This window comes from Sphingobacteriales bacterium (assembly GCA_016699615.1).
GTDB lineage: Bacteria > Bacteroidota > Bacteroidia > Chitinophagales > JADIYW01 > JADJSS01.
Genome location: CP064984.1, coordinates 1,770,001 through 1,827,671 on the forward strand (window position 1 = coordinate 1,770,001; position 57,671 = coordinate 1,827,671).

A 57,671-nucleotide genomic window follows, 5' to 3' on the forward strand; every position below is an offset into this window, starting at 1 on the left:
AGCTACCGATTGGGCTAGGGGGCTTCACCGCCTACCAAACCCTGACGAACTCCGAATGCTAACATACATGTCCGGGAGTGAGGCGTGGGGTGCTAAGGTCACGCGCCGAAAGGGAAACAACCCAGATTATCAGCTAAGGTCTCTAAATCCATGTTAAGTTGTGTAAACGATGTTTGGTTGCTATGACAGCTAGGATGTTTGCTTGGAAGCAGCAATTCATTTAAAGAGTGCGTAACAGCTCACTAGTCGAGTGACCGAGCGCGGAAAATAATCGGGCATCAAACATGGTACCGAAGCTATAGATTCTAACTTTGTTAGAGTGGTAGGGGAGCATTCTGAACTGCGTTGAAGGCGATTCGTAAGAATCTCTGGAGCGTTCAGAAAAGAAAATGTAGGCATAAGTAACGATAAATAAAGTGAAAAACTTTATCGCCGTAAGTCTAAGGTTTCCTGATCAACGTTAATCGGATCAGGGTTAGTCGGGTCCTAAGGTGAAACCCGAGAGGGGCAACCGATGGAAAGCTGGTTAATATTCCAGCACCTGCTACTACTGCGATGGGGTAACGAAGGAGTGAAAGTAATACGAGGGTGACGGACGTCCCAGTTAAGATGCTTAGGCGTTGAGAGAAGTAGGCAAATCCGCTTCTTGAGCTGAGGCAAATTTAGCCACAAGTCTTCGGACAAATGGTAATTACCTAATCATACTTCCAAGAAAAACCTCTAAGCTTCAGGCATAAGCTGCCCGTACCGCAAACCGACACAGGTAGTCGAGGAGAGTATCCTCAGGCGCTCGAGTGATTCACGGCTAAGGAACTCGGCAAAATGACCCGTAACTTCGGGAGAAGGGTCGCCTCAGCAATGAGGCCGCAGTGAAAAGAATCAGGCGACTGTTTAACAAAAACACAGGGCTCTGCTAAATCGAAAGATGATGTATAGGGCCTGACACCTGCCCGGTGCTGGAAGGTTAAGGAAGGTTGTTAGCGCAAGCGACGCTTCCGACTGAAGCCCCAGTAAACGGCGGCCGTAACTATAACGGTCCTAAGGTAGCGAAATTCCTTGTCGGGTAAGTTCCGACCTGCACGAATGGTGTAACGATCTGATTACTGTCTCAGCCGTGAGCTCGGTGAAATTGTAGTCCCGGTGAAGATGCCGGGTACTCGCCACGGGACGGAAAGACCCCGTGAACCTTCACTACAACTTTGCATTGACTTTGAGTAAACGATGTGTAGGATAGGTGGGAGACTTTGAAGCGGGCACGCTAGTGTTCGTGGAGTCAACGTTGAAATACCACCCTTTGTTTACTTAGAGCCTAATCCGTCAATCGGAGACACTGCATGGTGGGTAGTTTGACTGGGGTGGTCGCCTCCAAAAGAGTAACGGAGGCTTTCAAAGGTATCCTCAGCACGCTTGGTAACCGTGCGTAGAGTGCAATAGCAAAAGGATGCTTGACTGTGAGACCGACAGGTCGATCAGGTAGGAAACTAGGATATAGTGATCCGGTGGTTCTGTATGGAAGGGCCATCGCTCAAAGGATAAAAGGTACTCCGGGGATAACAGGCTGATCTCCCCCAAGAGCTCATATCGACGGGGAGGTTTGGCACCTCGATGTCGGCTCGTCACATCCTGGGGCTGGAGAAGGTCCCAAGGGTTAGGCTGTTCGCCTATTAAAGTGGCACGCGAGCTGGGTTCAGAACGTCGCAAGACAGTTCGGTCCCTATCTGTGGTGAGCGCATGAGAATTGAGAAGATCTGTCTCTAGTACGAGAGGACCGGGATGGACTAACCTCTAGTGTACCAGTTATGCCGCCAAGGTGTACCGCTGGGTAGCTACGTTGGGAAGGGATAAGCGCTGAAAGCATCTAAGCACGAAACCCACTTCAAGATTAGTTCTCATAGGGTCGTCGAAGACTACGACGTTGATAGGCTATAAGTGTAAAGATGGTAACATCAAAGCTGAGTAGTACTAATAACCCGTTCATTTTTTAAATTATTGATTAATTCCCATTATGTTAAAAATATAACCAAAAATTTTTATGGCGATTATAGCAAGGGTGTTCACCTCTTCCCATCCCGAACAGAGAAGTTAAGCCCCTTAGCGCCGATGGTACTGCCAATTGGTGGGAGAGTAGGTCGTCGCCAAATTTTTACAAGCCTCATAATTTATTATGAGGCTTTTTTTATTTTATATCTCATTACTTTAATCAGAATTTATTTTGATTATTGAAACAAAAATCTTTTTATTACATTTCATAATATTAAATTATATATTGTAATATATATTATTTAAATTATTTTAGCTTTTTTTACTAATATTTTCCAATATTAGATTCATGTTTATTTCTTCATTTATTAATTATAAAGTCATATTTTACTTTTAAATTATAACTTTTCATTATCTAATGATAAGATTTTTAATTAGTTACCTAATTTTAGGTACTTTTTAACGATTTATTGTAACTATTCTTAAATTAATTGTATAAGTTTAATTTCTCAAGCAACCATTCTAAATTATATTGCGTATGAAAATTAAATATTTACAAATCAAATTATTTTTTCTGTCTTTAATGTTTGTGCATCAACTTCAAGCACAAAGTCCTGGTGGAGTATCTACTAGTTTAGTGTCATGGTATAAAGCAAATGCAGGTACTACACTTTCAGGTTCAAGAGTTACGACATGGGCTGATCAAACAGGAACTCGAAACTTAACTACTTTTACAAACTCTGCTACTCCGACTTATCCTATTTTAAGAAATACAGCATCATATATGCTGAATAACAATCCTACACTTGAATTTGATAACGATTTAGGAACTTATCAGTTGTTAAGTAATACTACTAGGTATTTCCTAAATACTAGTCCATTTCATATCATAGTTGTATCAAAAGACTTAGAACCTTCAGGAAATAATATAACAAGAGGTATGATTGGTATGGGTAATGTGAGTGGAAACTATCCATCTTTTGAGTTACAAACAGATGCCACAAGTCCTAATGGTTGGAATTTTTATATGGCAAGTTCTATTCCACTTGAATATTCAGGTGGCAATGCTATACTGTATAATGGTAATACAGGTGGAAGCAATCAACAGCCCCAAATATTTTCAATTGGCTCACAAAACCAAGCAGCAGGTACAAGTAATATTAGAAACTTTGTAGATGGATTCAAGCAATACACAACAATGGATGCTCTTCGTCAAACTGAAATAGGAAATTATTTATACGTAGGAAGCAGTTATACTGAGTGGTGGGATGGTATGGTTGCTGAGATAATAATTTATCAAGATACAATAACTGAGTCAAATTTATTAAAGATAAATACTTATTTGGCTTTAAAATATGGGATTACTTTAGATCAGAGACAAGCAAATAATTATACAGCAAGTGATGGTACTGTTATTTATAATGCATCATCTTTCGGAGCATATAATAATGATATTGCTGGTATTGGTAAAGATGATGGCTCTGGTTTGTTACAATTAAAATCTACAAGTGTAAATGAAGATGCTAAAGTTACTATGAAAGCTGATACAGCCAATGTAACAAGTATAGAATTTCTAGTTTGGGCAAACAATAATTTAAGTCCATTTCCAAATGAAAGAACAGATGTGCCTGCAGGTACAGGAATATCAAATCCAAGTAGATTGAGTAGGATTTGGCATACTCAAGAAACAGGTGATGTAGGTGTTGTTACGCTTGATTTTAATATTAAAGACATGTCTTTTGTTACAAGTGCAGGTTTTAAACTATTAATAAGAAATGGTAGTGATGTAATGAGTGGTGCTACTATTTCAGGCATTACACCAACAATAATTGGTGATTCTATTGTTCGATTTACAGGAGTAGATTTTTCAAATGATGATTATTTTACATTAGTAGGTTCTACAGTTGCACCGGGCGATGTAACAACCAATTTAAAATTATGGTATAAAGCAAATGATGGAATATTAACTGGTGATGGTGTGGCTGTTAGTCAATGGAATAATTCATTAAATGGTTCTACTTATCATATTACGCAACCAACTCCAGCTAATAGACCTAACTTTAATAATACATCTGCCAATCAACAAATTAACTACAATCCATCTTTACGTTTTGATGGAACAAATGATTGCTTAGGAAATGAAACAAGGTTTATGCCCTATAATACTGCATATTCATTTTTTGTTGTAGCATTAGATAGTGTTGCGGTCTATGCTGATTCTGATTGGAGAGCAATATTTAGTGCTCATTCTACTGTTGATTATTTCTCATTATACAAGCAAAATAGAGCAGATAATACATATTTTAATAATATTATTCCTTATGGAAATTTAGGTTATTTGTATAATTATGGTTCATTTGGAAAAGGAACAAGTTATAGTCCTTATGAAGGTGCTTATGGTTCTACTACTCCATTTACAAACAATGCTTCTGTTCAGAAAGCTCAAGCACAAATTATTGGAATGCGTTCTGCTAATAATTTAGCATCAGACCGATTAATTACATATGTAGATGGTTATAAAGATGGCCCTAATTTAGAACCGGCATGGTCATATATAAATGAGAATCCTAGTGATGCTAACCGAATAAATCATTTTGCTAAGTTCTTTGTTGGGTCAGATGCATCTTCCTTTGCTGCTACTTACGAATTTTGGAAAGGAAATATATCAGAAGTGATTGCATACGATAGAAATATTTCTGATGCAGAAGCCAATAAAATTCAATCTTATCTAGGTATTAAATATGGCATTACGCTTGGTCAAGGTAATGGCTATGTAGGTAGAAATGGTAATAACTTTAATTATGTAAATAGTAGTGGTACTACTATTTGGGATGGAACAGCAAACACATCTTATGGCTATGATATTTTGGGAATTGGTTATGATGCAAAACAAGGATTAAATCAAAAACAATCAAAAAGTATTAATGGCGGATTTCAACCTGCTATTAGTTTAAATAATGGATTAGCAACCAATAATGCTAATAATACCAATATATTTGCTGCAGACAATAGCTATTTAATTGCAGGGCATAATGGTTTAGGCACTACTTACACAAATAGTTATACGCCAATTACATTTAGTAGCGCACCATGTTTGTATATCATGGATAGAATATGGAAAGTACAAGAAACAGGTACAGTAGGTAATGTTACTGTAACTATACCAATTGTTACACCAGCAGTTGCTACAACTACTTATATGGTAGTAAGTAATAGTGCAAGTTTTGGAGCAGGTACTTCAGAAATATTAATGACAGATGATGGTGCTGGTAATCTTACGGCACAAGTTGATTTTACAAGTGGTCAATATTTTACTTTTGTACAGCCAGTAACTGCACCAGGTGGTGTTACAACAAATCTTAAAGCTTGGTACAAAGCCAACGATGGTACGCTTACAGGAAATGGTTCTAATGTTACTACTTGGACAAATAGCGCTAGTGGAAGCACCTATAATGTTTCAACAGCTACAGCATCTTACTATCCTAAATTCTATAATACAACAGCTAATAAATTGGTAAATTATAATCCATCAGTAGAATTCGATGGAACGGATGATAGATTAAATAATTCTAATAGATTATTTGCCAAAACAGATGCTTTTGAAATGTTAGCAGTAGGAGTACAACAAAAAACTTCAGGACTAGGTGCATCGTCTTATAGTGAAATTTTAGGTATGGGTACCGATGGTAATTGTCCTGCTTTTGGAATGAATGGATATACAACATCAGGTTGGTATCCTTATGTATCTACAGGTTCTCCTGCTGGTTATACCGCATCAAATGCAATATTATACAATGGCTTCGCAGGAGGTACTAATCAACAAGCACAAATATATGGTATGTCTACGCCTAATGGAGGAACAGATAATGTCTATTCAAATGTGGATGGATATAGTGAATTAACTACTTTAGATGCAAATAGCACAGTCTATGACTATATTGGTAATATGGTATGGGTTGGGAATACAGGGAATGCTGAATTTTTTAAAGGCTTAGCTAATGAAATTATTATTTATAACCCGTTGTGCGGTTTAAATACTTAATATAAAAGTGATGTTGTGCATCATGTTTTAGCATGATTTCTGCACATAACCACTTGAACACCAATTACCCACAACGCACAACATCAAATCAAATTTCGACAAAATTTTTAATCTTTCCAAACTTTATCTGAAAGATTTTATTGTAGATTCCTCTTTTAACTTCCAATTATATAGAAATAAGCCTAAAATGAATGATTGTGAAATCATCGCATTATCACTTTGTGCTGAAGCATTGAGTATTGATTCTGAAAACTTATTTTGGAAGAAATTAAAGGTAGAATATTCATTAGATTTTCCACATTTAATTGACCGTTCTAATTATAATAAACGAAGGCGAAGATTACAGAATTATATTCATCTCTTGAATGAAAAAATGGCACAACCTTTTAATGAATTTGAAGATGTTTTTATTGTAGATTCTATACCTATTCCAATTGTACAATTAGCAAGAGAAAAGCATTCTAAAATATGCAAACATGATTTTGAAACAGCTCCAGATAAAGGTTATTCTGCTGTAAGTAAATCGTATTATTATGGATATAAACTTCACTTGTCTACAACCCTTAATGGAACATTTATGTCAATGGATATTACCAAAGCCAGCGTACATGATGTACATTTTTTAAATAATCTAAAGCATAGTGGAATGAATAATGCTATACTACTTGGTGACAAAGGCTATCTATCTACTCAATACCAATTAGACTTGTTTGAGTCCTGTAATATTCAACTTAAAAACTCCTTTGCGTAACAATCAACAAAACTATCAAAAATATCCATTCATTTTTAGAAAATGTAGAAAGAGAATTGAAACATTATTCTCACAACTTTGTGACCAGTTTATGATTAAAAGAAACTATGCTAAATCATTCATTGGATTGATTACAAGAATCAAATCTAAAACCTGTGCATTAACTGCCTTACAACTTTTAAATAAAATGAATAATAAACCAATCAATCATCTTAAATTCGCACTATGTTAAACCGCACAACAGGTTATTTATAATAAAAAATTAACAGCTATTGAGCAATCAAAAGTAAATTCTTATTTAGCTATTAAATATGGTATTACTTTAGATCAAAGATTAGCCAATGATTATATAACCAGCGATGAAACATCTATCTATGCAGCTTCTACTTTTGGAGATTATGACCATGATATCGCAGGAATCGGTATGGATATTTGTTCTGGTCTGTTGCAACCAAAATCAACCAGTGTTAATGAAGATGCGGTGGTTACTATGCAAGCCAATGTCGCCAATATCTCTAATAAAGAATTTTTAGTATGGGCAAATAATGATTTAGCATTAGCACCTGATGAAAAAACAAAATTCCCAACTTCTGGACTACCAAGTTATGAGTGTCCAAGTAGACTCAGCAGAATATGGCATGTACAAAAAACAGGCGATGTAGGTAATGTTACATTGAGTTTTAATGTTAAAAACATTTCAATTGAAAAAGCAAACAATATTAGATTACTGATTCGAAATGGAAATGATGATATGAGTGGTGCTACTGTTTCATCTATCATACCAACTATCATAGGCGATACAGTAGTACAATTTGCTAATGTATCGTTTGCAAATAGAGATTATTTTACCATTATTGGAAATACATTAAAAGTACCAGGAATGGTAAATGCAAATTTAATTGCATGGTATAAAGCAGATGCAGGTGTTACTGGTAGTCCAGTAAGTACTTGGGCAGACCAAACAGTACCTGCTTATAACCTAACACAAGCTACTGCTGGCTCTCGACCTACAACTGGTGCTTTAATGAATTTTAATCCAACACTAACATTTGATGGTGCTAAATACCTTTCATATAAATCAGGAAGGTTCATGAGTACAACTTCTCCAGGTACACTATTTGGAGCAGCGAATAACAATATAGACAATGGTGGTTATGAAAATTTAGCAGATATAGGCATCGATAATCCACACATGGGAATCTATAATAATACCATGATGATGTATATGACTGGAAGCGCACCTATCCAAGTAAATCATTCTAATAATATTACACAAGATATAAATCAGGTATATGGTTGGTCTTGGAATGGCGGAACGAATGCTGGATCTCAATTAAGATTAGATGGTACATCAAACGACTTTGCAAATACTGATTTTACACTTGTTGGAAATGGTGGTGTATCTGATGGTATGTTCTCAGTTGGTTCTTATGAAGGTTTAGAAATATGGAATGGAGATATTGCAGAGGTAATATTATACAATAGAAATTTAACTGAATATGAAAAGAAACGCGTAGAAACCTATCTTGCAATTAAATATGGTACAACATTATCTCATGATTACCTATCTGGCAAAGGCGATACAATATGGAAAATTGGAGGTGGCTACGATAATGATATTGCAGGAATAGGACGAGAAGACTGTCAGTTATTATTACAAAAACAATCTAAATCTACCAATACTACAAGTGTAGTAACAATTTACAACGGCAATCAAATGGCAGGTTTGCCAACAACAAATGCTGCTAACAGCAGTACTTTTGCTGCAAATGAAAGTTTTATGGTTTGGGGAAATAATGGAGGTTCGGTAACTTATGGCGTAAGCTATACACCACATTCATTTACACCATCTGGTAGTTGTTTCTATCACATGAATAGAATTTGGAAGGTACAAGAAAAAGGTAGTGTAGGAACAGTAACAGTAAAAGCTCCTGCTAAAGCACAATACTTACTTGTACACAATAGTGCTAATTTTTCTACAGGAATGCCAACAGAAATACCATTGGTAAATGATGGTAGTGGGAACCTTTTAGCTACTGTAGATTTTACAAATGGACAATATTTTACTTTTGGTACATTGAATTCATCACCTGGTGGAGTTGCTGCAAATTTAGTGGCATGGTATAAGGCAAATGATAGTATTCTTACAGGTAATGGTTCTTTGGTAAGTACTTGGACAAACTCAGTTATTGGCAGTACATATAATGTTTCGCAAGCAACTACCTTATACCAACCAACATTCTATAATACTACAGCCAATAAATTATTAAATTACAATCCATCGTTAGAATTTAGTTTCCACGAGTTAGCTAATTCAGCAAGATTATACGCTAATACAAGTGGTTTTGAATTATTAGGTGTCGCTAAAGATACAAGAACGACAACAAGCACACTCAATGGATTTATGGGTGTAGGTTATGATGGTAATTATCCAGCATTAGATATAAATACAGCATGGAGACCATGGATGTATGTAAGCTCACCAAGTGACCAATGGACTGGTGGAAGCTCTATTTTATATAATGGTAGCAATGGTGGTGCCAATCAACAGCCACAAATATTTGGTATCGGAACTACAAATCTTTTTACTGCATATGATGCTAATGCAAACAATATGATTTCTAATGTAGATGGTTATAAAGAAGGTACTTATCTAGATGCATATCGTCAGTCTGAAATTGGAAATGGTTTATTTGTTGGTTCTTCAGGAGGACAAGAATGGACAGGATTGATTCCAGAAATAATAGTATATAATAGAAAATTAGATTCTTTAGAACTATTAAGGGTCAATTCATACTTAGCAATTAAATATGGTATTACATTAGACCAAAGACAAACTAATGATTACATCGCTAGCGATGGAACATCTATTTATGCTGCTTCAAGCTATGGTACATATAATAATGATATTGCAGCTATTGGTCAAGATATTTGTTCTGGATTATTTCAACCAAAATCTACTAGTGTTAATGAAGATGCAGTTGTTACAATATCAGCCACAACATTTTTTTGGCAATTGGACTCCAAATTAAATTGTCTGTAAAAAATTTAGCTTCATAATCTGCTGGGTTAGGTGTATTTATGTTGGCGTTCATGTTCCAAAAACCAAAACCAACGCCTGCTGGCATGTTTTCAATTTTCACGCCTGTGCCTGTATTAGTTGCTGTTCTGCTAATTTCAGTACAAAAATTAGTTAAAGCACCAACAATATTATTACGCATAGTATTTCCATTGCTACTATATTTAATTCTTGTAACTCTAACTCCAAAAACTAAGTCAGCAAACAATGAGCTGTAAGGAGAAGTAACGGCATCATCATATATAACAAATAACCTAGTTATAATATTATTTTGCAACAAAAAAGAGGAACGTATAGGCGAAAGCGTACCAATAGGTAAAGGTGGCACATCAATTTCCCAATCGGTGCCTTCTGGTATTATGTTATAAGGCGAATTTTCAAAACTTTCAGTGTGTACATTTTCGTATTTAGCATTAAACTGAAATTTCAAATCTTTGTCTTTGTCGTATATAAACGTATCACATCTGCCACATTGTGCTTTCTGATTAAACACAATGTGTTGATAAGGTGGAAATATTATTGCCATTTTTAAAGTTTTAAAAATGTTTTTGTTTGTTTGCGTAAATTTAGTAAAAATTTTGTTTATAAACTAAATAAAGAGTTAGGAGTTATTAGGTACTAATTAGTACTAATTAGTACTAATTCAGAAAATAGTGGGTAACCCACCAAACCCACCCACTAAAAAAAAGGAAAGTAAAAATATATTTATTTACACTTGTCTTTTTATTAAAAAAAACACTACTAAAAAATAAATTAGTAGCGTAGTAGTAGTGCAGTAGAACTTTTAATCAATAAAATAAGGCGTTTCAGTTTTGAAACTTTTTAAATTTTTTTTTTAACTTAGTAGTGGTAGTGCTTTTTATTTGACATTTTTATGAAATTTTATTATATTTGCTATTGATTTATAACTAAAAACAAACAAACAATGAAAAAATTAATTTTAATTTTAATGGTGGTGCTAGTTTTAGCATCATGTAAAAAAAGCGAAAAATGCCTTGTTGGGAAATGGACACATGTTAAAAGCGTTTGCAATGGCAGAACTCAAAGTATAAATGAAAATTATATAATTACAATAACTGAAAATAGTTTTATTAATGGTAAAACAAATGAAATATTTAATGATATTGTAATTACTGATGATATGATTGGGAATCTACAATATTCATGTGATGGAAAAGTTTTAAAGATTAAATATAATTATTGCCTAAGCGAAAATCCTAACTCAAACGATGGTAGTTTCGATAAAAACTACGAGGAGTACAAACGCTAACAACTGCACATACTCTCTTTATATTTTACTTTGATAGTACTTACATCATTAGGCTTATATTTAATCTCTTTTATCCAAGTATCTTTACCATTTATGCGTATAATGCCTCGCTTGTTGGCTCTAAGTGCTTTATAATCGTTAAAACATAATGGATACTCAAACTCTGCTTCAAATGGTTTAAAATTGCCTAATTCGTCTTGTAAATCATCACAAGAAAAATTATCTGAAATTAGTTTGAATATGTTGTTTTTACCACTAACAGCCCATAATCTATATCCTGTATCACTATAAACCATTCTGTAGCGAACAAAAACTATATTACCAACAGCTAAAGAGAATTGAGCGTTTAATTGCATTAAATATTCATTTGAAGATGGATTTGCTCCATTTAATACAAATTCTTGATAACCAATTTGAGTGCCACCTATTCCACTCCATGCCTCAATACTTAAATATAAATCAGCATTTAATACTGGTGTTGAACCACCTGATTGATAAAAAATAGAACTTGCATTAAAACCATAATCTCCATTTTCTTGACATAAAAAATATGTAAATTGGTCTGGTGGATTGGGTTGGTCATATAAACTATTTTGATTGTCATAATTTGGAGATAAAGGTGGGTTTTGATACCTAATTATGTTATTCCTATCTGATGTAAATGATATACCTGTTCCGTACTCATCTTGTGAAAATGTAATACCATCAGTATAATTAATTTCAAACCCATACTTAGTATTTCTTTGCAAGGCGATACAGCTATTAGCAATACCTACCCAACGTTTTAGTACTTCCTCATTCCACATAAACGTATTTTTAATGCCTCCACTACTTTGAAAATCTACCAATGGTATAGGACTTGGCACAGCCAAAGTCGTAACAGCGTACATAAATATTGCATCTTCAAAACCACTATCATCGCCACTTGGTACACCTTTCACATATTCTATTATTGCACCATCTGTTATAAAATCTGTTGTTAAATCTAATACACTATCCTTTAAACCATAGCAACCACAGCCTACAAATGCTTCATTTGTCCAGCCACTTAGTCTATTTCCTTGCCATATCGTTATATCTTCTGTTCTATCTGTGTTGTTACCTGTTTTAATTTGATTGTAAATGTTGTTGTTGTTCAAATTCTCCACCAAATCTAATGGAATGCCATCTATATTTAGCACAACATCAGTACCATAACTATAATTTTCATCTTCAATCCTAAATGTTACATTTAATAACAACGATTACTTTACATTATATGGAAATTCTATTTCACCAGGTGGTGTTAGCAATCATTTAGTAGCGTGGTATAAAGCAGATAATAATACTAGCTCTGTAGCAACTTCTGGTACTACAGTTACAAAATGGAATGACAATTATGGTAATAGAGATTTGGTTAGATATTATAATACAAGTGCACCTACTTATAGAACGGCTGCACCAAAATTATTAAACTATAATAATTCTATTGAGTTTGACAATGATGCAGCTGTAGAACAATTATTATATAATACATCTACTTTTTTCCCAAATTATAGCGGATTCCAAATGATAACCGTAGGGAAAGATTTAGAAACAAATCTTGCAACACTCAGAGCTACTGCAGGTATGGGTAATTTAGCTGCTGGTAATTATCCAGGATTAGATATACAAAGTGATGTTACAAATGGTTGGAATTTCGTAATGGATTTATCTTCTCCAAGTTATTATTATTCAGAAGGTGCAGGAACTCAACCTGGATATCCATTGCTGTATAATGGACATACTGGTGGAGCTAACCAACAACCACAAATATATTCTGTTGGTTCTGCAAATGCATCTCCATCTGCTGCGAATAATATGTATACATATATTGATGGATATAAATGGCTAACAGATATGGATGCTTTTCAACAAGCACCTATAGGAAAGCATTTATATGTTGGCAGTAGTTGGGATGCACCTTGGGATGGACTTGTTGGGGAAGTATTAATCTATGATGGTTTATTGTCTGATGCTGAAGTACTAAGAATAAATACATATTTAGCTATAAAATATGGTATTACATTAAATCAAAGTAATATACCAGCTAATGATTATACAGCAAGTGATGGTACTGTAATATACGCTGCTTCTACTTATGATGCATTTGACCATGATATTGCAGGCATTGGTTTAGATAGTTGCTCTGGCTTATTGCAGCCTAAATCAACTAGTGTAAACGCAGATGCTGTTGTAACCATGGAAGCAACTGCATCATTCGATAAATCTATATCATTCTTAGTGTGGGCAAATAATGATGAAGATACTGATGGTGATGGTAATAAATTAGAAGATGTACTATATACAGGAATGGTTTGTGCAGATTCTATCTTAGATAGAGACTGGAAAGTTCAACTTACCAATTTCAATAATAAATTAAAACCAGTAAATGTCACATTTGATAGAAGTAAGCTTACAACAATAGGAAAAGATTTTGCTTTATTAATTGATACTACTGGAAATACAAATTACAATCATGCATATATTATTCAACCTACTTCGGTTACTTCAACAACAATAACATTTAATGGTGTTACACAATTTACGAATGGTGCTGTATTTACTTTAGCAACAGATGTAAATGCACATATAGCAAAATTATATCCTTATGGAAATGAAGTAAGCACACAAAAATGTAGAAATGGACAATGGATTTATTTAAAAGATCCTACTTCAGAAAATCATTATTTAGGTGCAATAAAAGATTCTAATTTTATTATAGATTTGAATAACATTACACCTAAGATAGATATAAATTCTGCTTATGCTGATTTAGGTGAAGGTAGCGCCATACAAGCAGTACGTTTAATGCGTAGAATGCTTGAAATTAATTGTAATAGTTGCTATGATAAAATAGCAAATCCTACACCGAACTTTACTGTGCGTATGTTGTATAGTCCTGAAGAATTACAAGCAGCAAGAGATGGTTCTGGTGGTTTAGGCGAAACAGAATATCTTAATGTATTAACACCACTTGCTGGAACACCTATTTTAGAACATTGGGTTAAGGTAGATGGTTTAGTAAGTAGTATATTGCCTGTTCCAGCTCATGGCATAGAAGCAGATGGACAAATTTGGGCATTAGGAAGTCTGACTACAGGTTTAGTCAATAGTATTAACTATGTAGATTTCTTACCTATTGATAGCTTCTCAGTATTTGGTTATGCAATTTCTAAAGCTCAGATAGATAATTCTCCATTACCTATTGAATTATTAAGCTTTAATGGAATAAATGTTGGTGATGATAACTTGCTTTATTGGACTACAACCGCCGAAGTAAATAACGAGAAATTTATTATTGAACATAGTACAGATGGTGCTAACTTCACATCAATTGGCGAAGTACTTGGCGCAGGCAATAGTAATGTGAGTTTAGATTACCAATTTTCACATCTTGCAGTTCCATTAGGTAATAATTACTATAGATTAAAACAAGTTGATTTCGATGGAGACTATTCATATAGTAATATGATTGTAATCAAAAATAATGGTAGTGAAAAGCAAGAGATATTAATTTATCCAAATCCAGTAAATAGTGAATTAAATATCGCATTTTCAAATATTCAAAATACATCACCTAATGTGCGAATAATTAATACACTTGGACAAGAAGTTTATACGAAGCAGTTTGATATAAGTCAGAATAGATTGGTAAAAATAGATACGCGAATATTGAGTAATGGTATGTATATATTATTTGTAGAAGATATGCAAAAAGGAACAAAACAATACTATAAGTTTAATAAACAATAATTAGTTGGAAGCATAAAACTTACTAACTTTTAAAAAGGAAAGGCTGATAAAATATTTTATCAGCCTTTTAAAGTAAATAGTAAAACATATATAAGTTTTTTAAATAAAACCAATAACTTTTAATGCTAGCTTTATATCTCCAACAACTTTTAATTTTTTAAATGTGTAGGCAAATACAGGATTTATTTTTTTATTCTTTATTTTATTAAAAGTTGGAATGTCAATATAGATTGCACAATCTGCATTAGGAACATTATTGTTGTGATATACGTAAGCTCCACTACTGCCATCAATAACAATTATGCCTTCAGGCAAGACAAATTTTAGGACTGATTTGATAACATTTTGAGACTTTGATCTTTCTATCAAGTATGCTTCAACTTCTTTTAGTGTTGTCATGTTTGTATTTTTTAGTTAATAATATTATTGATAAACATGCAAACATAAATCTTAATATTAGCTCATCAACGATTCATCATCCTACTTTTCATTCTACTAAATGACACTGGCTTGATACCTAAATATGAAGCCAATTGATTTTGTGGTAACCGTGTAATGATATTAGAATGTTTATCGATAAATAGTTTATACCGTTCTTCTGGTTGTAAGGTTACAAATTCTTCTACTCTATCAATTAATTCTAGAATTAGACTTTCTAATGCAGCAATTATACTTTTGTCAATTTCTGCATCTGATATTGACATTTGTTTTAATAAAGAATATTCAATAACAGCAACTACACTATCTTCAATTGCTTGGTAAGATATAGAAGAAGCTTTATGTTGTAAAATACTACGATGTGAAGCAAAAATGGTATTCTCTTCTCTAAACCAGAACGTGTGTTCTGTTTTATCTTGTTGATAGTAAGCTCTAAATAATCCAGATATTACAATAACTATTTTGCCGTAATAATTGCCAGCTTTTATTAAATGTTGCTTTTTAGGTACTTGAACTATTTCAAAGTCACTCCAGTGTTCCAACACTTTTTCTAAACTAACATTTGGAAAATTCTGCTTAATACCTTTTAAAAACCTTCTTGCAGATTTTGGTCTATCATTTCTTATCTAAATTTTGATATGTTAAAAATTTACCTGTTCTAATTGTTTTGCCATAGCCTTCAACAAATGTATCATTTTCAAAGATAATATTGCCACCAACTAAAACCATAGAAACTAAATTCTTATTTCTATTTACTAATCTTTTAAATCCATTAAATTCTTCTATTTCTGCTTCTTCTATATTATCTGTAACATTATTCATGAATGCTGGGTCAATAATATTGATGTCTGCTGATTTTCCTTCTGCAATATAACAAGCATCTAAGCCAAACCAATCAGCTTGTTCTTTACTCAATCTCCATATACATTTTTCCATAGTCATTATAGGATTTTTTGCATCAATAGATTTTTGTACATTTTTTATCATCTGCAATGGAAAATTATAAAATGCCATATTTGTTAAGTGTGCACCAGCATCAGAAAAACTTATAATATTATATGGATAATTATATAAATCTTTATATTTTTCTGGACGGTCGTTTCCAATAGTTGTTGTCCATCTTATTTTTTGGTCGTATTCTATTATCATGTCTAAAAAGCAATCAACAGGATGCTGTTTTCTTTCTTCTGCTATTTCATAAAAATTTTTACCAATAAGATTTTCATCAGGACACTCAAGAATGATAGACATACTTAAGTCTTTATGCCAAACTTTTGGAGCAAATTTCCTTTTTATTTCTTTTTTAAAGTTTTCTCTAAAATTTTTATCAACGATTAACTCATCTCTTTCTTTTAAGTTTTTTGCCAAATGTCTCAATGCCTCACCTGATGGGAATTCTTCAAACATAACAGAATCTACACCATTGTAATATACAGTGAAAGGCATAGGTGGTGATTGCATTCTAAAGTTTGCGTTGCAAATTTTATTAAAAAAGTTAGCACCAAATTTTGTTAATGGATAGATGTATCTATCACCAATTAAATCTACAAGCGCAATCATTGTTGTTCTTAATGGTCTTCTAAAAAACCCACTGCTTACAATCATATATTGTACAGCATTGTATCTTGTAACTAAGTTTGGCGCACCTTGCAGTATTGCATTTCTATTGCGTAATGTTCGTAGTAATTTTCTTCTTTCTTTCCAAGAACCATAGAACGATGGTGTTTTTCTAGACCAATATCTATCACCATCCATTTTATCCCATGGATTATCCATTGTAGACATGCCTAGAAATCCTTCATTTAATGCATCGTTTAGCATTTTATCCATTGTACTTTGTTCTTCTTGTGTTGCCTTTATTTTATGGTCTAATGAGCGTTCTAAGCCCATTACTCTGCTTCTTAAATCTGAGTGTCCAATAAACGAAGCAACATTTACACCAAGTGGTAATTTGTCCATGTATGCTTTCCATGTTTTTGGAGAGTCCCAAGTTTTTACATTTTTTAGCAGTGGCAACATAACATCTCGTGGTATTGCCTCCACTCTTGTAAATGTGTCTGAAGTGTCTTCTGGGTTATTGTAAATTGCAGACACAGAACAGCTACCAACTATTACAGTAGTCACACCATGCCTTGCAGATTCTTTTAATCCAGGAGATGCTATAATTTCTGCATCATAATGCGTATGTGTATCAATAAAACTTGGTGCAATCCATTTTCCTTTAGCATCAATAACTCTGGTATCATCTGATGCAACAATATCATCAGTTGTAATCTTTTTTATTATGCCATCTTCAATCAAAATATTTTTTTCTTTTGCTGTTTCATTGCAGTCACCAGAAAAAAGTAATCCATTTTTAATTAAAATCTTTTTATGCATAAGTATAATATTTTGAAGTAAATATAAAAGTATGAAAATAAGAATTAAGAAATCTTATCTTTAGTTAATCTTATTAGATTGATATCTGAAAGTATCTGACTTCATATTTTGATTTGTATTTTATTGGGCGTTAATGGGAAATAATGTTTTATATTTGTATATAAGCTGATTTTGATGAAGTATTTCACTATCTTTTTTGCATTATATATTTTGGTGTTAGCCTCAATGCCTTGTAGTGATTTACATAATGAATGTAATAGTACAAAAAATACACAATCAGGGTTAGTACAAAATGATAATCATAATCACAAATCAGATCACAATGATTTTTGTTCTCCATTTTGTATTTGTAGTTGTTGCCATTCAATTATATCATTAATTTCAATAAATTCTTCTCTCAATATAATTGCATTATATTCAATAGAACGAAACATAAACAAAAGTGTTCGGAATTTTATTTTGATATCTAGATTTTTAAGTAACATTTGGCAACCTCCAAAAATATCTGCAAGTAATAATAACTAAGTAATTATTATTTACGTTTATAATCTATTCTGTAAACGATAATTTCAATTAATTATTATTCGATTTATAGGCAGAAAAATAAATTAAATAAAAAAATAAGCAGATATTAATGTTAGATAAAATTATTCATTTTAGCATAAAAAACAAATTCATTATTGGGTTAATGACTTTGTTTCTTATTATTTGGGGCTTGTGGAGTGCCACCAAATTGCCCATCGATGCCGTTCCTGATATAACCAATAATCAAGTACAGATAATTACCATTTGCCCAACATTAGCTGGCCAAGAAGTTGAACAATTAGTAACTTATCCAATAGAACAAAGCATTGTCAATCTTCCAGATATTGAAGAAACAAGAAGTATTTCAAGATTTGGTTTATCACTTGTTACTGTCGTGTTTGAAGAACATGTGGATATATATTTTGCACGACAACTTATAAACGAAAAACTAAAAGAAGCAACAGAAGAAATACCAAAAGGCTTAGGAATTCCTGAATTAGCTCCAGTTAGTACAGGACTAGGAGAAGTATATCAATATATATTATATCCTAAAAAAGGTAGCGAAGATAAATATAGTGCTTCAGATTTGCGTACTATGCAAGATTGGATAGTAGCACGTCAGCTAAATGGAACTAAAGGCGTAGCAGAAATCAATAGCTTTGGAGGAAAATTAAAACAATATGAAGTTGCCATTAATCCATATAGATTAAAAGCAATGGGTGTAACAATACCTGAGATTTTTAATGCATTAGAAAAGAACAATCAAAATACAGGAGGTGCATATATTGATAAAAAACCAAATGCTTATTTCATACGTGGAGTTGGCTTAGTTTCTTCATTAGAAGATGTAGGCAATATTGTTGTTAAAAGCAGTTCTGGCAGTGTGCCAATATTTATTAGAGATGTTGCAGAAGTAAAATTTGGAAGTGCACTTAGGTATGGTGCATTAACATACAATGGGAAGATAGATGCTGTTGGTGGTGTGGTAATGATGCTAAAAGGAGAGAATAGCAATGAAGTAGTCAAACGTATCAAAGAGAAAATGATAACAATACAACAATCACTACCTAATGATGTAGTAATTGAGGCTTACTTAGATAGAACAGATTTAGTAAAACGTGCAATATCAACCGTAGAAAAAAATCTTATTGAAGGTGCTTTGATTGTGATATTTGTCTTGGTTTTATTTCTTGGCAATCTAAGAGCAGGACTTATTGTTGCATCAGCTATTCCTTTGTCATTGCTATTTGCATTAGCATTAATGAAAGTATTTGGCGTCAGTGCAAACCTAATGAGTTTAGGCGCAATAGATTTTGGGTTAATCGTAGATGGCGCAGTAATTATTGTAGAAGCAACCTTACATCATTTAGGATTAAGGCAATCTATGCAAAAGCTAACGCAATCAGAAATGGATGATGAGGTTTTTCAGTCTGCTTCAAAAATAAGAAGCAGTGCTGCTTTTGGCGAAATAATTATCTTAATTGTGTACATACCAATATTATCATTAATTGGCATTGAAGGAAAAATGTTTAAGCCTATGGCAATGACAGTTAGCTTTGCAATATTTGGAGCACTAATATTATCATTAACATATATACCAATGATGTGTGCATTGATTTTGCCAAAACAATTAAAACATCAAGATACAATTGCAGATAAGATGATGGCATTCTTTTATAGAATTTATCAGCCATTATTACAAAAAGCAATTCATTTAAAATATATTCTAATATCAGCTACAGTTACGCTATTTGCTATTGCATTATTAATATTTAGTAGAATGGGCGGAGAGTTTATTCCAACATTACAAGAAGGCGATTTTGCATTCCATTGCATACTACCACAAGGCACATCACTTAGCCAGAGTATAGAAACATCTATGCAAGCAATGAGAATTATAAAACAATTTGACGAAGTAAAAATGGTAGTTGGAAAAACAGGCTCTGCAGAAGTACCAACAGACCCAATGCCACCAGAAGCCACAGATATGATGATTATTCTAAAACAACAAGATGAGTGGAAATCAGATAAAAATTATGATGAATTGACCGATGAAATGATGGAAAGATTAGAAGTTATTCCAGGTGCATTCTTTGAAAGTAATCAACCAATACAAATGCGTTTTAATGAGTTGATGACAGGCATAAGACAAGATGTAGCCGTAAAAGTTTTTGGTGAAAATATGGATACACTACTAGCATATGCAAATAAGGTATCTAAAGTTATACAAAATGTAGAAGGCGCAACTGCACCAATGATAGAAAGAGTAGATGGATTGCCACAGATAAATGTAGAATACGATAGAATGCGTTTAGCAAATTATGGATTAAATATCGAAGATGTAAATGATGTTATTAGTACTGCATTTGCAGGAAAATCTTCAGGAGTAGTTTTTGAAAATGAAAGAAAATTTGATTTAGTAGTTCGATTAGATACTACATTTAGAAGCAATATTGATGATGTGAGTAATCTATTTATACCTACGCCAAATGGCAATCAAATTCCATTATCACAAGTAGCAAATATATCATACAAATTAGGTGCTGCACAAATTAGCCGTGAGGCAGGCAGACGAAGAGTTGTTGTTGGTTTTAATGTAGATGGAAGAGATGTCCAAAGTGTAGTGGAGGATATTCAACAGAAATTAAATACTGAAGTTAAACTACCATCAGGTTATTATTTTACATATGGTGGAACTTTCGAAAATCTTCAAAAAGCATCTAAAAGATTAATGTTGGCAGTACCAATTTCATTGTTGCTCATTTTTATGCTGTTGTTTCTTACATTTAACTCTTGGAAACAAGCAACCTTAATTTTTACAGCAATACCTATGAGTGCTATTGGTGGTGTATTTGCATTGCTTATTCGTGGCATGCCATTTAGCATATCAGCAGGAATTGGCTTTATAGCATTGTTTGGAGTTGCGGTGTTAAATGGTATTGTGCTAATTGGAACATTTAATCAATTAGAAAAAGAAGGTTGGGCAGATGTAATAAGTCGTGTGATAGAAGGAACTAAAGTACGCTTGCGTCCAGTTTTAATGACAGCAACAGTAGCATCATTAGGTTTTTTGCCAATGGCACTTAGTAGAAGTGCTGGTGCAGAAGTACAGAAACCATTGGCTACGGTAGTAATTGGTGGCTTAATCACAGCAACGTTTTTAACTTTGTTTGTATTGCCATTACTATATATTATTTTCAATTCTAAAAAGTCATTAAATAATAAATCAATGAACCCAATTGCAAGTATTTTAATCGTATTCTTTTTATCAATACAACTTACAAATGCACAGACGAATCAACTTACTTTAGAAGAAATAACCAATATTGCATTGAAAAATAGCACAAAACTAAAAGCAGATGAATTAGAAATTTTAGCAACAAAAAGTTTAAGTAAATCAGCAAAAGAAATACCTAAAACAAACTTTAATGCACAGTTTGGTCAATACAATAGCAATAAAATTGATAATGCATTTTCAATAGCTCAAACAATTCCATTTCCTACATTGTTTGCAGCCAAAAAAAATACAATACAAGCAGAAATATTAAGTAAAGAAATCAATAAAGAAATTACAGAGAATGAAATTAAAGCACAAGTACAAACTTATTATTATCAATTACTTTTTTTAGAACATAATAAAAGAAAACTATTACACTTAGATAGTTTGTATGTAGATTTTGTAAATGCCGCAACTTTGAGATACAAAACAGGTGACACAAAGCAATTAGATAAAACAATTGCAGAAACCAAACGCAACGAAATAAAACTTTTATTGCAAGAAAATGAAAGTGAAATTACATCAACTTATAATCTATTAAAATTATGGATGAATAATAATGATGACTTTTCAATTATTGTAGAGCAAGCATATCAACCATTGCAAGCAAATACAAGTATAGATACCAATCAGCTTTCGCAACACCCAATGATTAAAAAAATAATGCAAGACGCAAATGTAATTGAGCAAAATAAAAAAGTAGAAAAAGCAATAGGCTTGCCAGATTTTACTTTTGGATATAATAATCAATCTCTAATTGGATTTCAGACAATTAACAACCAGGAAAAATATTTTAACGCAGGTAATCGTTTTCATGTTGGTTCAGTTTGTATAGATATTCCACTTACATTTGGTGCTACTAAAGAAAAAATTAAATCATTAGAATATCAAAAACAAGCACTACAAGCATCAGCACAAAGCGAACAAGATAAAATTGAAATAAAGTTGTTAGATGCATTTCAGCAATACAATCAATACATGTTACAATATAATTATTACAAAGAGCAAGCATTGCCAACATCAGCAGAAATAGTAAAAGCAGCAAAACTTGGTTACAAAACAGGCGAAGCAAGTTATGTAGAATATGTATTAGCATTACAAAATGCAACAGAAACAGAATTAAAATATCTGCAATCAATTTATCAAATCAATCAAACAGTAGTAAATATTAATTACTTAATTAGCAAATAAATTAAATATGAAAATAAATATAAAATATAAATATATTATTATGCTTTTTGTTGTGCAATTTATAGCATGCACACATTCGCACGAAGATGAACATGGACATAGCCATGATGTAACTAGCGAAAGCACAACTAATGCACATGAAGACGGCGAAGAAGCAAGCGTTGTGTCACTCACAGATGAGCAAATAAAAACTGTAGATATTCAATTAGGCAATATCGAACAAAAACAACTTACAGCAACACTTAAAGCAAATGGTGCACTAAGAGTTCCGAACAACAATAAAGCAAACGCAACTTCATTGTATGGTGGTGTTATAAAAACAATTAATGTACAAGTAGGTAGTAACGTAAAAAGTGGACAAGTAATTGCAACAATTGCCAATCCACAGTTTATACAATTGCAAGAAAATTATTTGATGCTTACAAGTAAAATAATTTATGCAGAACAAGAATTGGCTCGCCAAAAAGAATTGAGCGATGGCAATGCAGGCGCATTAAAGAATTTCCAAAGTGCAGATGCAGAACTCAAATCATTGCGCACACAAAAAGCATCTTTACAACAGCAAATACAACTTATGGGCATCAATCCAAGTAGTGTAAGCAATAGTAATTTACGTTCAGTATTGACTGTAAAAAGTCCAATTAATGGAACAGTTAGTAATGTATTTTCAAAGATTGGAAGCTATGTAGATGTGTCGTCGCCAGTTGCAGAAATTGTAGACAACAGTCACTTGCATGTAGACCTAAATGTTTTTGAAAAAGATTTGCCTTTACTTAAAGTTGGACAAACAATACATTTTACACTTACCAATAATCCAGTTGTAGAGTATGATGCAAAAATATATAGCATAGGTACAGCATTTGAAAACGATAGCAAAACCATTCCCATACATTGTTCTGTATTTGGTAATAAAGCAGGTTTGATAGATGGAATGAATATTTCAGCAATTGTAAGTTTGAATAACGTTACAACACCAGCAGTACCAAATGATGCCATTGTTGATGCTGAAGGCAAGAGCTATATTTTTATGATTACTGATAAGAAACCACACGAAGCTCATGATGAAGAAGAACATGCACATGAGCATTCAAGTAAAGAAGAACAAGTAACAAAAAATTTTGAACGTATAGAAGTTATAAAAGGTGTTTCAAGTGTAGGATACACAGCCATTACCACAGTAATAGAAATACCAAAAGATGTAGAAATTGTAACAAAAGGAGCGTTTTTTGTTAATGCAAAACTGACCAACCAAGGCGAAGCACACCATCATTGATATAGATAGACAAGAGAAAAGGTTTTATAATTAGAAATAAGGGAATAAAAAAAAGGCATCCGAAGATGCCTTTTGTAGCCTGTAGGGGAATAAAACCAATACCTATGTATAGTATTTTTAATTGATTATCAATACATTATGTGTTTGTGTTTTTTCAATTTTTGTTCTTATTTACCCTTATTTTTACAACTTTTGTTACTCCATTGTTACTCCATTTTGTAAGCTAAACTATAATAAAATCAGTATTTTTAAGTTAATTGTATTTTTATTTTTGCAATAAAAATACCTCCACTTTTTGGGTAGAGGTATTGGTAAAATTCTAATAATAATTATGTTTAATCTTCTTTAGGTTGGTTTTTTTTTATTCTAATTACAAATTTCTTAATATCATTTTCTGTATTATTTATTTCTATATTTTGAGGCAAAACATATTTTAGCAATTTATCTAATAAATATACTCTATCCTTTGGCTCTAATTGTTTTATATCATCAATTAATAAATCAATGTTATTAGATACTAAATTAACAATACATTCTTTAATTTCTTTGGTTGTTTTGTTGGGTGTGCCTTTGGCTCTACCTCCTGTTTTTATAGTTCCTATTTTTCTACCTTTCATATTTCTATTTTTATCTATTTTAGAAATTATTTATCTGTAATATTTTATACTTTCTTTTACTTTTTGATTGAGTTCGGTTATTAGTTCGCTCTCAATGGTTTGGAGTTTCATTTGACTACATTCATTTATTAATTTTATGAGGTCGCCTTTTTGTTTCCTTGTTAAAATACCTTTTTTGGAGCGTTCCTCAATACCTTTTAATGCCTCCAACTTACCTCCTTGCTCTTCTATAAGTTTTAAAACTCCTAATTTTTTGTATTGTTCCTTTGTTGTAATGTTACTCATATCTATTTTAAATGTTTTTAGTTTATCAATTTTAGTATAGTTATTGTATAAATCATTGCAGAGGTTAATGTAAAAGTCTTCATTGGTTAATATTTTGGGTGTTATTGCTGGTACATTAAAATATTTACATAAATTTCTTTTATACCTCATTTCTAATCTTATTAAATTAGCATTTTGATACAATGGAGGAATAAACTCTCTATGGTTTTTTAATTCTGTTATCTTGTTGTAAATACATAACTCTCTATATCCATTTTTATAATTTATTCCAGTTGGTTGCTCTAATCTTTTAAAATGGTTTAGGTTTCCAAAATAGTTTAAATATAAACTTACATCGTGTTTGAGTGTTATTGGTTTTGCAAAATCAAAATTTAATACTTTAGCATTGTTTATTGGTAGGTGTATCGTATCCGCTAATAATTCAAATGCTTGTTTTATTCTATTTAAACCAAAAGGGCTAATATTATTTTTATCTATAAATTTTTGCAAACTACCATTTTTAATTTTTACACTATCATCGGTTATACTTACATCAAAGTTTCCTAATTTGCCTTTAATGGTAGGTATGTTATAATTATATACTATATCTCCATTATTGTACAAGCTGGTTAAATATGCTGGTATTTCCTCCATAAAGCTGGTATTTGGTGCATTTTCTTTAGTTAATATTAGCCCTATGGTATCCATCTACTAATAATATAAAGTGTAACTAATTTGGTTACAAAATGTGTATTGATATAGCAAGTAAGTATTATTTGCCATTAAATACATTTTTTGCCTCCACTCTCAATAATTCAATTTCATTTACTAACTCTCCATTATATACCTCATTATATAAATTTGAAATATCATTTAGCATACCTCTTGCAATAAATATTTCTATGGTGCTGTAATCTTCACTAAATAGCATTATTAAGCCATCTTTGGTATTATTTACATCTCCATATCCAATTAACTTATTTTGTAAGTTTGGCATATAAACTCCACTTATATGAGTACCTCTACTAATAGCCATATCAGGTTTCCTTTTGGAGTTACTGCTACCATAGGTATATTTACCATAATTAAAACTTAAACCACCTATATTAAATTTACTTTTATTGAGTAGTAGTGTTTCAAATGGTGGATACGCTCCAGTTTTAAAAGTTACATCGTACCTACTTTTTGCACCACTTAAAAATTCTGCTTTGTAATAATCTGTAAAAAACTTACCTCCTATCATTTTGCACCTCCATTTTTAAGGGTTACAAATGTGGAGGCCTGGCTCTCCAGTTCTTTGTTTGTGGCTATTCGGTTTTGTTTTAACCAGCTTATAATTTCCAGCCTATCAAAATAATTGACTTTGCCAAAAGGTTTATAAAATGGTATGCCTCCAGTACTACAAAGTTTGTAGATGTGGCTTTTGCTTAAACCTGTATAACTGCTTACCTCTGTAAGTGTTAATACTTCTTTTTGTTCTAAATTCATTTCTACTATTTTTTTGAATTATTAAAAAATAGCAATGCATTGCTTGTATGTAATTACAAGTGCAAATAAACTTGTTTATAATATGCTTTTACTTTCCTTTTTTTGAGGGTACTATCAATAAAAAAACCAGCAAACTATTGCTGGTATTGGTTTAATTAGAAGTTGAAATTTAGGGTACAGTACCGTACAGTACCTATTAATTGAAGTATTTATTTAGTTTTTGTTTATGTATATCTCTACTATCTTTTTTTGCTGTTTTTAGTTGATTTGTAATATCAGTACCATATTTACATAATGCAAAACTATTTACACTTTTTTGGTTAGTACTACCTTGTACAAAGTATTTTTTATCATATAGTAATTGACAAAAACCAGCACACTCAATTAAACTTTTTCTTTGTTTCCAGTTACTTATTTTTGGTTCTATTTTGTTTTCAATTTCTACTAATCGGTCTTGTAATTCTAATTTTATTAAATCCTGCCATTTTATTTGTGGAGGTGCGAGTTGGTTGGTGGTTAATATTGAATTTTCAATATGCTTATTTAATTCTAACTCGTTCTCATTAATTTCTTTAATGTATAGTTCTATTTTATCTATTTCATTTTTACATAAATCATCAAAATAGATAATATCATTTCTTTTTGGATATTTCCAATTGCTTTTAAATTCAATAATTTTTTCATTCAGAAATCTAATTTGTTGCTTATATATTTCAATGTTACTTATTTTACTATACATATTAGAAATTCCAATTAAATGTTTTGGTATTTTTAGATAATACTCATAGTGCATATAATCACTTAATTCAGAGTGGTTATTATAAGTTTTTCCAGTTTCAAACCAATTGTAAGTAGGAATTTCATTTTTTAAAAAAGGTATTTCTATTGGTGCGAGTTGGTTGGTGGTTGGTATATTATTTAATTTACAATATTCTAATAATTGTTTTTTTTGGTGTTGGAATAGTTGAATACCATAACCATAATTGATGTTTTCTGCTATTTTTTGCTCAATAAATAATAATTCATTTGCTATAAATTGCTCTATTTCTCCATTAAGGCAATTACTTTTTATCATATTTTCTATAAATTCAAAATTGTACTCTTGTATTTTTTGTTGTACAAATTTTTTATGAAATTTTCCATCATAATCGTTCATAAATTTATTAATTAATGCTTTTTAAAATTCTATTCATTGTATTTTTTATATTTTCTGCAATAAATTCTATAAATGGCTTATTATTATTTTCTGTTTGTGCTATCTCTAAACATTCATAGTATTTTAATCTACTGGCTACATCTCCTTTTAGAATAGCTATTGGATAACCATTTTGTATTAAAATTAAATTCATTAGTAGCCTACTCGTTCTACCATTTCCATCAATAAAAGGGTGTATAGTTACTAAACGTTGGTGCATTTCTGCACTTAACACAACTGGGTGTATTTTGTCTTTATATTCATTATACCAAATAAAAAAACTTTCCATTTGCTTAGGTACTAAATAAGGTTGTGGTGGTATATGTTTTGCTCCACTTATTAGTACTTGTACATTTCTGTATTTACCAGCGTTGTGGTTGTCTATACCTTGTAAAATAAGTTGGTGTATTTGCAAGAGTATGGTTTCTGTAAATGGTGTTTTATCTTCTACTAATTGTTTTATAAATTCAATAGCATAATAATGGTTGGTTGCTTCTAAATGTTCTTTTAAAGGTTTGCCACCAATAGTTAAGCCCTTTTCTATTACTAATTGTGTTTCTTGTAATGTTAAGGTGTTACCCTCTATTTTATTGCTTTCATAGGTGTATTCAATATCTAATGCTTGGGCTATTTTATAGCTTTGCAAATGCCTTAAATCATTAAGTTGTATTTTAAGCTGTGCTATTTCATTTATTAAATTATCTATCATATATTAATAGTTGGTAGGTTACTAACTGCTCTTTCTTTTAATGATTTTACTATGTGTACATAGCGTTCTGTATATCGTAGGCTACTATGCCCTAATAAACTACTGGTTGTAGTTAGGTCTGCACCATCAAATACTAAATTAGTTCCAAAAGAATGTCTTGCACAATGCCAAGTTATATGTTTATTTATTCCAGCTTTTTTGCACCAATTTTTTAGATTTTTATTACACGCTGTATGTGAGGGCAAAGAAAAAACGTTATCAGTACTTTTTGTTGGTGTTCCTAAAAGTTGTATTGCTATTTTATGTAATTCTATGGTAACTGCATTTTGTGTTTTTTGCTGGGTTTTTCTTAATAAACCATTTTCAAAATCTATGTTTTTCCATTTTAGGTTTATTATGTCGCTGTATCTCAAACCAGTAAATAATGAAAATAAAAAAGCATTTTTTACCTCTTGGTTGGTTATAGGTGTGGAGGCTAATAATTGTATATCATCATTAGATAGCACTTGTTTTTTTATACTCTCATTTCTCTTTATGGTTATGTCTTGGGCTGGGTTGGTTAAAAATATCTTCTTTCTCATTCCAGCTTTTATAAGCAATTTGAATTTTTTAAAATAGTTTGCTGGAGTTTCTCCATTTAAGCTATCCTCTAAATATCTTTTAAAATCATATACTAAACTCTCATCTAAATTATTGGTGTGTAGGGTTTTTATCTCACTATCAATTAAAAATTGCTTAAATTTTAAATAGGTTGCCTCCACTACTCTTTTATCTGCTTTTGTATAATTATTTATAAAATCTTCAAAAAATGCTATAAAATCAATTTGCTGTTTATATGTTGGTACTACATTATAATTATTGCTTTCAAGTTCGTGTTCCCTTTTGGCTTTTATTTTTTTAGCTAATCTCTCATTCTCTTTGTTTTGTTCTCGCTCCAGTCCATTTTTAGGTTTTTCAATATGTTTTAAGTTTTTCAGAAATTCATAACTCCTTTTGTTGTTGTTGTATATATCTAAATAATATGTAGAAATTGTTTTATTCTTATTTGTTTTTTTTCTTAATGCAACAGCCATAAGGTTTGATTTTGATACAAATATAATAAAATGTTACTCCCTTAGTTTGTTTTTGTTTAACTTATGTTTGTTGTTACTTTTACAATGTTTGTTACTCCCTTGTTACTCGCTAATGATAGTAAATAAAAAACTCCCTGAAATTCAAGGAGTTATAAAGGTTGTTTTGTAGCCCGTAGGGGAATCGAACCCCTGTTTGAAGAATGAAAATCTCCTGTCCTGACCCCTAGACGAACGGGCCGTTCTCTAAAGTGAGTGCAAATATAGCATCAAATTTCAAATTATACAATACCTTAATTATTTTTTATTTTGCTAAATTATTAATTCTATCTATTTTTAAAAAAAATAGCGTGATGAGTAAACCAAAAATTGCAATTAATGGATTAGGAAGAATAGGCAGATTAGTATTCCAAATTTTGTTTGATAGAAATAATGTAGATATTGTAGCTATAAATGATATTGCACCTAATGATGCTTTAGTGTATCTACTAAAGTACGATACAGCTCAAGGACGTTGGGAAAAAGACATCAAAGAAATTGAGGACAAATTTTATATCGATGATAAAATAATTAACTCAACATCAGTTGGAGAAATTAGTAGTTTGCCATGGAAAGAATATGGTGTTGATGTGGTTATAGAATGTAGCGGAAGATATAGAAATAGAACACAATTAGAAGAACATATTAAATCTGGTGCTAAAAAAGTAGTGATATCTGCTCCTGCTGATAGTACAGTAAAAACTATTGTTTTAGGTATTAATGATAATGATATACTACCAGAAGACAATGTTATTTCTAATGCATCATGTACTACAAACTGTTTGGCACCAATGGCAAAAGTATTACACGAAAATTTTGGAATTGTAAATGGCATTATGAATACGGTGCATGCTTACACAGGCGACCAAAAACTACACGATACAATTCATCCTACTGATTTTAGAAGAGCAAGAGCAGCAGCACAAAATATAGTGCCAACAACATCTAATGCGAATAAAGCACTAGAATGGGTAATGCCAGAATTGAAAGGAAAAATTATTGGTGGTGCAATGCGCGTTCCAGTCATTGTTGGTTCAAATACTGAACTTTATTGTACATTAGAAAAAGACATAAGCATTGAAGAAATAAATCTCGCGTTTAAACAAGCGACAAGCACAAACTTGGCTGGCATATTGCAATATACTGAAGATCCAATTGTCTCAAGTGATATTATTCACAATCCATATTCTTGTATTTTTGATGCTGGACTAACACAAAAAGTTGGCAATATGTATAAGATTGTTGGATGGTATGATAATGAATATGGTTATGCTAATAGATTAGCAGAAATGGTTGAAAAAGTAGCAAAGCAATAAATTTATAGTTCTACAGATTTTAATACACTACTAAAGTGCAATACTTTGTCTTGGTATCTTTTATATATTTGTTGGAATAATTCATTTTTGTAACCAAGTACATATTGGTTGCAAGCTGTGACATCTGTGAAGTTAATTTGCAAACAATAAGTATTGCCATCAGATGCATCTACATTTAGAAGTTCTAAAAAGTGTACACCTATCACATCATCAAAAGCATATATTTTTGGTTTTATTTCTTCATGAATAAAATATATAAAATCATTCGTTAAGCTTAATTCAACTTTAAAAGTAGTGTTGTATAAATACATACTGACAAAATTAAAAAATATCTATACTTTTGAGCATGCATATTGGAATAAATGCAAGATTTTTATTAAACCAAAATTTAGAAGGTATTGGTGTATTCACACATCAAATATGCAAAAGACTAGCTTCGTTAATGCCCAATCATGCTTTTTATTTTTATTTTGATAGAAAATATGATAATAAATTTATTTATGCAAATAATGTCATTCCAAGAATAGTATATCCATCTGCAAGGCATCCAATATTGTGGAAGATTTGGTTTGATTATACCTTACCCAAACAACTTAAAAAAGATAAGATTGATTTATTCATTTCCTTTGATGGTTATTGTTCTTTAAATACTGATTTGCCTCAAATTGTTTGTGTACATGATATTGCATTTGAACATAACAAAACATGGACACCAAAGTTGCACTATCAATATATGCATCACTACACACCATTGTTTTTAGAAAAAGCAGATAGAATAATTACTGTATCCGAATTTTCTAAGCAAGATATCATTAGATGCTTTAATGTTGATGAAAATAAAATTGAAGTAATTTACAATGCTAGCTCAATTGTTGAAGATAGTAATGTACAAAGTGACAGAAAAATAGAATCGCCATATTTTTTATTTATTGGTGCAGTGCATCCACGAAAAAATGTGTTGAACTTGATTAAAGCATTTGAGCTATTTAAACAAAAAAACAAGAATGATATTAAGTTAGCTATTGTTGGTAGAAATGCTTGGTTTAATCAGTCTTTGCATCATTACATCAAAGAATCTGCAATAAAAGATGACATTATTTGGTATGAAAAAATTGATGAGCAAACAAAAATACAATTATTACAAGATGCTTATTGTCTAACATTTCTAAGTCATTTTGAAGGTTTTGGAATACCATTGGTAGAAGCCATGCAATTTGGATTGCCAATTATTTGTAGTGATAACAGTGCCTTGCCTGAGATAGCGAAAGATGCTGCCATTTATGCACCATCCAATGATGTTGAAGCAATATCAAAACAAATGGAGAGAATTGTAGATGATAAGATTTTGTATAATAATTTAAAATCAAACGCCAAAAAAAGATTTGTAGATTTTAATTGGGATAAAAGTGCAATGCAGTTTTGTCATTTAATTAAAAATTATATATAAATTATTCTGTAATTTCTTTTTTCTGATGTTCAGCAGGTGCATTTAGTACATTCATTCTCGCATAATTATTATTAGAAAAAATAGTTTGATAATAAGACCAACCAGCAGTTCCTGCTCTATTGTCTGGAATATAATAATCTGTAGAAATTATTTGTGCACCACTATTAAATGCATTATCTCTGCCAGTTGTTGTATTGTTGCGTGCTGCATTGGTATTTTCTTCGCTACGTGTACGTACAATGGCACCACTATTTACTGCACTTGCAATCTCACTGAGCTTTTCACTTTTATCAACTTGTACAAAAGCACCATTGTTGCTATTTTTTGCAGCAAATTGAAACATCATTCTGCCTTCAAGGTTTGGATGATTTTTTGTGTAATTGCTATTACTATAAAAAACAATCATAATTTTCCCACGCATATCTTTTATCATTGGCCAACCTTCATTTTGTATGGCTGTTATTAAATTTGGATATGATTTTCTCAAATCATCTGGTTTGAATAATTGATTATCATTACCAAAAATATCTTTTATTTCTTGGTCAACAGCATTTACAGCAGCTTCATCAAAAGGAAGTGCTTTGGTAAAGACTGGAATAATATTGCCTACTGAAGTTTCTTTATCTTCAAGTAAAATAATAATAGGTAGGTGAGTTGGATTTTGTAGACTCCAATTTTTTATATCTTTTAATGCGTCTTTGAATGTAAAATAATGGGTATTGTAATCTACATCTGGAATATGTATGATTTTCATGCCTGGCTGCCTTAATGCATCAACTCCAGAAGCTATATTTTTGCCTACCAAAACATTGCCCAATCTATTATAGAATCTTCCACCTTGTGGATCATTAAAGATATCCAACTCAAAATTACGCAGTCCTAAATTTAATTGGTCAATAATTGGCATATGTGTGTAATCCCAATCTTTTGGATTTAAGTCATTTGGCAGAAAAGAAAGAAATGTATTGACAAAATTAAAAATAGGTAATGTGGTCAAAAATGGAGCTTTTTTTAGATATAAATTAGTTTTAATTTTATATATCTATTTGAAGAGGAAGTAGGCTCTGCTGGAGAGCAACCTACCAGCAATAAGATAGATGTTTATACGATAGATGACAGTCAGTAATGGCTGTCATTTTTCTTATATCGGCAAAACATTATGGCTAAGAAAACTCATTACGGATTATTTTTAAGATGTAAATACCATTTTATAAAATTCTTCTTTGCTTCAAATCTTAAACCTCTGTGCAACGTTAGTTTTTCTTTTAGATGTGTAAAATAATTTTCTAATCTATTGGTTGTATAAGGTATTTCTGCATCATCTAAATAAGAGAACATATCTGGTATAGCATTGATAATTAGACTACAAGCGATTTAACTTTGTGTATACCAATATCTTTTGTGTCTTCTTTATATGATTGTTCGTTAATAAAAAGCATGCTTTTATCATACCATATTTTAAACTCGACTAACCAATAAGCACTCTGTTCTATTGATTTAATAGATGTGATTTTGTTAGATAATTGAAGTAACTCTTGTGCTTGTATTGTTTTGGGTTGAGCGCTTAAATAATTACGTGTTTGACGTTTTATATGTACTAAGCAACGTTGTATAACAGCATTAGGAAAACCTTTCTAATTGCTTTTAATATTGCTTTATGACCATCACATTTAATACTATAAACATCGACACCTAACTTCTTCAAATTTTCTAAATCCTCCTTAATTTCTTTATATTTTTCTTGATTGGTTTCTCTATATAATTGAACATATCTCATGTCATGATCGTAATACAATATCAAACACAACCCATTGCTAAAATAACTACCATCTATAAGTAAATGTACTTTAGATTTACTACGGATAGCTACTGTCGGTGCTGATTTTAGATACTTATTAAACAGTCGCTGAATACTACTTTGAGACATACCACTATCTCTAATCAGATACTTATAAACCTGTCTTTCTATTATCCATTTCTTAAACCATATAAACTGATTATTGAGTGTTACACCATTATTTTTAATTGTAAAATAGGCACAACAATTGGAACATTGATAGCGCTGTTTACCATTTCTTATTCCCTTTTTATGGAAGTTATTAGAGCCACAAACTTGGCATTTTTTTAGATTTTTCATTATCTAAGATAATATCATTGAAAACAGTTTCAATGATATTGCTCATAACAACCGTGGTTATTGACTTAAAAGATAGTTTTTTGCTCCATTTCTGACCACATTGTCTAAAAATATCTGGATCTGTTTTTATTCTATAACTATTGTGAGAACCAATGCATTGTATTTGATTCATACGAAAGGTATCTAAAACAGCATCAATTGGCTTTTGTGCTTTTTGTATACGAGCATTTGTGCTTTCCTTTCTACAAGCAACAAATATTAAAATTGATAATAGGGTAATGTATGTAAATTTGTTCATAATAAATCATTAACTAAATATAATGATTTATTTTACAAAAGTTATCTTTTGATAATTTTATTTTGGAATACTTACAAAATAAGTTCTTTTTTCCTTGTTTATGAGTTTTGGCTCACGAATCCATGGATTTAGTTTTCTTATCATTTTGTAAGATGTGTTGTTGTTTTTAGCAAAATTGTACCAATCTTCACTGCCATTTACTTCAATTTCTTTTGTTGCAAGTACTGGATACAAATCATCTTTATCTAAATAAAAACCATAATTATTTTGATTTTCATAAATTGTTTTCAACGCAATAATTCTAGATAAGTATCTGCTGGTTTCTGAGTTTAGATATAAATCATAGTAATTGCTACTGCCTTGTTTGTTAATTTGGTTTTGTATACCAACAATGCCCATATTGTAGCCAGCAGCAGCAGCAGCCCAAGAACCAGTTGTATTTTTTGCCTCTAGCAAATATTTGCATGCTGCAAGCGTTGCTTTTTCTAAATTATATCTTTCATCAATTTCTGTACTAATGAATAAACCATAGCTTGGTGCTGTGCCACGCATAAATTGCCAAAAACCAGATGCACCTGAAGGCGAAACTACATTGTCTAAGCCACTTTCTGCCATGCACAAATATTTAAAATCATCTGGAATATTATTTTCTGCTAATATTTTTTCAATAGTTGGGAAAAAACGATTTGCTTTTTTTATTAAAAAAATCGTTGATGAATGTAAATTACAATTTACAACTAATTCTCTATCTAGTCTTTCTCTAACTTCCCAATCATTGAGTGGCACTTGCTCGCCAGCAAATGAAATACTTGATGGTAGTTTTGGTGCTTGTATATGTAATGATTCTATGCCTGTTGTGAGTTCTTTGTTTGAACCTAAATTAAAATACTTGAAAATTTTAGTTGATGCATTATTGCTACTCATTAAAATAGTAGCTAATAGTAGTGTTGTGCTTGCAATTATTATTTTGTTTTTCTTCATATTATTTCTTTTTATAAATAGGTACAGTTGAGCATGGTTCACCAAAAAATAAGCTTTTTACTTTTGGTATCAATAGTTTAGAAATTTCGACAAAAGCTGCATCTAAGTTTTTCTTATTACTACAACCTTTTATTACTACACGTTGGTCTATATAAATTGTAGTGTCTAATTGTTTAATATTTTCTAAGTACAAATCTTGTTCCACTTTTTCTTTATTTCCAAAATATATTTTTGGTGTATATGGTACAAGATATTGTGTGATTAGCATAAATGACCATTGTGGCAAAATGGCATCTGATGAACAAAATATTGTAACGATTTTGTTTTGATATTGAGACCAATCAATAGTTTTTAGTGCTTGTCTAAATTCTATTTCTTTTAGTATTAATTCTTTGAATAGATACTGTTTGATGTCAAATTCAGCAATCTCTTCTTTTGGATAAAATTGTTCCAAATCAAGTGTAATGATGCCACTTTCTGCAACTTTGTTGATGATTTCCATGTAAAGAAAAGATTTGTTACAATATAGTTTATAATTACTATATGCAATTCTTAAAAAACCTAAATAGTAAGATTAAAAGTAACTATATCTTTTATCGCTGATGTTTGCTTTATCAATGATAGATTCAATAATTTCTTGATAATTAATTCTTGAACCTGCCATTTGTTGCATTTGTTTTTGGTATGCACCAAGTTCTTCTACTTTTAAGTTTGGAGATTCTTTTTGTATAGTTGATGGTTGTACTAAATACACACCTTCATTTCCTTTAATTACTTTTGATACTGAATTTTCTTTAGTACCAAACACTGCACCAGCAAGCTTTGGCTCGCTTCCAAATTTTGTATATCCTGATGTGAATGTAACTCTGATTGAATCATCTATTGTTGCGTCTTTTAAGCTAGATGCAATACTTGCTAAGTTTGTTTTTCCTGCTTTAGCTTTTTCTAATTGTTTTGCTAATTCTTCTGCTTTTTTCTCTTTGATTAAGATTAAAGATACTTCTGCTCTTACATCATCAACTTGTGCTAAACCTTTTTCTGAGATTTTATTCAATTTTACTACTGCAAATTTTTCTGATAAATCGAAGAACTTAATCTCATTGATTTTATCTGTTTCAAATGCCCATCTTACAACTTCTCTTGCTGCACCTACATTTTGTATGTTATTTGCATTTGATGTAACAATGATGTTTTTAAATGCTTTTTCTGTTTTTAATGCTTTGTTGAATTTGTCTACTGTATTGTTGTTTTGGAAGAATGCAGTAGCATCAGCATAAACATCTTTATCCGTGTTTTTGCTTGGTCTGATTGGCTCAATAATATCTGCAAATTTTGTAAGTACTTGCGGATTTCTTGTGTCTAATAATAAGATAATGTGTAGACCAAATTGTGATTCAACTTTTGCAATTTGTCCTGGCGCCATTCCTTTAAAGAATACTTCATCATTAAATTCTTTAACCATTGTATTTTTTGTAAAATAGCCTAAATCACCACCTTTAATTTTTGAATTATCATCTATTGAGTTTTGGTTTGCTAAGTCACCAAATCTAGCTTTTCCAGAAGAAGCTAATGCTATTAAGCTATCTGCTTTTTTATTTGCAGCTGCTATTTCAGCATCTGTTCTGTTGCCTAATGATAATAAGATATGAGCTGCACGTACACTATCTGGTGCTACTTTTCTGTCAATTATTTTTGTAAAAACATAGCTACCATTTGTAACATAGATATCAGTAAGTGTACCAACTGGTAATGTAAATAAATTTTCTACATCTCTTCCTGTATTTGCTAAATCTTTTTTAGAGAAGAATGTAATTTGCTCACCTTGGATAGAATTTCTTTCTAAGAAAGCTGTATCTTTTGATTTGTCTGTGATTGTAAGATATTCAGCTCTTAGTTTTTCTAATTTAGATTTTCTTTCTAATGAATCTTCAGCAGTTGGAATAATGTCAAATACTACGATATCTAAAGTTCTGCTTGCTTCTTGATTGAATTTAGCTGGATTGTCGTTGATATATTTAGTAATATCTGCATCAGAAATTTTGTATTTGTCATCAGCTAAGCTAGTAAAAGGTATTGATAAAACACTAGTTACTGCTTCTCTTGAAGAATTAACTACTTCTTTTGTAAAGAAAGCAGGCATGTAATATGATTTAGAGATTAAATCAGTATATTTTGTTTTTATTGTTTCTTCTTTTATTAATTTTTCAATTTGCTCAATTGTAGCTCTTAGATTATTTTCACCTTTTGGGTCATTTTTATCTATGTTTTTAATAAAATCTCTAGCTTTTGTTTCATCAATTTGTCCTGTTTGTGCATTGATTGCACCAACTTGTTGCCAAAAATTTCTTGCTAATGGATGTGCATTTTGTCCCCACATTAATTCACCAACTTCTTTAGTTGTAATTCCAATGCCTAGTTGTTTTAAGTGCTTGTCTAACAATGCTTCTTTTGCAACATTATTCCATACTTCATCATTGATTTGGGCACGAAGCTCATCATTCAATTGGATATTTGGATTGATAAGTTTTAATCCTTCTTCATATTCTGTAATTTTTTCAGAAAATTCTGATGCAGAAACATTGTTTCCATCTATTTTACCAACGCTATCTTTTTTGCCACCAGAAAATATATTTGACGGTGTTTCTAAAGCTGATTGTATAATAAAAATAAATAATGCTATTGCAAGGAATGAAAATAACATCCATGAACGTTGTCTGATTTTGCCTATAACTGCCATTCTATTGTTTTTTAAAGAGTTGCAAAAATAATAGAAATTTGGGAATTTTAATAATAAGTATGTGTAAAAATTATATTTTCCTATACAAAAATATTTTTATGAAACTTATTCAAGCTGTTAAAAATCAATAGGATATGGATTTTGTGTAAAAATAAAATACTTAATAGCATACATTCTGTAAAATGTGTACAGTATCTGATGTGTGAACTACTGTCGTTTGTAAAATCTTACCAATCTTTGGCAACTTTGGTTTTTTTGCCATTGCCTTGCTGTTGTTGCAGTTTTTGTTGTGTTTTGCCTTCTTCATTTTCCAAGGCTTCCAGCAGACGTTGTGCCTCTTCGTTGCTCATTTTTCCTTGTTGCTCTTGTTCTTTTTGTTGCTGAGCTTTATTTTTGTCTTGAGCTGATTGCTGATTTTGTTGCTGATTCTGCTTGTTTTCTTGTTGTTTTTTCTGGTCTTGCTTTTGTTGTTGCTGTTGGTCGTCTTTCAGTTTTGCCATTGCCATCATCAAATTATATTTGGTGTCTTTGTCAGATGGATTTATTTTTAGTGCTTCTTTGTAGGCTTGTACACTTTTTTCAAACTGAGATTGTTTGTAGAATGTATTACCAAGATTGTGATATGCTTTTGATTTTACATCTAAGTTTTTAGTTTGTTTGCTTATTGCATCAAAATAAGATGCAGCTTTTTCATATTCGCCTAGTTGGTACATTGCATTTGCTTGGTTGAAAATTGCTTTCTCATTATTTGGCTCTTTGCTCAATGCTGCTGTGTACTTATCTGTTGCTTGGTTGTATTTTTGTTGGTCATAAGATTTATTGCCACTTCTTATTAATGAATTGGTACTTTGTGCAGCTGAGTCTTTAGGTCTTAAAAAAATTACTAATAATATTCCAATTTTAATGATAGTCTTTAATACAAAAACTACGATTAAAAGTGTTTTATTCTTTTTGGCAAATGTTCTTATTTTGTCAAAATACTTCCTCATCTTTTTTTGTATGGTATAAATATATTAATAAAAAGTACCAATAAACCTAAAACCAAAAAATATTGATATTGTTCAACGAAATTAGTAAATACTTTATCATTAATGGTTTTAGTTTCTATTTTGGCAATATCTTTTGATAAAAGTTTAGCCACCAATTTTGAGTTGTCTAAATTGTAATAATTTCCATTTCCAGCTTTTGCCAAAGCTTGCAAAATATCTTCGTTTAGTTTAGTTACAATATCATTGCCTTCTGCATCTTTTTTGTATGTAACAGTATTTTGCTGATTGGAAATTGGGATTTTTGCACCAGTTTTAGTTCCTGCGCCAATTGTGAAAATTCTCACACCATCAGTAGCTAAGTTTTGCGCAGCATCTATTGCATCTTCTTGATGGTCTTCTCCATCTGTGATTAAAATAATTGCTTTGTATTTTCTTTGTTTTTCATCAAACAATGCAGCAGATTGGTTGAATGCCTCAGCTATTGCTGTACCTTGTGTAGGTACGCTATTTGTATTTAACGATTTTAAATACAACAACATAGATGAGTAATCAACTGTCAATGGCATTTGTGTGTATGCAGCACCAGCAAATATGACAAGTCCAACTCTGTCTCCATCTAAATTTTTTAATAATTCTTGAATTAGTAATTTTGATTTTTGTAGACGATTGGGCGCAATATCTTGAGCTAACATACTTCTTGATAAATCCAATGCAATAACTATATCAATACCTTTGCGTTTTATTTTTTCTTCTTTTGTGCCTAATTGAGGTTGCGCCAATGCTAGAATAAAACATAATAATGTAATTAGATATAATGCAAATTTTAGGTGTGTACGTTGCACACTTCTTTCTGGCAACAACGTATTTATTATTCTTTTATCTGCTAAGTTTTTTAGTAGTTTTTCTTTTTTGGAATGCCAATAGAAATATATTGCAAAGCTTATTGGAATTAAGCAAAGTAGATATAGAAATTTTATTTGGGCAAACTGTAGCATTAATTTACAATGGTTTTTAGATAAGTGTTTCTCAATATAAATTCAAGTGCTAGGCAAAACAATGCTATGAATAAAAAGAAATGAAATCTTTCTGCTTTCATATTGTAGTTGGCAATTTTTATTTTAGATTTTTCTAATTTATTAATTGCATCATATACATCTCTAAGTTTGTTGTTGTTTGTTGCTCTATAATATACACCACCAGTTTGCTGTGCTATTTTTTTGAGCAATACTTCATCTATTTCCACAGGAAAATTTTGATAGAAAGTATTTCCTTTTTGGTCTTTTACTGGATATGGAGCAGTACCATTTTTGCCAACGCCAATTGTATATACTCTAATGCCATAACTTTGTGCAATTTTTATGGCACTTTCTGGATCTATGTAACCCATGTTGTTGATGCCATCAGTCATTAAAATAATAACTTTTGATTTTGATTGACTATCTTTTAGTCGTGCAACTGCTGTAGCTAAGCCCATGCCTATTGCTGTGCCATCTTCTACCATGCCACTTTTTATATTTTTAAATAAATTGAGCAATATTTGATGGTCAATCGTTATTGGACATTGCGTAAAACTTTCTCCTGAGAATACAACCAAACCTATTCTGTCATTTTTTCTTTCTTGAATAAATTGCATAGAGATTTTTTTGGCTGCTTCCAATCTATCAGGCTTAAAATCTCTCGCAAGCATACTTCCTGATATGTCTAATGACAATACAATATCAATACCTTCAGAATTTATTTCTTTGTCTGATAAGCTACTTTGTGGTCTTGCTAAAGCAATAATGGCAAATATTACAGACAATATTTTTAGAATTGGTAAAAAATAATTGAGTTTAGTTTTTAATGATTGTTGATGGAATAATTTTGCATCAATATTGGGTACATAAAAACTTGCAAAATGGTTCTTTTTTCTAAAGAAATACCAATATATCATAAATGGAACAAGCAACAGTAAAATAAAATACTGTGGTTGCGCAAATTGATATGTTAGTAAATTACCCATTTTAATCTTGTTGTTATTTTGGTTTCTCTGTTTGTTCTTTTTCTAATGGTTTGGTTTGATTGATAAAATCTTGGATAATATGTATTGCATTCTCATTGTCATTTAAGTCAGGTTGTGCTTTTGCAAATTTTACAAAATCACTCATTGATAAAAATTGGTGTAATGGTTCTTTTAGTTTTTGTTTAACTACACCTTTGTGCAATGATGTCATTATTTCTTCGGTTGTTTGTTCCATTGCAGGAAGTTTAAACCTAAGTTCTATGTAACTTCTAAGCACATCTGATAGTTGCGAATAATACAATTTTACATTACCATTTTGCCAAAGTTTTTGTTGCTTTATCTTATCAAGCTCTTGCAATGCCCAAATATGTGGTGGCAAAATATATTTTAAATCTTTAGGCATTTTATCTCTCTGTATTTTTCTATAAAATAGAAATGCAGCAATAGCAATAATGATGATAGCAAAAAGTAATAATAGGTAAGGTGCAATTTCTTTAAAAGTATATGGAACTTTTAAAGGTGGTTTTATTGCTTTGATATCTTTTGTAGTATCAATAGCTACGCCAGCAACATGAACAAGCACTGCGTCTGTGTAGATTGTGTCTGTTTTGTCTTTTTGTATTACAAGAATTGGAATTGGTTCAAATAATATTTTTCCAGTATCAAAACAAATAAAATTTACTAATTGATGATATCTATAATTTGTACCTTCTTTTATTGTATCAATACTTGATGCATTAACAACTTCAATGTTTGTACTTTTGGTAGAATCTTTTTTATTAAAATCAGGAAAAAATATACGTGTATCTTTTTCAACAGAAACTGTAATATCAATAGGTACCCAATCTCCAATTAAGTAATTTTTCTTTTTAGCAAATGCTGATGCTTGTTGTGCAACAATATTGTTGAAAGTAAAAAGTAATAGTATCAAACTAAAGATTCTAATGCTGTAGTTTTTGGTTTTTTTTAATTGTAGTATGTGTATAGTTTTATTCAAGCGATTTATCTTTTTTTAAAGAAATTCATTAATGCACTAACATATGGTTGATTGCTTTTAAGTATTAGTTTATCTGCGCCAGCTCTTCCAAAACTTTGCTCAAAATATTTTTGTAAATCTTGATAAGATTGTTGGTATGTGGCTGCCCAAGATTTGTCATTACTATCTATCCAAATATGTGTTTGTTTTTCTACATCATAGATTTGAATTAGACCAACATTTGGTATTTGCTCATCTAGTGTGTCATTTATTTTTATTCCAATCACATCATGTTTTTTTGCCAAATGCGATAGTTGTTCAAAATATCCATCATTTAAGAAATCTGAAAGCACAAATACTATTGCCTTTTTCTTCATCTTATTATTAAATCCTTCTAATGTATTTGCAATGTCTGTGGTTTTGTTTTCAGAAGAATATTGCAATAATTCTCTAATAATTCTTAGTATTTGTTGCTTGCCTTTTTTTGGTGGAAGAAATAATTCTGTTTTATTGGTGAAGAATGCTAATCCAACCTTATCATTGTTATTGATAGCCGAAAATGCGATAATGGCACACAATTCAGCAATCATCTCTCTTTTTGTTTGATTGAGTGTGCCTATAAAAGTTGATTGACTTACGTCAACCAAAAGCATTACAGTAAGTTCTCTTTCTTCTTCAAATACTTTCACATATGGTGTTTGGAATCTTGCAGTCACATTCCAATCAATATTTCTAATATCATCACCATATTGATATTCTCTAACTTCTGAAAAAGACATTCCTCTGCCTTTGAATTTACTATGATACTCACCAGAAAAAATATGATTGCTCAAACCTTTTGTTTTGATTTCAATTTTTCTAACTTTCTTTAGTAATTCAGATGTTTCCAAAAAATAGAATTTTTAGTTATTAATTTTATAGATGTTCCTTGTTTTGTTGTTGTAAAACACTGTTAAGGCACTTCTACTTTGTTGATAATTGTTTGTATAATATCTTCTTGGAAAATATTTTCAGCTTCTGCTTCATAGGTAATGCCTATTCTGTGTCTTAGTACATCAGTGCAAATAGCACGAATGTCTTCTGGAATTACATAACCACGTTTTTTTATGAATGCGTATGCTTTTGCAGCCATAGCCATACTTATACTTGCACGTGGCGAAGCACCATAGCTGATAAGATTTTGTAGATTGTCTAATTTATAGTTTGCCGGATTTCTTGTTGCAAAAACAATATCTAAAATATATTTTTCTATTTTTTCGTCCATGTACACAGCACGCACAGTTTCTCTAGCTCTTAGTATTTCTTCTGGTTTTATTACTGGCATTATCTTAGGTGAGCTGCCTTGTACATTTTGTCTAATGATTTGTCTTTCTTCCTCAAATTCTGGATAGCCAATTTTTACTTTTAGCATAAATCTGTCTACTTGTGCTTCAGGCAAATTGTAAGTACCTTCTTGTTCAATTGGATTTTGTGTTGCCATTACTAAAAATGGTTCTTCAAGTTTATATACATGATCGCCAATTGTTACAGATTTTTCTTGCATTGCTTGCAGTAAAGCACTTTGTACTTTTGCTGGTGCTCTATTGATTTCGTCAGCTAAGATGAAGTTTGAAAAAATTGGGCCTTTTCTTACTTCAAAATTTCCTTTTGCTTGGTTGTAAATCATGGTGCCTAAAATGTCTGCTGGCAACAAATCTGGTGTAAATTGTATACGACTAAATTGTGTGCTAATTGCATCAGACAATGATTTTATAGCTAAGGTTTTTGCAAGTCCAGGTACGCCTTCTAGCAAAATATGCCCTTGTGTTAGCAATCCAATCAGTAATCTTTCTATCATATATTTTTGTCCTATGATAGATTTGGATACTTCAGAATTTAGCAAATCAAGGAAAATGCTGTCTTGCTGAATTTTTTCATTTAATGCTTTAATGTCGATAGATTCCATAATATATATTGAGAAACACAAAAATAAAATTGTATGTTGTATATCTGTCTTAGTTTATAGTTAAAAAAAGTTAGCTAATTATGTTATATATATTGAAATAATAAAAAAAGTTGGCTACTAGGAACCAACTTTATTCTAAATATTTACATTGAAAATTAAGCTATTAAGCTATCTAATTTCTTTTTTAGGTCTGATTTTGATGCTAAACCAACATGTTTGTCTACTAACTCACCACCTTTAAAAAATAATAAAGTTGGGATACTCATGATGCCATATTGAGCTGCAACATCTCTGTTGTCATCCACGTTCAATTTTCCTATGGTTGCCTTTCCATCATATTCTGTTGATAATTCTTCGATTACTGGTCCAATTAGTTTACATGGTCCACACCATTCAGCCCAAAAATCTACCAATGCTACACCACTATTTTCTATAATTGATGCGTTAAAGTTCTCGTTTGTTAATTCTTTTGCCATAACTTAGTATTTTATATTTTTAAACAAATTCTATCAAATAAAGTTCCAAAGTTAAGAAATTAGTTAATAATTACTTCTTCAATTATTTTTTCGCCCATTTTGTCATTGATTATCTGACATATTTTCTCTCTTGCCATAAATAACTCTTGTTTTATGACTGCTGAGTCAATTTGTACATATAATTTTCTGTTGCTTAAAACAATTCTTTTGGTGTGTTTGGCTATGATGCCTTGCATTTGTTCGTACCAAATTTTTTTCACTTTTATCTCATTGAGCTTGCTTCCAATTCTCATCTCTTGGATCATGTCATCCAAAATATCTTTCAATGTGCTAAAATTTCCTGTTTTCAATTTGTTATAGTACTATATGTTTGTAATCATTTATTTTCAGTTGCTCTAAGATACTCAATATTCTGTTCGCATCAGTGTAGGTAATAAATATTTGTCCAAAATTATCTTGATAAACCAAGCTTAATAATGATTTTATTCTTTCCATATCTAATTTGTCAAAGATATCATCTAAAAATAGAATTGGTTTTTTTTGTGTTTTTAGCTTAATGTATTCGTATTGTGCAAGTTTTGTTGCAAGCACAATGGTTTTTTGCTGTCCTTGCGAAGCAATTTTTTTAGCAGGATAATCGTTTAGATTGAATGTAATATCATCAGTATGAATGCCATATAATGTTTTCTGAGCATTTATCTCTTCTTGTTTCTTTCCAATTAAAAATGCTTTAATATCTTGATTGATAAACTTTGATTCATATTGTATAAACACATTTTCTTCACCATCAAAAATATTTTTATGGTATTGCTTAAAAATGGTATTAAATTGTTCTAAAAAATGACTTCTATTTTCAAAAATATAAGTATTGAGTGTAATAAGTTGTTGATTATAAATATCTAATAAAGCTTCGTCAATACGTGTTTGCGTTTGTAATAATTTTAATAATGAGTTCTTTTGTTTTATAATTCTTTGGTATTCAGTTGATTTTGTAAGATGTGCTGGATTACTCAAAGAAAGTGTTGCATCTATTAATTTACGTCTTATTTCTGCAGTGCCTAATATTATTTCTTGGTCGTTTGGCTCAATAAAAATAATTGGATACCTACTTGCAATTTCTGTTTGTCTATCAATCTGAATGTCATTTAATGAAATTTGCTTTTTTTGATCTTTTAGATTATTGATTTTAATTCTATCAATTTTTTCATCTATATTAATATATGTATTTAGCTGGATAGCCTGATGTGAAAAATGATAAACCAACAAATCTGATGAGCTAAAATTACTTTTTAAAAAACAAGAATAATAGATGGCATCTAGTAAATTAGTCTTTCCAACACCATTTTTCCCAGTAATGATATTTAGTTTCTGATGCAAGTCAAAAGCACATTGGTGGTACTGTTTGAAATTCTCAATTACTATTTTAGAAATATGTTGTGTGAAGGAGAGCATATTAAATTTGCGACAAAATAATTAAAAATATATTGGATTTAGTAAATAAATTGTACTTTTGCGGTTCTAAAATGTTATAATACAATGTCTACGCAAAAAAGTCATAAAGAACCTACAGAACAAATCAATGATTTTTTGGATAATCTAAATCATTACTTTGAGCAATATAAACATATAATATTAGGAAGTTCAGCTGCAATTGTTATACTATTTGCTGGTGCTTTTATCTATAAAAATTATATTAAAGGACCAAAAGAAGAAAAAGCAAAAGATGCTATCTATATGGCACAATACTTATTTGCACAAGATTCTTTTGCATTAGCACTAAAAGGTTCTGGCAATGTAAAAGGTTTTGAAAGCATAGTAAAAGATTTTGGTGGCACAGCTGCAGGAAATTCAGCAAGATTTTATGCAGGCGTTTGTAATTTAAATTTAGGAAAATTTGCAGAAGCTGAGAAATATCTTGAAGATTTTAAAACAGATGATCCAATATTAAGCGCAAGAAAATATGGTTGCTTAGGTGATGCTTATGCAGAGCAAAAACAAATGGAAAAAGCAATTGACAATTATAAAAAAGCAATTGAAATTGATAATGAATTAACAGCACCTACATATATGTATCGTGCAGCATTAGCATTAGATATTACAGGAAAAAAAGACGAAGCACTTGCTTTGTACCAAAAATTGAATAAAGATTATCCAAATTCTCAAGAAGGACAAGCAGCTGAATTAGCTATTGGAAAATTAGAGCAAGAAGTAAAATAATCTTAATAGTAGTATTAAATAGTGTTTAATGGCATCAGCATTACAAAATTTATCCAACTATGATGTAGAAAAAGTTCCTTCAGGAAAAGGAAAAAAAGTTGGCATTGCTGTGTCTGAGTGGAACAAACAAATTACTTTCAGCTTATTAAAAGCATGTGTAGAAACTTTATTGGAATTTGAAGTTGATATACAAGATATTGATATTCGTTTTGTGCCTGGAACATTTGAGTTGCCTTATGCAGCAAAACAGTTGGCAACAAAAGGACAAGATGCTGTAATATGTATAGGTTGCGTTATCAAAGGAGAAACTGACCATGATGTATATATTAATAGCTCAGTAGCACATGCACTACAACAATTAAATTTGCAATATAATATGCCATTTATTTTTGGCGTACTTACACCAAATACAGAAGTTCAAGCATTAGACAGAGCTGGTGGCAAACATGGAAATAAAGGAACAGAAGCTGCCATCACAGCATTAAAAATGATGAATTAAAATAGGTTTCTTAAGGTAGTATTTCACGAACTGTGTAAGTTGAAAATTTATTCTAAAAATTTTGACCACCTCAAAATGGTCATAATATTTTTAGAAATAATATTTTCAAACCAATAAATTTACATAGTTATGATTGACAAAGAAAAATTATTAAACGACAAGGAATTTTACAAATCCTTTAAGAATGGAACAGAACTAAGTTCATTCTTTAAAACAATGCACAAACGAGCTGTAGAACATATGCTCGAAGCAGAATTAGATGAGCATTTGGATAATGAGAAACATCAAACAAGCACATCTGGAAATTACCGCAACGGTCATGGAACAAAGAAGATAAAAACTTCTTTTGGAGAAGATATTATCAAAGTTCCTAGAGATAGAGAAGGTAGCTTTGATCCAATTCTAGTACCCAAACGGCATAATATCATTGATGGATTAGAAAATATAATTATCTCTTTTTATGCCAAAGGAATGAGTGTTAGTGATATTGAAGAACAAATTAAGGAAATGTATGATTTTGACATTTCAACATCTACCATATCACGTATAACCAATGCTATATCGTCAGAAGTAGTGAATTGGCAAAACCGACCATTGGATAGTTTATATCTTATTGTTTGGATGGATGGTATTGTATTTAAAGTCAGAGAGAACTCCAAAGTAATCAATAAAACCATCTATTTAGCAGTAGGATTGAACCGAGAAGGTAAGAAAGAAGTGCTTGGTATGTGGCTGGGTAAGAGTGAGAGTAGTAGCTTTTGGATGAGTGTATTGACAGACCTAAAAGCTCGTGGTGTAGATGATATCTTAATTACAGCCACAGATAATCTTAATGGATTTACGCAAACTATACGCAGTGTTTTCCCACAGTCACAAACCCAAATATGTGTGGTGCATCAGATTAGAAATGCTTGTAAATATGTTGTTTGGAAAGATAGAAAGGAGTTTACTGCCGATATGAAGCATATTTATACAGCACCCAATAAACAAGCTGCACAGCAAGCACTAAATGATTTTGCCCAGAAATGGGAAAGTAAATATGCCTATGCTATCAAATCATGGAAAGATAACTGGGATGAATTAACTGTATTTTTTGATTTTCCTTTAGAAATCCGTAAAATCATTTATACCACGAATTTAATTGAAAACCTGAATGGGAAAATCAGAAAATATACCAATAATAAGATGTCCTTTCCAACAGATGATGCAGTATTAAAATCTGTATTTTTAGCCCTAAGAGAAGCAACGAAAAAGTGGTCAATGCCAATTCAAAACTGGGGACTTATTTTAAACCAATTTATCATTATATTTGAACACAGAATTAAAATCTAAACTCTTTCAATTTACACACTTTGTGAGATAGTGTCTTTCTTAATTCATAAAAAATAGTGCTTATACACTTAATCTCAAATAGACTAAGTGTATAAGGCTTAAATAAATAATAATTAGTATCCAAAAGCATAATATTGAATGCCATTGCTGTTTTCGTATCTACCTTGCAATAACACACCACCACCTTTGCTTTCTTTTATAATTTGTTCAAAATCATCTTTGCTCTTAATGTATTTATTGTTGATAGCAAACACAATAAAACCTTCCTTCAAATTAGTATTTTGTTTTACAATACCATCAGTAACTTTATTAATTATGACACCACCACCAATGCCTAACTTCTTAGCTTGCAATGAAGTTAATTCAGTTATTTCAATACCTAAGTCATTCAAAATATTTCCACTAGATTTCTCTACATCACTTTTTGACAATAATGATGTTTTATTGTCTTTAGATTTTAATACAACATCTTTTTGTAATGTTTCACCTTTTCTTATAAAATCTACAACAATTTTGTCTCCAGGTCTATATCTTGCTACATGTTCAGTAAGGTCTGCAGTGTTTTTAATTTCTAAATTCTCAATTTTAGTAATTACATCACCACTCTTCAATCCAGCATCTTCTGCGGCACTTCCTTTTACAATATCTGTGATGTACGCACCTTTAATTTGTTTTAAATTCAAATCTTTTGCTAGTTCATCATCTACTTCTCTAATATTTACACCCAAAAATCCACGCTGAACAATGCCAAAATCTAAGATATCTTTAACTACTTTTTTTGCAAGATTTGATGGAATTGCAAAAGAATATCCAGCATAACTTCCAGTTGGCGTAGCAATGGCTGAATTAATTCCTATTAAATTTCCACTCAAATCAACTAATGCACCACCGCTATTTCCTGGATTTACAGCAGCATCAGTTTGAATAAAAGATTCTATGGCTAAATTGCCAGCTTTTTCTCTTAAAATATTGATGTTACGTGCCTTTGCGCTCACAATACCTGCTGTAACTGTTGATGCTAAATTGAATGGATTACCAACAGCTAATACCCATTGTCCAACTTCAACATTATCTGAGTTTGCAAAAGATAGAAAACTTAAATTGTTTGCTTCAATTTTTATCACTGCCAAATCTGTAGATGGGTCAGTACCAATTAGCCTCGCAGTAAATGTTCTGTTGTCATCTAAGTTTACAGTTATCTTATCAGCATTCTCAATTACGTGATTGTTGGTTACAATATATCCATCGTTTGAGATAATTACACCAGAGCCAGCGCCTTGTTGTAATTGGTCAGGCATTTGTCCTTGGTCAAATGGCATTCCAAAAAATTGCCAAAATGGATCCATTTGTTGTTGGTTCTTTCTACTAACCTTCACTTCTGTGTTGATGTGAACTACCGCAGGCGTACTTATTTTTGCTGCCTGTACAAAAGCATCTTGTGGGCCATTAATACTAGCAAATTTAAAATTACCGTTTTGGTTGTTTTCTCTGATTATAGTTGTCTTTCCAAGAAACTTGTTGTTAATAGCTAATGTCAATATAGAAACTATTAATGCGATTAAAAAAAATGGGATATACTTTTTCATATCAAAAATTTACTTTGTTATATAATAGAATACAAAATAAATATAGTTAAGTTCTATATAGATATTAAAAAGTGTAAAATGCGGGTTAAAAAAAGTTAATCGGCTAGTTGTATAATTTTAATTATTTTTTTTAGTTACTTTTGATTCAATGTATTTTAAATTTTATAAATATCAAGGTACTGGAAACGACTTTGTATTAATTGATAATAGGAATAAGCTTTTTCCAAAAGATGATGTGAAGCTAGTTGCACAACTATGCGATAGAAAATTTGGAATAGGCGCAGATGGATTGATGTTGCTTGAGCATGCTGATGATTACGCATTCCGAATGGTGTATTATAATGCAGATGGCAAAGAAGGTAGTATGTGTGGCAATGGTGGAAGATGTATTGCAAAATTTTCTTTAGATATTGGTGTAGTGCAAGAGCAAAATGCCAAATTTATTGCTATTGATGGCGAACACGATTTTGAATATAAAAACAATCTAATAAAACTTAAAATGATTGATGTTCAAAAGATAGATAGTTATAATGGTGATTTTGTATTAAATACTGGTTCGCCACATTATGTAAAATTTGTAAATACAGTAGAGTTGGATGATTTTGTAGATGTAGCAAAAGCTATTAGATACAATAATGATTTTAAAGAAAAAGGAATCAATGTCAATTTTATTTCTGATGATGGCAATACTATAAAAATTAGAACTTATGAAAGAGGCGTAGAAGACGAAACACTATCCTGTGGAACAGGAAATGTGGCTGCAGCTTTGTGTATTGCACAACAAAAAAATATCAATGCAGGCTCCGTTGCTTTAGAAACAAGAGGTGGAACTTTAAATGTTTATTTTTCAAAGATAGATAATCAGTACACAGATATCTGGTTGGAAGGAAAGGCAACAAAAGTATTTGAAGGAGAAATAGAAATATAATTCATGTTTGAATATTATAACATTACTACCAATACAGTAGAAGTAGTGGCAAGCTTAGAGCAATCAAATTGGGTAAACTTAGTTGCACCATTCAATTTTGAAATTTTAGAGCAATTTGCTATAGAACAGAAAATTCCATTTTCATTCTTTACAGATTGTATTGATATGTATGAGAAATCTAGATATGAAGAAGATGAAAGCTGTAAATTAATCATCATTAATACACCAATAGAGAACAATGATATAGACATGGAAGATGAAGCAGAATATGTAACATTGCCAGTTGGTATTATAAAAAAAGATGATTTAATAATTACAATTTGTGCCGTAAAAAATCCAATGCTCAATTTGTGCACCACACAAAGTTCAGTATTGGTAAAAGACAATATTTTAGATAATTTAATTCTCAATTTGTTTGATAGAAATGTGTATTACTATTTATTCTACCTAAGAGAAATTAATAAAAAAATATCTGCCATAGAAAAAGATTTAAAATTTTCAAGTAGCAATATTGGTTTGAATAAACTACTTAAAATTCAAAAGGCTCTTATCTATTTTGTAAATGACTTAAGAGCAAATGAGTTGGTTCTTGTTAAGTTGCGTCGAAATAATTTCTTTCATTTGGATAATTCTAAAATAAAATATGAAGTGCAAGATATTATGGTTGAATACAGCCAAGCCATAGAAATGTCAAATGTGTATTCTAATATTTTAGGAAATATGATGAGTGCGTTCGGTTCAATAATTTCTAATAACTTGGGCAATGTAGTCAATAGGCTAACAAGTGTTACCATCATACTAATGGTACCAACATTAATAGCTGGAATCTATGGTATGAATATTCCATTGCCATTTCAAGAACGTCCACATTCGTTTACGATTATAATGCTATTGACGATAGCAATTACATTAGCTTTCATTCTCGTATTCAGACGAAAAAAATGGTTGTAAATTTCTTTATAGCATTCTAGAATATTAAAGATTATTTATCATAATATATTATATAAGAATTAAGGTAAATACAATGCACCACCAATTACATTTTTAGATGCGCCTGTTACACTACTCAAACAATTAGGAATTTCTAAAACTCTCAATAATCCAAAAAATGCAATAGCTAATGCTTCTTTGTATTGAATTGTTTTGTGGTCAGTATCAATAATTGTACACTTAGAATAGTGCTTGATTCTAATTGCCAAAAATGAATTAAATGCACCACCACCAGTTATCAATAATTGCTGTTCTTCTGTTGTGTGCTTTTTTATTTCAGTAGCAATTTGCATAGCAATATGTTCTACGCAAGTTGCCATTTTATCTTCAACAGATATATTATATTCTTCAGTTTTATTTATCCAAAACTCAATTACATGTTCAGTGCCTAATGATTTTGGAGCATTTTGTTTACAGAACTCTATATTATTTAGCTCATCCAAAAGCGCTTGATGAACTTGTCCTTTACTTGCTATGTTGCCATTATCATCATAAGCAAATCCTTTTTTTGCAGCAAGATAATTGAGTAATGTATTTCCTGCACATATATCATAGGCTATTATTTGCTCAGATATTGTATCATGAAATGAGATATTGCAAATGCCACCAATGTTTAAAAAGATATTTACATTAGGGAAAAGATATTTCTCTGCAATAGGCACAATAGGCGCACCTTGTCCACCTTGAGCAACATCAGCAGTACGCAAATCTGATATTGTAGTAATGCCACTAAGCTGTGCAATTGTAGCACCACAACCTATTTGAGTTGTAAATCGTTTTTTAGGTTGATGAAAAATAGTTTGACCATGTGAGCAAATAAAATCAATATTACTTATTTTATTTGTTTCAATAAATGCTACAACTTCTTTAGCAAAATAACGACCTAATGATGCTGCAAGCGTGCCAAATCAATAGCAGAAAGTTGTGTAGCTTCTTTTTAGTTCAGTCCGAAAATTAGCATCATATTCTATCATGTAGAATGTAGAATATGATATTGGAAACTTTTTTCTGTTTTAATGAATTGCACACAGCAAATATCTAAACCATCTAAAGAACTACCACTCATTAAGCCTATTGCTGTATAAGTGTGTTGCATTATTTTTATTTTTTGATGATAAAGTTGTGTTGCAATAATGCTTGCAATTTTAAGCTCGTTGGTATTTATTTTCTTTGGATGATAATATTTCTCTACAAATTTAGTATCAAAATTTCCTGAAATAAAAGCTGGATGTTGCAACACAAATTTCCCAAAATCTAAAGTAGTTTTTACACCATCAATTATATAATTATCTATTGCTTTTATTGTTTTTTCTATTGCAGCATTTCTATCGGCTGCATGTACAACAAGCTTTGCAATCATTGGGTCATAGTAGATAGGAATTTCCATGCCTTCATCAAAACCATCATCTACTCTTATACCATCGCCTTCTGGAATTTTATAAGCTGATAAAGTGCCAATGTCTGGCAAAAAATCATTTTTTGGATCTTCGGCGTACACACGAACTTCAATTGCATGTCCATTTATTGTCAAATCATCTTGAGCAAAACTCAGTGGTTTACCTTGTGCTATTAAAATTTGTTCTTTTACTAAGTCTTTTCCTGTAATCATTTCAGTTACTGGATGTTCTACTTGCAAGCGTGTATTCATTTCTAAGAAATAGAAATCTTGATTGTTGTTGGCAATAAACTCTACAGTGCCTGCTCCAGTTTAATTTACAGCTTTTGCCACATTTACAGCAGCTTCGCCCATTTTTTTTCTTACTTCTGCACTCAACAATGCTGATGGTGCTTCTTCAATTACTTTTTGATGTCTTCGTTGAACAGAGCATTCACGTTCAAACAAATACACAACATTTCCAAGGTTGTCACCCAAAACTTGAATTTCTATATGTCTTGGTGAGTCTATAAATTTTTCTATAAATACAGAGCCATCACCAAACGCTGATATTGCTTCGGATACAGCCAAATTCATTTGTTCTTCAAATTCAGATGCATGATTGACAATACGCATGCCTTTTCCGCCACCACCAGCACTTGCTTTAATGAGTATTGGGAATCCAATTTCAGTAGCAAGTTTTTTAGCTTTTTCTATATCTGTAATTGCTTCGTCTGTGCCAGGAACCAATGGCACATTGTATTTGCCTACTGCTTGTTTGGCAGCCAATTTACTGCCCATTACTTCTATAGCTTCAGTAGTTGGGCCAATAAAAATAATTCCATTTTCGCTACAAGCTTTTGCAAAATTGGCATTTTCAGATAAAAAGCCATAACCTGGATGCACAGCATCTACTTGTAGCTTTTTGCATACATCTATTATTTTTTCAATAGATAAATAAGATTGTTTCGATGCTGGTTCGCCAATACAAACAGCTTCATCTGCAAAACGCACATGTGGTGATTTTCTGTCTGCTGTAGAATAAACAGCAACAGTGCTAATGCCCATTTTTTTGCATGTTCGCATTATTCTTAAGGCAATTTCTCCACGATTGGCAACTAATATTTTTTTCATCATTGCTAATTTATAAAAATTATAGAATTATCTTTGTAGTCTTCAATGAAATTAAGCACAATTTATATTTTATTAAAAAAAGAAATGTTGTTTGAGTGGCGATTTAAATCATCAATTGGTAGCTTGATAGTGAACTTGTTAGCAACAACTTTTTTTATTTATCTAATTTTCAATGGTGAAATTACTTTTAGAGTATGGATGGCAATTTTTTGGATTATAAGTTTGTTTTCTGTCATTCAATCCTCATATAGAATTTTTATAAAAGATGGGAACGAACATTTTTATTATTTGAAAAATATAGCTTCAGCTAATGAGATTATTGTGTCTAAAATAGTGTACAACACAATATTTAATTTTATTATATCAATTCTGACGCTAATTATCATGCAGTTGTTCTTTGGACAAGAAATTGGTTATATTGGCATTTTTATAAGTACTGTTCTTTTGGCTTCTTTTGGCTTTGCTAGTATTTTTACCTTGCTTTCTGGAATTACAGCAAAAACTCAGAATGTAGTATTGTTAGGTGTTTTAGGATTGCCTATTGTACTTCCGTTGGTGTTGGTAATTTCTAAACTCAGTATGTTGGCAGATTTTTATACAGCAATAAATGATATTTATATATTTTCTGGTGCTGCACTTTTATTAGATTGTTCAATATTTATATTATCAATTATCTTATTTCCGTATCTTTGGAAAGAATAAATACTAAATAGATGAAAAATTATTGGTGGAAATTGGTTTGTGTAATATTGCTAATGTATACTTTTTGTGCAGGTTTCTTTTTCAGTATTCCCAAGTTAAACATTCTAGAAGAATCTATTAGGAATTTATTTTTTCATGTGCCAATGTGGTTTGCCATGATGTTTTTAATGTTTGCATCATTATTTTACAGTTTAAAATATCTAAATACATTTGATTCTGAATTTGACTTAAAAGCAAGTTCTTTTGCCACAGTTGGTTTTTTATTTGGCATATTAGGTATTACAACTGGCTCCGTTTGGGCAAAAGCAACTTGGGGCGCATGGTGGGTATTTTCTGAACCAAAATTGAATGGTTCTGCGGCTGCATTATTAATATATGCGGCATATTTTATTTTGAGAAGTTCCTTTGAAGATAAAGACAAATCTGCAAGATTTAGTGCTGTGTACAATATCTTTGCATTTGTGATGTTTATTGCATTTATTATGATAATTCCTAGAATTACAGATTCTTTACATCCGGGAAATGGCGGCAATCCAGGTTTTAATGCATATGATTTAGATAATAGATTGAGATTGGTTTTTTATCCAGCATGCATTGCATGGATTTTATTATCATATTGGATTTATACTTTAGTAATTCGAACTAAAAAAATACAAAATAGATTAGAAGATATAGATGTGCTTCAATAATTATGAAGAAAAGAATTATATATATATTGTTTTTTACTATTACATGTAATTTATTTGCTGGAAATAGTTATTCATTGTTGAAAAAAAGCAAATGCGTTGTTTTTAGAAAAAAATACAAAGAAGCTATAGATGTTTACAAGGAAATTAATCAGAAGTACGATATAACAGAAGCACAAGTGAATTTGGCAAGATGTAATTATTTTTTACAAAATTATAGTGTAGCAGAAGATCAGTATAAAAAAATTATTGATTTCCCAAATATAAACTTGGATGTGTACAAGGAATATGCAATTATATTAGAGAAAAAAGATAAGAAAGCAGAAGCACAAATTTGGAATATCAAATACCAAGATGAAATAAAAAAACAGAAGAATTTTTATGCTAGTATTCCAAGTAAAGAAGTTGTACTTACTAAAGACCTTGCATTGATTGAAAGTAAAAAAGATACTTTGGTAGAAAATAAAGTAAAAACACCAAAGCCACCGAAAGTTGACAGCGTAAAAATTAAAAACCAAACAATAGTAGTAGATAAAAAGCCATCGAAAGAAGTTTTGGTAGAAAATAAAGTAAAAACACCAAAGCCACCGAAAGTTGATAGCGTAAAGATTAAAAACCAAACAGCACAAGTAGATAAAAAACCATCGAAAGAAGTTTTGGTGGAAAATAAAGTAAAAGCACCAAAGCCACCGAAAGTTGATAGCGTAAAAATCAAAAATCAAACAGTAATAGTAGATAAAAAGCCATCGAAAGAAGTTTTGGTAGAAAACAAAGTAAAAGCACCAAAGCCACCGAAAGTTGACAGCTTAAAAATTAAAAATCAAACAGTAGCAGTAGATAAAAATCCATCGAAAGATGTTTTGGTGGAGAACAAAGTAAAAGCACCAAAGCCACCGAAAGTTGATAGCGTAAAAATTAAAAATCAAACAGTAGCAGTAGACAAAAAACCATCGAAGGAAGTTTTGGTAGAGAATAAAGTAAAAGCACCAAAGCCGCCGAAAGTTGATAGCTTAAAAAATAAAAATCAAACAGTAACAGTAGATAAAAAACCATCGAAAGAAGTTTTGGTAGAGAACAAAGTAAAAGCTCCAAAGCCACCGAAAGATACATCAGTAGTAAAAAGTAAAAAAAGCAAGGTAAATGACTTAGTTTTTAAAATTAATCTAGCAACTTTCTTAAAAGATCCGGGATTAAAATATTTTAAAGATATTTCTGGTTATGGACAAATTACTTTTATTAAGGTAGATAAAACAACAATTTATTATCTTGGCGATTTCAAAACCTACGATGAAGCGAATAAAATGATTAAAAAACTGGATGAAACTTTTTATGAGGAATCTTTCGTAGTGCCATTCTACAAAGGCAATATTATAAGTATTGAAGAAGCAATCAATATCCAAACAAAACCATAGTACGGTTAAAAATAGTTAATTTATTAATTTATTCTGATAGATAATTTATTTTTGCTTTGTGAACAAGAAGCTAATTACTATAACAACAATCATGTTATTCATTGGAATGATAGGTATTGCTGTGGTGCAATTTATTTGGTTACAG

At 31.1% G+C, this 57,671-nt stretch carries 45 protein-coding genes, 1 tRNA gene, 2 rRNA genes and 4 pseudogenes (2 of these 52 only partly in view); 20 read left to right on the top strand and 32 right to left on the bottom strand.

The features are described 5' to 3' along the window. The 5 genes and pseudogenes from IPK18_08405 to IPK18_08425 form a co-directional block, all read left to right on the top strand. A 23S ribosomal RNA gene (locus IPK18_08405) occupies nucleotides 1-1,987 on the top strand (it extends 888 nt beyond the left edge of the window). A gap of 44 nt (nucleotides 1,988-2,031) precedes the next feature. Continuing rightward, nucleotides 2,032-2,141: ribosomal RNA gene (rrf, locus tag IPK18_08410) — 5S ribosomal RNA — on the top strand. A 377-nt stretch (nucleotides 2,142-2,518) separates the two neighbouring features. Beyond that, on the top strand, nucleotides 2,519-6,022 hold the full coding sequence (locus IPK18_08415) for a hypothetical protein (GenBank protein QQR96931.1): 3,504 nt from the start codon (nucleotides 2,519-2,521) through the stop codon (nucleotides 6,020-6,022). Nucleotides 6,023-6,209: 187 nt separating this feature from the next. Then, nucleotides 6,210-7,005, top strand: a pseudogene (locus IPK18_08420) (IS982 family transposase). A 192-nt stretch (nucleotides 7,006-7,197) separates the two neighbouring features. Beyond that, a complete protein-coding gene (locus IPK18_08425) occupies nucleotides 7,198-9,816 on the top strand; it encodes a hypothetical protein (protein ID QQR96932.1) in 2,619 nt (872 codons plus the stop codon). Here IPK18_08425 and IPK18_08430 read toward each other — a convergent pair. After that, nucleotides 9,758-10,378 carry a hypothetical protein gene (locus IPK18_08430; protein ID QQR96933.1) on the bottom strand — a complete coding sequence of 207 codons (621 nt, stop codon included), beginning with the start codon at nucleotides 10,376-10,378 and terminating at the stop codon, nucleotides 9,758-9,760. The genes IPK18_08425 and IPK18_08430 overlap by 59 nt on opposite strands. 399 nt (nucleotides 10,379-10,777) lie before the next feature. Here IPK18_08430 and IPK18_08435 point away from each other — a divergent pair, with 399 nt between their 5' ends. Then, entirely contained in the window at nucleotides 10,778-11,122 is a 345-nt protein-coding gene (locus tag IPK18_08435) for a hypothetical protein (GenBank protein QQR96934.1), read from the top strand. On the opposite strand, the gene IPK18_08440 is transcribed toward IPK18_08435, so the two are convergent. After that, nucleotides 11,119-12,363, bottom strand: a complete 1,245-nt coding sequence (locus IPK18_08440; protein ID QQR96935.1) for a hypothetical protein — start codon at nucleotides 12,361-12,363, stop codon at nucleotides 11,119-11,121. The two genes, IPK18_08435 and IPK18_08440, sit on opposite strands and share 4 nt — an antisense overlap. Nucleotides 12,364-12,514: 151 nt before the next feature. On the opposite strand from IPK18_08440, the gene IPK18_08445 reads away from it, so the two are divergent. Beyond that, on the top strand, nucleotides 12,515-14,896 hold the full coding sequence (locus IPK18_08445) for a T9SS type A sorting domain-containing protein (GenBank protein ID QQR96936.1): 2,382 nt from the start codon (nucleotides 12,515-12,517) through the stop codon (nucleotides 14,894-14,896). 99 nt (nucleotides 14,897-14,995) lie between these two features. Here IPK18_08445 and IPK18_08450 read toward each other — a convergent pair whose 3' ends face one another. The 3 genes from IPK18_08450 to IPK18_08460 all read right to left on the bottom strand — a co-directional run bounded on the left by IPK18_08450 (nucleotide 14,996) and on the right by IPK18_08460 (nucleotide 17,713). Continuing rightward, complete coding sequence (locus IPK18_08450; GenBank protein ID QQR96937.1) at nucleotides 14,996-15,295, bottom strand: SCP2 sterol-binding domain-containing protein; 300 nt, start codon at nucleotides 15,293-15,295, stop codon at nucleotides 14,996-14,998. Between the two features lie 65 nt (nucleotides 15,296-15,360). Continuing rightward, the gene (locus IPK18_08455) at nucleotides 15,361-15,876 is read right to left on the bottom strand and encodes a Crp/Fnr family transcriptional regulator (protein QQR96938.1); all 516 of its coding nucleotides are present in this window, start codon (nucleotides 15,874-15,876) and stop codon (nucleotides 15,361-15,363) included. Between the two features lie 73 nt (nucleotides 15,877-15,949). Beyond that, complete coding sequence (locus tag IPK18_08460) at nucleotides 15,950-17,713, bottom strand: amidohydrolase family protein (GenBank protein QQR96939.1); 1,764 nt, start codon at nucleotides 17,711-17,713, stop codon at nucleotides 15,950-15,952. 634 nt (nucleotides 17,714-18,347) lie between these two features. Between IPK18_08460 and IPK18_08465 the strand changes: the two genes are divergently transcribed. Beyond that, nucleotides 18,348-22,706, top strand: coding sequence for a CusA/CzcA family heavy metal efflux RND transporter (locus tag IPK18_08465; protein QQR96940.1), 4,359 nt, complete (start codon nucleotides 18,348-18,350; stop codon nucleotides 22,704-22,706). Between the two features lie 7 nt (nucleotides 22,707-22,713). Then, complete coding sequence (locus tag IPK18_08470) at nucleotides 22,714-23,979, top strand: efflux RND transporter periplasmic adaptor subunit (protein QQR96941.1); 1,266 nt, start codon at nucleotides 22,714-22,716, stop codon at nucleotides 23,977-23,979. A 335-nt stretch (nucleotides 23,980-24,314) separates the two neighbouring features. On the opposite strand, the gene IPK18_08475 is transcribed toward IPK18_08470, so the two are convergent. From IPK18_08475 to IPK18_08510, 8 genes are all read right to left on the bottom strand, one after another. Beyond that, nucleotides 24,315-24,596, bottom strand: a complete 282-nt coding sequence (locus IPK18_08475) for a hypothetical protein (protein ID QQR96942.1) — start codon at nucleotides 24,594-24,596, stop codon at nucleotides 24,315-24,317. Nucleotides 24,597-24,626: 30 nt separating this feature from the next. After that, nucleotides 24,627-25,568 (bottom strand): hypothetical protein, encoded by a 942-nt coding sequence (locus IPK18_08480; GenBank protein ID QQR96943.1) that lies wholly within the window; start codon nucleotides 25,566-25,568, stop codon nucleotides 24,627-24,629. A 64-nt stretch (nucleotides 25,569-25,632) separates the two neighbouring features. Next, the gene (locus IPK18_08485) at nucleotides 25,633-26,103 is read right to left on the bottom strand and encodes a hypothetical protein (GenBank protein ID QQR96944.1); all 471 of its coding nucleotides are present in this window, start codon (nucleotides 26,101-26,103) and stop codon (nucleotides 25,633-25,635) included. Further along, a complete protein-coding gene (locus IPK18_08490; protein ID QQR96945.1) occupies nucleotides 26,100-26,348 on the bottom strand; it encodes a helix-turn-helix domain-containing protein in 249 nt (82 codons plus the stop codon). The genes IPK18_08485 and IPK18_08490 overlap by 4 nt, the downstream gene beginning before the upstream one ends. A gap of 196 nt (nucleotides 26,349-26,544) precedes the next feature. Beyond that, nucleotides 26,545-27,504: a hypothetical protein gene (locus tag IPK18_08495; protein ID QQR96946.1), complete on the bottom strand. Its 960-nt coding sequence runs from the start codon at nucleotides 27,502-27,504 to the stop codon at nucleotides 26,545-26,547. A gap of 7 nt (nucleotides 27,505-27,511) precedes the next feature. Further along, complete coding sequence (locus IPK18_08500; protein ID QQR96947.1) at nucleotides 27,512-28,252, bottom strand: Fic family protein; 741 nt, start codon at nucleotides 28,250-28,252, stop codon at nucleotides 27,512-27,514. Then, entirely contained in the window at nucleotides 28,249-29,325 is a 1,077-nt protein-coding gene (locus IPK18_08505; GenBank protein ID QQR96948.1) for a site-specific integrase, read from the bottom strand. The genes IPK18_08500 and IPK18_08505 overlap by 4 nt, the downstream gene beginning before the upstream one ends. Before the next feature lie 166 nt (nucleotides 29,326-29,491). Continuing rightward, nucleotides 29,492-29,563 (bottom strand) — tRNA-Glu (locus IPK18_08510). Between the two features lie 112 nt (nucleotides 29,564-29,675). Between IPK18_08510 and gap the strand changes: the two genes are divergently transcribed. Further along, nucleotides 29,676-30,677: a type I glyceraldehyde-3-phosphate dehydrogenase gene (gene gap / locus IPK18_08515; GenBank protein ID QQR96949.1), complete on the top strand. Its 1,002-nt coding sequence runs from the start codon at nucleotides 29,676-29,678 to the stop codon at nucleotides 30,675-30,677. Nucleotides 30,678-30,679: 2 nt separating this feature from the next. Here gap and IPK18_08520 read toward each other — a convergent pair whose 3' ends face one another. Next, entirely contained in the window at nucleotides 30,680-30,988 is a 309-nt protein-coding gene (locus IPK18_08520; protein ID QQR96950.1) for a DUF4286 family protein, read from the bottom strand. Between the two features lie 35 nt (nucleotides 30,989-31,023). On the opposite strand from IPK18_08520, the gene IPK18_08525 reads away from it, so the two are divergent. Further along, on the top strand, nucleotides 31,024-32,124 hold the full coding sequence (locus IPK18_08525; GenBank protein ID QQR96951.1) for a glycosyltransferase family 4 protein: 1,101 nt from the start codon (nucleotides 31,024-31,026) through the stop codon (nucleotides 32,122-32,124). 1 nt (nucleotide 32,125) lies between these two features. Here the strand turns inward: IPK18_08525 and IPK18_08530 are convergent, their stop codons facing one another. The 15 genes and pseudogenes from IPK18_08530 to IPK18_08600 form a co-directional block, all read right to left on the bottom strand. Beyond that, nucleotides 32,126-33,121 carry a hypothetical protein gene (locus tag IPK18_08530; protein QQR96952.1) on the bottom strand — a complete coding sequence of 332 codons (996 nt, stop codon included), beginning with the start codon at nucleotides 33,119-33,121 and terminating at the stop codon, nucleotides 32,126-32,128. Nucleotides 33,122-33,300: 179 nt separating this feature from the next. After that, nucleotides 33,301-34,264 (bottom strand): annotated as a pseudogene (locus IPK18_08535) (transposase). Then, nucleotides 34,224-34,559, bottom strand: coding sequence for a hypothetical protein (locus tag IPK18_08540; GenBank protein ID QQR96953.1), 336 nt, complete (start codon nucleotides 34,557-34,559; stop codon nucleotides 34,224-34,226). Before IPK18_08540 ends, IPK18_08535 begins: the two are co-directional and overlap by 41 nt. A gap of 57 nt (nucleotides 34,560-34,616) precedes the next feature. Further along, nucleotides 34,617-35,540: a lytic transglycosylase domain-containing protein gene (locus IPK18_08545; GenBank protein QQR96954.1), complete on the bottom strand. Its 924-nt coding sequence runs from the start codon at nucleotides 35,538-35,540 to the stop codon at nucleotides 34,617-34,619. Nucleotide 35,541: 1 nt separating this feature from the next. Next, a complete protein-coding gene (locus tag IPK18_08550; protein ID QQR96955.1) occupies nucleotides 35,542-36,042 on the bottom strand; it encodes a DUF2480 family protein in 501 nt (166 codons plus the stop codon). A 72-nt stretch (nucleotides 36,043-36,114) separates the two neighbouring features. After that, complete coding sequence (locus tag IPK18_08555) at nucleotides 36,115-38,277, bottom strand: peptidylprolyl isomerase (GenBank protein QQR96956.1); 2,163 nt, start codon at nucleotides 38,275-38,277, stop codon at nucleotides 36,115-36,117. A gap of 227 nt (nucleotides 38,278-38,504) precedes the next feature. Next, complete coding sequence (locus IPK18_08560) at nucleotides 38,505-39,266, bottom strand: tetratricopeptide repeat protein (protein ID QQR96957.1); 762 nt, start codon at nucleotides 39,264-39,266, stop codon at nucleotides 38,505-38,507. Continuing rightward, a complete protein-coding gene (locus IPK18_08565; GenBank protein ID QQR96958.1) occupies nucleotides 39,263-40,261 on the bottom strand; it encodes a VWA domain-containing protein in 999 nt (332 codons plus the stop codon). Before IPK18_08565 ends, IPK18_08560 begins: the two co-directional genes overlap by 4 nt. Then, nucleotides 40,261-41,268 (bottom strand): VWA domain-containing protein, encoded by a 1,008-nt coding sequence (locus tag IPK18_08570; GenBank protein ID QQR96959.1) that lies wholly within the window; start codon nucleotides 41,266-41,268, stop codon nucleotides 40,261-40,263. Before IPK18_08570 ends, IPK18_08565 begins: the two co-directional genes overlap by 1 nt. A 13-nt stretch (nucleotides 41,269-41,281) precedes the next feature. Then, complete coding sequence (locus IPK18_08575; protein ID QQR96960.1) at nucleotides 41,282-42,199, bottom strand: hypothetical protein; 918 nt, start codon at nucleotides 42,197-42,199, stop codon at nucleotides 41,282-41,284. A 71-nt stretch (nucleotides 42,200-42,270) separates the two neighbouring features. Then, nucleotides 42,271-43,134, bottom strand: a complete 864-nt coding sequence (locus IPK18_08580) for a DUF58 domain-containing protein (protein QQR96961.1) — start codon at nucleotides 43,132-43,134, stop codon at nucleotides 42,271-42,273. A gap of 62 nt (nucleotides 43,135-43,196) precedes the next feature. Further along, nucleotides 43,197-44,189: a MoxR family ATPase gene (locus IPK18_08585; GenBank protein ID QQR96962.1), complete on the bottom strand. Its 993-nt coding sequence runs from the start codon at nucleotides 44,187-44,189 to the stop codon at nucleotides 43,197-43,199. Nucleotides 44,190-44,344: 155 nt separating this feature from the next. After that, nucleotides 44,345-44,665 (bottom strand): thioredoxin, encoded by a 321-nt coding sequence (gene trxA, locus IPK18_08590; GenBank protein ID QQR96963.1) that lies wholly within the window; start codon nucleotides 44,663-44,665, stop codon nucleotides 44,345-44,347. Nucleotides 44,666-44,724: 59 nt separating this feature from the next. Further along, on the bottom strand, nucleotides 44,725-45,015 hold the full coding sequence (locus IPK18_08595) for a DUF721 domain-containing protein (protein ID QQR96964.1): 291 nt from the start codon (nucleotides 45,013-45,015) through the stop codon (nucleotides 44,725-44,727). 4 nt (nucleotides 45,016-45,019) lie between these two features. Beyond that, nucleotides 45,020-46,117 carry a DNA replication/repair protein RecF gene (locus tag IPK18_08600; protein QQR96965.1) on the bottom strand — a complete coding sequence of 366 codons (1,098 nt, stop codon included), beginning with the start codon at nucleotides 46,115-46,117 and terminating at the stop codon, nucleotides 45,020-45,022. An 84-nt stretch (nucleotides 46,118-46,201) separates the two neighbouring features. Between IPK18_08600 and IPK18_08605 the strand changes: the two genes are divergently transcribed. The 3 genes from IPK18_08605 to IPK18_08615 all read left to right on the top strand — a co-directional run bounded on the left by IPK18_08605 (nucleotide 46,202) and on the right by IPK18_08615 (nucleotide 48,713). After that, a complete protein-coding gene (locus tag IPK18_08605; GenBank protein QQR96966.1) occupies nucleotides 46,202-46,882 on the top strand; it encodes a tetratricopeptide repeat protein in 681 nt (226 codons plus the stop codon). Nucleotides 46,883-46,910: 28 nt separating this feature from the next. Further along, nucleotides 46,911-47,381 carry a 6,7-dimethyl-8-ribityllumazine synthase gene (locus tag IPK18_08610; protein ID QQR96967.1) on the top strand — a complete coding sequence of 157 codons (471 nt, stop codon included), beginning with the start codon at nucleotides 46,911-46,913 and terminating at the stop codon, nucleotides 47,379-47,381. A gap of 129 nt (nucleotides 47,382-47,510) precedes the next feature. Then, nucleotides 47,511-48,713 carry an IS256 family transposase gene (locus tag IPK18_08615; protein QQR96968.1) on the top strand — a complete coding sequence of 401 codons (1,203 nt, stop codon included), beginning with the start codon at nucleotides 47,511-47,513 and terminating at the stop codon, nucleotides 48,711-48,713. Nucleotides 48,714-48,826: 113 nt separating this feature from the next. Here the strand turns inward: IPK18_08615 and IPK18_08620 are convergent, their stop codons facing one another. Further along, nucleotides 48,827-50,299, bottom strand: a complete 1,473-nt coding sequence (locus IPK18_08620; GenBank protein ID QQR96969.1) for a Do family serine endopeptidase — start codon at nucleotides 50,297-50,299, stop codon at nucleotides 48,827-48,829. 148 nt (nucleotides 50,300-50,447) lie between these two features. On the opposite strand from IPK18_08620, the gene IPK18_08625 reads away from it, so the two are divergent. Together IPK18_08625 and IPK18_08630 are read left to right on the top strand one after the other, a co-directional pair. Continuing rightward, a complete protein-coding gene (locus IPK18_08625) occupies nucleotides 50,448-51,227 on the top strand; it encodes a diaminopimelate epimerase (GenBank protein QQR96970.1) in 780 nt (259 codons plus the stop codon). A 3-nt stretch (nucleotides 51,228-51,230) separates the two neighbouring features. Continuing rightward, entirely contained in the window at nucleotides 51,231-52,178 is a 948-nt protein-coding gene (locus IPK18_08630) for a magnesium transporter CorA family protein (protein ID QQR96971.1), read from the top strand. A 59-nt stretch (nucleotides 52,179-52,237) separates the two neighbouring features. Here IPK18_08630 and IPK18_08635 read toward each other — a convergent pair. Further along, nucleotides 52,238-53,119, bottom strand: a pseudogene (locus IPK18_08635) (anhydro-N-acetylmuramic acid kinase). A gap of 68 nt (nucleotides 53,120-53,187) precedes the next feature. After that, nucleotides 53,188-54,726 (bottom strand): annotated as a pseudogene (accC, locus tag IPK18_08640) (acetyl-CoA carboxylase biotin carboxylase subunit). Nucleotides 54,727-54,771: 45 nt separating this feature from the next. Here accC and IPK18_08645 point away from each other — a divergent pair. The 4 genes in view from IPK18_08645 to IPK18_08660 are tightly spaced (at most 58 nt apart) and all read left to right on the top strand, a layout consistent with a single transcriptional unit that may run on beyond the window. Further along, nucleotides 54,772-55,428, top strand: coding sequence for an ABC transporter permease (locus IPK18_08645; protein ID QQR96972.1), 657 nt, complete (start codon nucleotides 54,772-54,774; stop codon nucleotides 55,426-55,428). 11 nt (nucleotides 55,429-55,439) lie between these two features. Then, on the top strand, nucleotides 55,440-56,117 hold the full coding sequence (gene ccsA, locus IPK18_08650; protein QQR96973.1) for a cytochrome c biogenesis protein CcsA: 678 nt from the start codon (nucleotides 55,440-55,442) through the stop codon (nucleotides 56,115-56,117). A gap of 2 nt (nucleotides 56,118-56,119) precedes the next feature. Beyond that, nucleotides 56,120-57,526, top strand: a complete 1,407-nt coding sequence (locus IPK18_08655; GenBank protein QQR96974.1) for a hypothetical protein — start codon at nucleotides 56,120-56,122, stop codon at nucleotides 57,524-57,526. Nucleotides 57,527-57,584: 58 nt separating this feature from the next. Further along, nucleotides 57,585-57,671, top strand: partial view of a HAMP domain-containing histidine kinase gene (locus IPK18_08660; protein QQR96975.1) — the 5' end (the start) only. It continues 1,374 nt past the right edge of the window; 87 of the gene's 1,461 nt are visible here — the first part of the coding sequence; it begins with the start codon at nucleotides 57,585-57,587; the stop codon falls past the right edge of the window.

Excerpts from the sequence above, each read along its gene's own strand:
- IPK18_08505 (QQR96948.1), bottom strand. The coding sequence starts at position 29,325 with ATGGCTGTTGCATTAAGAAAAAAAACAAATAAGAATAAAACAATTTCT.
- IPK18_08480 (QQR96943.1), bottom strand. The coding sequence starts at position 25,568 with ATGGATACCATAGGGCTAATATTAACTAAAGAAAATGCACCAAATACC.
- IPK18_08585 (QQR96962.1), bottom strand. The coding sequence starts at position 44,189 with ATGGAATCTATCGACATTAAAGCATTAAATGAAAAAATTCAGCAAGAC.
- IPK18_08620 (QQR96969.1), bottom strand. The coding sequence starts at position 50,299 with ATGAAAAAGTATATCCCATTTTTTTTAATCGCATTAATAGTTTCTATA.
- IPK18_08605 (QQR96966.1), top strand. The coding sequence starts at position 46,202 with ATGTCTACGCAAAAAAGTCATAAAGAACCTACAGAACAAATCAATGAT.
- IPK18_08520 (QQR96950.1), bottom strand. The coding sequence starts at position 30,988 with ATGTATTTATACAACACTACTTTTAAAGTTGAATTAAGCTTAACGAAT.
- IPK18_08655 (QQR96974.1), top strand. The coding sequence starts at position 56,120 with ATGAAGAAAAGAATTATATATATATTGTTTTTTACTATTACATGTAAT.
- IPK18_08630 (QQR96971.1), top strand. The coding sequence starts at position 51,231 with ATGTTTGAATATTATAACATTACTACCAATACAGTAGAAGTAGTGGCA.
- IPK18_08545 (QQR96954.1), bottom strand. The coding sequence starts at position 35,540 with ATGAAGAAAAACAAAATAATAATTGCAAGCACAACACTACTATTAGCT.
- IPK18_08600 (QQR96965.1), bottom strand. The coding sequence starts at position 46,117 with ATGCTCTCCTTCACACAACATATTTCTAAAATAGTAATTGAGAATTTC.
- IPK18_08550 (QQR96955.1), bottom strand. The coding sequence starts at position 36,042 with ATGGAAATCATCAACAAAGTTGCAGAAAGTGGCATCATTACACTTGAT.
- IPK18_08470 (QQR96941.1), top strand. The coding sequence starts at position 22,714 with ATGAAAATAAATATAAAATATAAATATATTATTATGCTTTTTGTTGTG.
- IPK18_08570 (QQR96959.1), bottom strand. The coding sequence starts at position 41,268 with ATGGGTAATTTACTAACATATCAATTTGCGCAACCACAGTATTTTATT.
- trxA (QQR96963.1), bottom strand. The coding sequence starts at position 44,665 with ATGGCAAAAGAATTAACAAACGAGAACTTTAACGCATCAATTATAGAA.
- IPK18_08555 (QQR96956.1), bottom strand. The coding sequence starts at position 38,277 with ATGGCAGTTATAGGCAAAATCAGACAACGTTCATGGATGTTATTTTCA.
- IPK18_08460 (QQR96939.1), bottom strand. The coding sequence starts at position 17,713 with ATGCATAAAAAGATTTTAATTAAAAATGGATTACTTTTTTCTGGTGAC.
- IPK18_08495 (QQR96946.1), bottom strand. The coding sequence starts at position 27,504 with ATGAACGATTATGATGGAAAATTTCATAAAAAATTTGTACAACAAAAA.
- ccsA (QQR96973.1), top strand. The coding sequence starts at position 55,440 with ATGAAAAATTATTGGTGGAAATTGGTTTGTGTAATATTGCTAATGTAT.
- IPK18_08465 (QQR96940.1), top strand. The coding sequence starts at position 18,348 with ATGTTAGATAAAATTATTCATTTTAGCATAAAAAACAAATTCATTATT.
- IPK18_08500 (QQR96947.1), bottom strand. The coding sequence starts at position 28,252 with ATGATAGATAATTTAATAAATGAAATAGCACAGCTTAAAATACAACTT.
- IPK18_08485 (QQR96944.1), bottom strand. The coding sequence starts at position 26,103 with ATGATAGGAGGTAAGTTTTTTACAGATTATTACAAAGCAGAATTTTTA.
- IPK18_08525 (QQR96951.1), top strand. The coding sequence starts at position 31,024 with ATGCATATTGGAATAAATGCAAGATTTTTATTAAACCAAAATTTAGAA.
- IPK18_08475 (QQR96942.1), bottom strand. The coding sequence starts at position 24,596 with ATGAAAGGTAGAAAAATAGGAACTATAAAAACAGGAGGTAGAGCCAAA.
- IPK18_08560 (QQR96957.1), bottom strand. The coding sequence starts at position 39,266 with ATGAGGAAGTATTTTGACAAAATAAGAACATTTGCCAAAAAGAATAAA.
- gap (QQR96949.1), top strand. The coding sequence starts at position 29,676 with ATGAGTAAACCAAAAATTGCAATTAATGGATTAGGAAGAATAGGCAGA.
- IPK18_08540 (QQR96953.1), bottom strand. The coding sequence starts at position 34,559 with ATGAACAAATTTACATACATTACCCTATTATCAATTTTAATATTTGTT.
- IPK18_08565 (QQR96958.1), bottom strand. The coding sequence starts at position 40,261 with ATGCTACAGTTTGCCCAAATAAAATTTCTATATCTACTTTGCTTAATT.
- IPK18_08610 (QQR96967.1), top strand. The coding sequence starts at position 46,911 with ATGGCATCAGCATTACAAAATTTATCCAACTATGATGTAGAAAAAGTT.
- IPK18_08645 (QQR96972.1), top strand. The coding sequence starts at position 54,772 with ATGAAATTAAGCACAATTTATATTTTATTAAAAAAAGAAATGTTGTTT.
- IPK18_08435 (QQR96934.1), top strand. The coding sequence starts at position 10,778 with ATGAAAAAATTAATTTTAATTTTAATGGTGGTGCTAGTTTTAGCATCA.
- IPK18_08415 (QQR96931.1), top strand. The coding sequence starts at position 2,519 with ATGAAAATTAAATATTTACAAATCAAATTATTTTTTCTGTCTTTAATG.
- IPK18_08425 (QQR96932.1), top strand. The coding sequence starts at position 7,198 with ATGGATATTTGTTCTGGTCTGTTGCAACCAAAATCAACCAGTGTTAAT.
- IPK18_08625 (QQR96970.1), top strand. The coding sequence starts at position 50,448 with ATGTATTTTAAATTTTATAAATATCAAGGTACTGGAAACGACTTTGTA.
- IPK18_08430 (QQR96933.1), bottom strand. The coding sequence starts at position 10,378 with ATGGCAATAATATTTCCACCTTATCAACACATTGTGTTTAATCAGAAA.
- IPK18_08490 (QQR96945.1), bottom strand. The coding sequence starts at position 26,348 with ATGAATTTAGAACAAAAAGAAGTATTAACACTTACAGAGGTAAGCAGT.
- IPK18_08450 (QQR96937.1), bottom strand. The coding sequence starts at position 15,295 with ATGACAACACTAAAAGAAGTTGAAGCATACTTGATAGAAAGATCAAAG.
- IPK18_08615 (QQR96968.1), top strand. The coding sequence starts at position 47,511 with ATGATTGACAAAGAAAAATTATTAAACGACAAGGAATTTTACAAATCC.